The sequence below is a fragment of the Cryobacterium sp. TMB3-10 genome (assembly GCF_004402305.1).
Lineage (GTDB): Bacteria > Actinomycetota > Actinomycetes > Actinomycetales > Microbacteriaceae > Cryobacterium > Cryobacterium zongtaii.
Map to the genome: position 1 here is coordinate 1 of NZ_SOGH01000005.1, position 57,279 is coordinate 57,279.

The window sequence follows — 57,279 nt, forward strand, 5'->3', positions numbered from 1 at the left end:
CTCCGGCCACACCGCCGACGATCTGGCTCGCGTCGCAGCGAAACTCAACCGCCGGCCCCGACCCACCCTCGGCCTCGAAACCCCAGCCAACCGGCTAGCCCAGCTGCTCACAGCAGCACAAACCACCGGCGTTGCTTAGACCGCTTGACTTTGCCCGCGATTTCTGGGGCTTGTCTCCCAGCTCGCGGATGTCTTCGCGCGGCGCCGAATCCGACCTGATGCCCGGCGTCGACCTCGGCGGCGTCGCAACGTTGCTCGGCGAACCCTCGGAGCCGACCACGACACTGTTCATCTCAGCGAGGTCAGACGCCGTAGTCCTCGGCCGGCGAGGAGATGCTGGTGATCGTGCGCTCGGGATTGTCGGTCGACACCCACACCGAGATCGACGAGTTGTCTCGTGGATTCGCGTCGCTTCTGGGGATAGCGACCCCGCCGACGAACACGGTGAAGCTGTCCTCGTCGGTCACGGTGTGCGGATACTGATCGGCGAGCGCAAGCGCCGAGTCGCCGATCTGGATACCGTCTATCGTCGTCAGTGACACGCCGTTCAGTTCCGGCGCCTCGAGAACGACGTAGTAGTTCGAGTCCAGCGGCGCCGTGGCGGGCCAGTCCTCGTCCACTATCCGCAGCCCCGGCCAGTCGTAGCGGGTCTGGGGGCCGGGCTCGACGGTGGGATATTCCCTGTCCACGACCGGGTCGGCGCCGAAGGCCGCGGTCAGGGCGGCGACGACGTCCTCGATCGGGTCGAAGTAGCTGAAGGACACCACGCTTTCGTCGCTCGAGGTCACCTGCATGGCCTCGGGCGTCACAACGATTCCGGTGACGGTGGCGGCGGCCGCGGGTGCGGGTGTTTCCGTCGGCACCGGCGTTGCGGTCGGGCTGGCGACGGATGTCTGTGACGGCTCTGGCGAGGCCGCGGTGCCTGCCGATCCCTCCCCGGCGCAGCCCGTGAGCGCCACTGCCAAAGCCCCGATCAGAACGAATAAACGTGCACGAACCATGGATCTCCCCCGAGATGTCGTCATGTGCTTACGCTATCGACGGCAGCCCTCGAACGCCCAGAACCGACCACCCCAGTTCGGGGTGGTCGGACCGGTCGAGCCTAGTGCGCGACCTATTGCGCGGCCCCCGCGATGTTGACCATCCAGGCCACTCCGAACTTGTCGACGCACATGCCGAAACTGTCGCCCCACGGCGCGACCTCCAGCGGCATCGTCACCGATCCGCCGTCGACAAGCCGGTCCCAGTAGACGCGCAAGACTGCGGCGTCGCCACTGTCGCCGCTGAGCGAGACCGAGTAGTTGTTGCCGGGCGTGTACTCCATGGCGTTCGGGGTGTCCGCCGCCATCAACGACAGGCCGTTCGGGGTGGTGAGCGCCGCGTGCATGGTCTTGTCCTGCTCGCTCGGGTCCTCGCTGGCCTGGTATTCCGCGAACGTGCTGCGCGTCAATTCGCCGCCGAAGATCGAGTGGTAGAACTCCATCGCCTCCTTGGCGTTGTCACGAAATCCGAGATAGGGGTTGAGCTTCGTGCTCATGATGTCTCCTCGCTGCCCGGACCTCGCTGCCCGTGCCATCGGTGGTGGAAGGTGCGTCTGCGTACGCTGCCGATTATCAACCGGACGGCGCCGATGCGCGAGGTGTACGCCGCATCAGCCCGTTCGGGTCAGCACGACTGCGCCGCCGGCAGCAGCTCGGCGGGCACCGGCCGCGAGATCAGGTAGCCCTGCGCGGTGTCGCAGCCCATGGCCCGAAGCAGGTGCAACTGGCCGGGACGTTCCACCCCCTCAGCGGTCACTCGCAGGCCCAGCGCGTGGGCCGTGTCGATGACCCCACCCACCAGAAGCGCATCCTGGGGCGAGTCCTCGATCGTGTCGATGAAGGTCTTGTCGATCTTCACGGTGGTCAGCGGGAGGTCACGCAACATCGCCAGCGACGAGTACCCGGTTCCGTAGTCGTCGAGCGCGATGCTCAGGCCCGCGTCCCGCAACGCCTGCAGCTGGCCGATCGCCCGCGGCAGGTCGGTGATCGCGGACCCCTCGGTGATCTCAACCTGCAGCAGCTCCGCGGGCACCCCATGGGCGGCGAGTGCCGCGAGCACCTGCGGAACCAGGGTGCGGGCGGCCAGCTGCAGGGGCGACACATTGATCGCGATGCTGCGTGGCTCACCCGCATCCAGCCACTGGCGCGCCTGGGCGCACGCCTGGTCGATCACCCACTCACCGATGCGGTGGATGTCGCCGGACAGCTCCGTGATCGGGATGAACTCGGCCGGCGACACCTCACCCAGCACCCTGTCGTTCCACCGCAGCAGAGCCTCGACGGCGGAGCAGTCTCCCGTGACCAGGTCAAGTTGCGGTTGATAGTTCAGTGCGAAGGTGCGGGATTCGAACGCCGCCGTGAGCCGACGGCGGATGAGCGCGTTCCGGGTGATCGGCGCGGCGCCCTGTCCGTCGAGCCTTGCCACTTGGCGTTTGCCGGACTGTTTGGCCTTGATCATTGCTCCGTCGGCGTGTCTGAGCAGCGCGTCGAGCTGGTTCAGCTCCAGTTCGTCGACCACGTCGACGGCCATCGAGACACCTACCGACGCGGATACGTGCAGCAGGTGGCCGTCGCTCGGGAACGGTGCGGTGGCACTGATCAGCACTCGGTCCGCGACGTCGAGGGCCTGGGCCTCCGTCACGTTAACCAGAAGCGCCGCGAATTCGTCGCCGCCCAGCCGGGCCAGAACATCCGTGGGACGCACCAGCCTGCGCAGCCGGTCGGCGAATTCGACGAGGACCTCGTCGCCGGCCCGATGTCCGAAGGTGTCGTTCACGGCCTTGAACCCGTCAAGGTCGATGAACAACACGGCCACGCCGGCCAGGTCATCCGCGGTGAACGTCGAGCCCCGCTCCTCAAGCTGGCGCCGGTTGGCCAGTCCGGTGAGGGAATCGTGCAGTGCGGCGTAGCGGAAGTCGGACGACAGCCGCTCGAACAGCTGGGAGACCGCGACAACACCGGGCCCGGCATCGGTGAGTACCAGCACGTCCCGATATCGGGACTCCTCCGGCAGGGCGAGGATGCGCTGGGCGGCGTCGCCGAGTTCGAGGTGTCCCGGCAGCGAGAAGGAATTCTCCGACACCATCTGCGCCGCGGTTGACCTCACGTGCAACCCCCGTCCGTAGCCGAGTCGCCCGGTGAGCGTGTACTCCACGTGCTCGCGCGACAACAGCGCGTATCGTTCACCCTCGTGCACGACCAGGGAGCGGAGCTGGCGCTCGGCCCGGAAAGTCCGGTCGATGTCGGCCAGCGGGGTGTCTCCCGGTACCAGTCGGGCGGGTGTGGCCAGTTCGCCGACGCTGACGGGCCGGTCAGCACGCAGGTCCCGGGCTACAGGCGGAAATTCTAAGCTCATACAAAATCAATACCGGAGCGACTGGGTGTCACGAAACCCGCTCGCCGCCGTTTGCCGCACGTTAAGGTTCCGCGCACCCCCAAAACGGCCACATCGAGGTGCAGGTCACCGGGCCGCTGAGCGATGACCAGGGAGTGACACCGACATCCGCAGCTACCGAAGGTCGGTTAAGCTGACGCTGAGCAGGCAGCGCCTGTGCGTGTCGATATCGAAGGACCCCCATGGACCACGTCGCCAGCATCGTCGCCGATATTCACCTGACCAAGCCCGAGGCGCTGGCCGTGATCGCCGCGACGCTGGATGCCCCGGTGCAGGGGGCGCGGACGGCCTCCGCTTTCGTGGGGCTACCGCAGGGCGGCTGGGTGGAAGTGGACATCCCGAAATTCGGTGAGGCCCCGCCCCTCACCCTCGATGTGCACGATCCCCGCGGCCAGGCTGAGGCCCGCGCCTCCGCCCAGTCGCTGCTGGACCTGCTCGCGCACGTCGCCGGCTGGCCGGTGCATCACCCGCACGAATGAGGGCAACTCTATGCGTACGCACGGGTTCTTTCCCGTAGCGTGGAGCCATGAGCAACGAGACCCTCACTCCCAGCACGCTGCGTCCCAGTTACGTGGAGCCCGGCAAGGACTTCGATCGCGACACCAATTACATCGAAGACCGCATCACCCTCGACGGCCGCGACGGCTGGCCGGTGGAACCCGGCCGCTACCGCCTGGTGGCCGCCCGCGCCTGCCCGTGGGCGAACCGCACCGCCATCGTGCGCCGGTTGCTCGGCTTGGAGCGGGTCATCTCTCTTGGCATGCCCGGCCCCACCCACGACAAAAACAGCTGGACCTTCGACCTCGACCCGAACGGAGTAGACCCGGTGCTGGGCATCGAGCGCATCCAGCAGGCCTACTTCGCGCGCTTTCCCGACTACCCCCGCGGCATCACGGTGCCGGCGATCGTGGATGTACCCTCCGGCAAGGTTGTGACCAACAACTATCCCCAGATCACCCTGGACTTCGAGACCGAGTGGGCGGACTACCACCGGCCCGGCGCGCCCGACCTCTACCCGGTGGCCCTCCGCGCCGAGATCGACGAGGTCGCCAACCTGATCTTCCACGACGTCAACAACGGCGTCTACAAGTGTGGCTTCGCCGGCAGCCAGAAGTCCTACGAGCGGGCCTACGGCGCCCTCTTCTCGAGGCTCGACTGGCTCGAAGAACCCCTGACGAACCAGCGCTACCTCGTGGGCGATACCATCACCGAGGCCGACATCCGCCTGTTCACCACGCTCGCCCGGTTCGACGCGGTCTATCACGGTCACTTCAAGTGCAACCGCAACAAGCTCAGCGAGATGCCGGTGCTCTGGGCCTACGCCCGCGACCTGTTCCAGACCCCGGGCTTCGGCGACACTATCGACTTCGAGCAGATCAAGAAGCACTACTACGTGACGCACAGCGACATCAACCCCACCGGCATCGTGCCCGCTGGGCCGGATGCGTCGGGGTGGCTGACCGCGCACGGCCGCGAGGCCCTGGGCGGCCGCCCGTTCGGCGACGGCACCCCGCCGGAGGCGCCGCTCGAAAGCGAGCGGGTACCGGCGCTCTAGGCTGCACTGAGGTGCGGAAATCCCCCCTTGCCTGGCAACAGGAAGGGGGGATTTCCGCAATTCAGTCGCGCCTAGCGGGCGAGCCAGCCACCGTCGACCGGCAGGGTGATTCCGTTGACGTAGTCGGATGCGTTGCTGGAGAGGAAGACGGCGGCACCGACGAGGTCGGAGGCCTCGCCCCAGCGTCCGGCGGGGATGCGATCGAGAATCGCCTTGGACCTGTCGGCGTCCGCCCGCAGATCCTTCGTGTTGGCGGTGGCGATGTAGCCGGGTGCAATGGCGTTCACGTTGACGCCGGACGCGGCCCATTCGTTCGCCAGTGCCTTGGCCAGGCCCACGATGGCCGACTTGGATGCCGTGTAGCCGGGCACGTTCACGCCGCCCTGGAAGCTCAGCAGGGAGGCGGTGAAGATGATCTTGCCGTGGCCGCGAGCCACCATGTTGGCGCCGACGGCGCGACTCAGCACGAACTGCGACGACAGGTTCACGGCGATCACTTCGTCCCAGAACTCGTCAGAGTGCACGGCGGCCGGGGCCCGGCGGATGGTGCCGGCGTTGTTGACGAGGATGTCGGCGTTCAGGGCGGCCAGCTCGGTGCCGAGGGCGGTGATCACTGCACGGTCGGCGTAGTCGGCGTCGTAGGGGGTGAAGGTGCGGCCCAGTGCCTCAACCCGCTGGGAGACCTCGCTGCCGGTCATCGGCATGTTGACGCTCACTCCGACGATGTCGGCTCCGGCGGCCGCGAGTCCCTCGGCCATGGCGAGCCCGATGCCGCTGCTGGCGCCCGTGACGATGGCCACCTTGCCGGTGAGGTCGAAGGGGTTCGCGGTCATGTTGGTGCTCCTTTGTGAGTGTGCCGGGTCGCGTTCGATGTTCTGCTGGGCGGAACATCGTTCCGCCTAGTGACTACTCTACGGGGTGATCACGCCGCCGGGCGACCCGACCTGCGGATTGGACGGGCCCCGCACGGCCGCGAGTACCCTCGTATGGTGCACATCTCTCCCGCGACCGCGCTCACAGCGCTCACCGCCGGCGACTGGCGCGAACTGGAACGTCGGCACCAGGATCGGGCCGACGCCGCCACGCTGGGACGCCGGCAACGCGCCGGCACCGTAGACACGCATCCGGTGGACGACTTTCTGTTCACCTACTACCCGTTCCGTCCAGGGTTGTTGCGGCGGTGGCACCCCGGTGCCAACGTGGTCCTGCAGGGCGCGGCGACCGAGGAGCGCGCCGGGTGGAAATGGTACCGCTCCGAGCGGGACGACCTGGTCGTCGACCACGCCGCCTTCATCGAGAAGAACGCGCGGAGCATCCGCTTCATCGTGACACTGCTGGGCCGCACCGCCCAGCGAGCCGGCGATTTCGGCTGCTTCGGCCTGCACGAATGGGCCATGGTGTACAAACAGGGCGAGCACCGCCATGAATCGCCGCTGCGGCTCAGCCAGGGCGACACCGACACCGTGGTGGAATCCCACCGGATCGCCTGTACGCATTTCGACGCGTTCCGCTTCTTCACCCCCGCCGCCGTGGACCTCAACTCGGAGCAGGCCCGCCCCGTACTGCCGAGCCGGGAGAACCAGCCGCGTCTGGAGCAGCCCGGTTGCCTGCACGCGGGCATGGACGTCTACAAGTGGGCCATCAAGCTCGGTCCCCTGATTCCCGGGGACCTGCTGCTGGACTGCTTCGACCTCGCCCGCGACATCCGGGAACTCGACATGCAGGCATCCCCCTACGACCTCTCCGAGTGGGGCTACTCCCCTGTCGCCATCGAGACCCCGACCGGCAAGGCCGAGTACGTGCGGCGGCAACGCGGGTTCACCGAACGGAGCAACGGCCTGCGCGCCCGGGTGATCGCCGCGGTCGGCGCGCTGCCGGAGCCTGTGCTCCCGGCGCGTTAGCCCAGGTCACGTCGGCGGATGCGCTCCAGCTCGTCACCGATACCGATGTCGGCCACGACGACCCGGCCGACATAGTCGGCGGCCGGGCGGGTGACGAGCCCGGTCTTGCAACCGCCGAAGGTCACCGTCAGGTCGGCCGGCAGCACCGTGGGGTCGGGCACGCTGCCATCGTCCACGCCGATGCCGCTGGGCAGGTCCACGGCCACGACCAGGGGCGGATGCTCACCGGCGAGGGCCGGCAGAAGAGCCGCCACAGTGCCGCGCGCCACTCCGCGCAAGGCGGGATTGCCGGTGGCCCCGGTGCCCAGGATGCCGTCGAGGATCAGGTCGGCCGAACGAGCGAGGCCTGTGACGACGTCGGGAGGTTCGTCCATCGGGCGCAGGTCAGCTCCGTGCGCGAGGGCCGCCTCGAGCGCTTCCCGGTGTGGGCGGTCGCTGGTAGGCAGGATGCAGAGGGTGGCGCCCCAGCCGGCCAGCATCTCCGCGGCGTACAAGGCGTCTGCCCCGTTGTTGCCCGACCCGGCCAGAACCAGCACGCGCGCATCCTCAACCGCTCCGCCATCCGATCCGCCGCGCCGCGCCGTGAGAAGGGCCGCTGCCTCGGTTGCGAGCGCACGGGCCGCCCGGGCCATGAGGGGTACTCCCTGCTCGAGGAACGGGGCTTCGGCCTCGCGCACCTGGGCTGCGGTGTAGGTCGGCAAGGGTGAGGGATGCACGCCGCCACCCTACGCCGCCGGGGCGGCCCGACCCCGCGACGCTCAGCGTCCGGTCAGAGAAGTGGATACCCCATGGGGTATTGTTGGGTCCTCCAGGCCGCCCGGCCTGGCCAACCAGAAGGAGTCCCCCGTGTGCCGAGCCGTGACCTGTAGAACCTGCGGAAAGACTACCTGGGCCGGCTGTGGTCAACACGTCGACCAGGTCATGCGGGGCGTCCCCCGAATCGATCGCTGCGCCGGACACCAGAAGGAGCCCTCCGGGGGAGGCTTCTTCACCAGGCTGTTCTCCCGCCGCTGACCGGCGAAAAGCGCTCACAGTCCTACGCTGGGGTCATGGATGTTCCCAGGCCGACAACGCTGCGACCGATACTCACTCTCACGGTCAACCCTGCCCTCGACGTCAGCACCTCGACGGAAAACGTGGTCGGTGAGCACAAGATGCGCTGCGGACCCTCCAGGCTCGACCCGGGTGGCGGCGGCATCAACGTCTCCCGCGTCATCCAGCGTCTCGGTGGCCAAACCCTGGCCATTTATGCAGCCGGCGGGCCGACCGGCGACGCCTACCGCAAGCTCATCGAAGCCGAAGGCCTCCCCACCGTGGTGGTGCCCATCGCGGGCAGCACCCGGGAGAGCTTCACGGTTGACGAGACGACCACCGGCAAACAGTTCCGCTTCGTGTTGCAGGGTCCGGAAATCACCGAACCCGAGTGGCGTGCCTGCCTCGCCCGGGTGGCGGAGTCGATCCCGCACGGCGGCTACGTGGTGGCCAGCGGCAGCCTGCCGCCGGGCGCGCCCGACGACTTCTACGCCAGGGTCGCCCGCCTGGCCCGCGAGCACGACGCGCGCTGCATAGTGGATGCGTCCGGGCCGGCCCTGGCCGCAGCCCTCGCGGAAGGGGTCTTCCTGGTCAAACCCAGCGGACGTGAACTGGGCGAGCTGGTGGGCTCGACGCTCGACACCGAAGAGAGCCAGATCGCCGCGGCAAGCACCCTCGTCTCCCGGGGATCCGCCGAGTTCGTGGCCCTCACGCTCGGCGGCAAGGGTGCCGTGCTCGCCTCGGCGGCCGGCGTGATGCGCTTGGCCGTTCCGCAGGTCACGGTGCAGAGCACTGTCGGCGCCGGCGACAGTTTCCTCGGCGCGTTCGTGCTGCGCATCGCACAGGGCCACGACCCTGCCGCGGCCTTCAGAGCGGCGGTCGCGGCCGGCAGCGCCACCGCGATGACACCGGCCACCGAGCTCTGCCACCGGGCCGACGTGGAACGACTGGAAGCCGAACTCGCCCTGGTCCCGGCCTGAGCGCCTCGGGCGGCGAGATTAGTGTTGTTCCCATGAAGCTGACCAGAATCGACCCGCCCGGTCGGAGCTTTTCCCGCTGGCTGACCGACGAAGAGGTGGGCCAGGTGCTGGCCTCGAGCCGTGGCTGGCGACTCGGGAGCGACGGCAGCGTCGTTGCCGGCACTCTGCGCAAGACCGTCATCGCCCCTTCCCTGGTCGCCCTGGGCGCCGCGGCAACCGCCAATCGGTGGATCAGCCGCCCCGCCAGGGCGGGTAGCGATGGCAGCGGGCCGACCCACATGATGTGGGGCGTGTTCGAGGCCCGCACCGACGCCGAAGTGGCCGAACTGGTGGCCGCCGCCCCGCGGTAGGCCGAGTCATTGACCCAGTGATCAATGTAGGGTGGGAGCCATGACCCTCCTCGCCCCGCAGAAGACCCGCGCCACGATTGTCCGCACAGTGTTGCGCCTGGTGCTCGGCGCTTTCCTGCTGCTCGCCGGCATCAGCCACCTCACCGTCAACCGGGAGGCGTTCCTCGCCCAGGTACCTACCTGGCTGCCGCTGGAGGGCGACTTCGTGGTCGTGGCCTCGGGAGTCGTCGAGATCATCCTGGGCGCGGCGCTGCTGGCGCTGGGCCGGTTCCGTGTGCAGGTCGGCTGGATCGTGGCCGCGTTTTTCGTCGCGATCTTTCCCGGCAACATCTCCCAGCTCGTCACCCAGACCGACTCATTCGGGCTGAACACCGACCTCGACCGCACCATCCGGCTGCTCTTCCAGCCCGTGCTGGTGCTCTGGGCGCTCTGGTCAACGGGCGCCTGGAAGGCGTGGCGCGAGTATCGCACCGGCCGGCGCACCGACGGCGGCAACTGACCCATGGGCGGACCCAAACTGCCCGAACAGGAACGCTGCGACGCCATCCTGACCGCCGCCTACCAGATCGCCCTCACCGACGGTCTCGATGCCGTCACCGCCCGACGCGTCGCCACCGCAGCGGGCATCTCCCCTGGCCTGGTGTTCTTCCACTTCCAGTCCAAGGACGGCCTGCTCCAGGCCCTGCTCGCGGTGCTGCTCGACGGCACCCTCGACGCGCTCACCGACCCGAGCCTGGCCGCCCTGGCACCGTGGGACCGCCTCGAACGGATGGTCAGGGTCGAGCTCGAACGCCTGGTCGAGCACCACGCGGGCGTGGAGTTGCTCTTCGCGTTCTACTTCTCCCGCCACGCCGACCTGTTTCGCGACCGCATCGAGGCCTCATTCGGGCGCTACCTGGAGGCGTTCCTGCCGGTCTGCCGCGAGGCGGTCGGCGCGGCCGGGTCCCCTGCCGGCGGGGAGGGCGTCTCGGGCGTCGACCTCGCGGCCACAGTCGTGGCGCTCATTCAGGGCGCCTCCATCCAGGCGATCCGCAACTCGGCCTTGATCAATTCCGAAGCGCTCCTCGCGACCATCAGGGCCCTGCGGCCGCGCGCCGCCTGACAAGCCGTCCTGAGGAGGCCGGCGCCGAGGCAGGCAGAGCGACCCGAGACAGGTCTCCCCCGACGTGCCTCAAAAACCCCTTCTGCACGCGTGAAGGGGACTAGTGCCCGGAGTGGGCGACGTCGGTGCGGCGAGGCAGCGCAGCCGGACGCTAGGGCAGGTCGCTCAGCCCGGCGGGCAGCGGACCGTCGCTCACGAGGTACAGGCGCTGGGTCGCGCGGGTCATGGCCACGTAGAGTGCTCCGGCTCCGCGTTCGGACGCCGCCACGATGGCGGTGGGGTCGACGACGATCACGGCGTCGAATTCGAGACCCTTGGAGTCGTGCGGGGTGAGCAACGCCACATCCCGCAGCAGACCGAGCGCCCCGCGGCCGACGATGTCGCCGAACTCGGCGTCGAGAGCCTCTGCGAGGGCATCGATGTGCTCCTCCACCACGATCACCGCGACAGTGCCGCCCACGCCCAGGGTGCGCTCCCGCCGCAGGGCGTCCAGGGCGTCCGTCACGATAACGACCGGCCAGTCGCTGGCGCGCACCGTGCGTGACGCCGTGATCGGCAGGCCGTGCGCCACCGCCATCTTCTCGGCGGCCTCGGCGATCTGGCTGGGGGTGCGGTAGTTCACCGTCAGCTCCTCCAGGCGCCACCTGTCGGCTTCGAACGAGGCCTCGAGCACGGGTGCGAGGGCCTCCCGCCAGCTGTCCGCCGCGGCGGCCGCGGCGGCCTGGGCGATGTCGCCGACGATGGTGAACGAGCGGCGCGGGCCGCGGCGCATGAGCAGCCGCCACTGCATGGGCGAGAGCTCCTGCGCCTCATCCACGATCACGTGCCCGTAGGTCCAGCTGCGATCCAGCGCCGCCCGTTCGGCCGTGGTGGCGCGGTCGCCGAGTTCGGCGAAGTTGTCGGCGAGGGCCTTCGCATTCACGAGTCCCTTGACGTCCATGTTCTTGATCGCCAGCTCGGCGTTCTCAATGTCGCGCTTGCGCTGTTCCTTGGCCTCACGCTTCTGGGCCGCGTCGACGGCGCTGTACTCGCCGAGGTGCTCGGCCGCCTCATCGAGCAGCGGGATGTCGGCGATGGTGAACTCGGCGTCACGCGGTCGGTGGAGCAGCGCGCGCTGCGCGGCCCGCCAGCGCGGCGTGAGCTCTTCCAGCCACTGCGGCCGGGCGTAGAGGTCCTGCACAAGCTTCTGCGGGGTGAGTGGCAGCCATGCGGTGTTCAGCGCCACCCGTACATCGTCGGCCAGCCGGAGGTCTTCGCGCAGCATCGGAAGGTCGGTGTCGTCCATCGACCGGCCCTGGCGCTGGAGCTGCTCGAGCCACTCGCGGGCCAGCGCGTTCAGGGCGTGCTTGACGAAGACGACGCGGGCCTCGTTGTGCGGCTTCCCGCCGGAGCGGGCGCGGTGGATGGCTGCCTCGATCAGCTGGGGCTTGAGCACCAGGGTGTCGCCGTTCACGAGCAGCTTTTGGGCGGCGGCCGGCACCTTCTGCCTGCTCTTCACGGCCCGAGCGATCAGGTCGGCCATGAACGTCTGGCCCTTGAGCGCGGCGACGGCGGGCGCGTCCTCGTGGCCGGCCTCGACGCCGGGGAACAGCTGGCCCACCGAGGCGAGCACCACCCCGGTCTCTCCGAGTGACGGCAGCACCGCCTCGATGTACTGCAGGAACGACGTGGACGGTCCGACGATGAGCACACCGGCGTTCTGCAGCCTGTCGCGGTGCGTGTAGAGCAGGTAGGCGGCGCGGTGCAGCGCCACGGCGGTCTTGCCGGTGCCGGGGCCGCCCTGCACGACAAGCACACCGTTCAGCTCCGAGCGGATGATGCGGTCCTGTTCGGCCTGGATCGTCGAGACGATGTCGGACATGTGCCCGGTGCGCTGGGCGGTCAGCGCCGAGAGCAGCGCCCCCTCGCCCTGATGCAGGTTGGCGGTGTCGCCCTCCAGCAGCGCCGCATCCAGAATCTCGTCTTCGATGCGGATGATGCGCCGGCCGTTGGAGAGCAGGTGCCGGCGGGAGCGGGCACCGAGCGGCGTCGCGGCGGTGGCCTGATAAAAGGCGCTGGCCTGCGGTACCCGCCAGTCGAGCAGGATCGGCTGCAGGTTCTCGTCGCGGAGGCCCACCCGGCCGATGTACCTGTAGACGGGTGCGCCGTCCTCCTCCGGGGCAGTCTCCAGCCGGCCGAAGGCCAGGCGGTCGTCCACCTCGCGCAACTGCACGATGCGGTCCTCGTAGGTGCGGGCAAAGGTGTCGCGCTCGGACCGGGACTGGTGGTTACCACCGACGTCGAGAATCCGCACGGCCTTCAGCTGGGCCTCGGCCTCCCGCTGCAGCGCGTCGAGGCGCGCGTACAGCGTGGCGACATAGTCCTGTTCGCGCGCAAGCTCCGTATCAACCACTCAAACACCCCTCAAATCAAACGACCAGTTTAGCCGCTGACGATGCTGCTGGGTTTCGACCCCCAACCGGGAGCACCGGCAGAGCGAATCCGTCACGCGGCCGAAATGTCCCCGGCATACACGCTCCCTAGGTTTGGGCTACCGGATTCCGCACCCCGTCGCGGACAGAGCCCGAATAGACCCGAATAGAGGGGTAAACCATGAGTGGAAATGCCATGCGCCTGCAGGCGATCAGGGATGTCGAGGCCTATGTGCCCCCGGCCGTCAGCTTCACCGACGCCGAAACCCCTGGCCAGATCTTCGGTGAGAACGTGTTCAGCAGCGTCGTCATGCAGAAGCGCTTGCCCAAGCTCGTCTACAAGTCGGTCATGGCCACCATCGAGCACGGTGCGATGCTGGATCCCCTGGTCGCCGACGCCGTCGCCTCCGCCATGAAGGACTGGGCGATGGAAAAGGGCGCATCGCACTACGCGCACGTGTTCTACCCGCTCACCGGCCTCACCGCCGAAAAGCACGACAGCTTCCTCGAACCCGTCGGCGACGGCACCGCGCTGGCCGAGTTCGCCGGCAAGACCCTCGTGCAGGGCGAGCCCGACGCCTCCAGTTTCCCCAACGGCGGCCTGCGCAACACCTTCGAGGCCCGCGGCTACACCGGATGGGACGTCACCAGCCCCGCCTACGTTCTGGAGAACCCGAACGGCAACACCCTGTGCATCCCCACGGTTTTCGTCTCGATGACCGGCGAAGCCCTCGACCACAAGACGCCGCTGCTGCGCTCGCAACAGGCGATGGGCGAACACGCCGAGCGTATCCTGCGCCTGTTCGGCCACGTCGAGCCGGCCAAGGTCGTCGCGTTCTGCGGCCCTGAGCAGGAGTACTTCCTCGTGGACCGGCACTTCTTCCTGGCCCGCCCCGATCTGCTCAACTCCGGCCGCACCCTGTTCGGCGCCAAGCCGCCCAAGGGCCAGGAATTCGACGACCACTACTTCGGTGCCATCCCCGAGCGGGTGCTCGGTTTCATGATGGACACCGAGCGGGAGCTGTTCAAGCTCGGCATCCCCGCCAAGACCCGGCACAACGAAGTCGCGCCCGGCCAGTTCGAGATCGCGCCGATGTTCGAACGCGGCAACATCGCCGCAGACCACCAGCAGCTGCTGATGACCACGTTCAAGACCATCGCCAAGAAACACGGCATGGAGTGCCTCTTCCACGAGAAGCCCTTCCAGGGAGTCAACGGCTCAGGCAAGCACGTCAACTTCTCGCTGGGCAACAACCAACTCGGCAGCCTGCTCGTCCCCGGCGACAACCCGCACGACAACGCCCAGTTCCTGGTTTTCTGCGCCGCGGTCATCCGTGCCGTGCACAAGTACGCCGGTCTGCTGCGGGTCTCCGTCGCCTCGGCGACCAACGACCACCGTCTGGGCGCCAACGAGGCCCCGCCGGCGATCATCTCGATCTTCCTCGGCGACCAGCTGGCGGATGTCTTCGAGCAGATCGCCAAGGGTCCCGCGACCTCCTCGAAGGACAAGGGCACCATGATCATCGGCGTCGACACGCTGCCCCAGCTGCCGACCGATCCCGGCGACCGCAACCGCACCAGCCCGTTCGCCTTCACCGGCAACCGGTTCGAGTTCCGCGCACCGGGCTCGATGCAGACCGTGAGCGGCCCGATGGTGACGATCAACACGATCATGGCGGAGTCGCTGGACTACATCGCCACCGACCTTGAGGCGGCCGTCGCGGCCGGCACCGACTTCGACACCGCCGTGCAAGCCCTGCTGACCCAGATCATCACCGAGCACGGCGCCATCGTGTTCAACGGCGACGGCTACGCGGACTCCTGGCCCATCGAGGCCGAAAAGCGGGGGTTGGCGAACCTGCGGACGACGCTGGACGCCCTGCCGGAGCTGATCACCGAGTCCGCCCTGGAGCTGTTCGAGAAGTACCGGGTGTTCAACCACCGGGAGATGCACAGCCGCTATGAGATCGGTCTGGAGCAGTACGCGCTCACCATCGGTGTTGAGTCCCGCCTCACCCTCGAGATCGGCTCGACGCAGATCCTGCCGGCCGCGATGCGGCACCAGACCGAGGTGGCACTCAACATCGGCGCCGTCAAGGCCGCCGGCGGGGATGCCGACATAGCCGCCCTGTTGGAAGTGAGCGCTCCGATCGCCAAGCTGCGCACCGCCCTGGCCGTGCTCAAGGACGTCCTGGCTGCCGAGTCCGGCAGCGCGCTGGCCGAGGCAGAGCACGCCAGGGATGACCTGCTGCCGGCCATGAGCGCCGTGCGCGCGGCGGCCGACGTGCTGGAGGGCATCGTGGCCGATGACCTGTGGCCGCTGCCGACCTACCAGGAGATGCTCTTCATTCTGTAGCTTCCACGAACAGGCCGAACGCAGAAACGCCCCGGCCGGACCCGTCAAGGTCCGGTCGGGGCGTTCTCATTCGCGGCTACGCCGCCAGCGGCATCCGTGCCGGTTCGGACGCCACGTGCAGGGCACCATCGGCCACGGTGACGGCCACCACTCCCGCGACGCCGAGCTCTGAAGCCACCAGCAGGTCGGCGATTCTGTCGTCGAGCTGACGCTGGATGACCCTGCGGAGCGGCCGCGCGCCGTACTCGGGCTCGTAGCCGTTCTCGGCAATCCAGTCCACGGCCGCGTCGCTCACGGTGAGCGCGTGTCCCTGGGCGTGCAGCCTGGCCTCGGTCTGGTTCAGCAACAGCCGCACAATCTGGCGGAGCTGGGGCTGATCGAGCTTCCGGAACAGCACGACCTCGTCGATGCGGTTGAGGAACTCGGGCCGCATGGCCTCACGGAGCTTGGCCATCACCCGGTCCCGCAGGGCCTTCTCCGACCCGAAGCCGTTGTGCGCTCCGTCGAGGTCGGCGGTGAAGCCGAGCGCGCCGCTGCGGCTGGCGAGCACCTCGGAGCCGATGTTGGACGTCATGATGATCACGGTGTTGCGGAAGTCCACAGTGCGGCCCTGGCCGTCAGTGAGGCGGCCGTCGTCGAGCACCTGCAGGAGCAGGTTGAAGACGTCGGGGTGCGCCTTCTCGATCTCGTCCAGCAGCACCACCGAGTAGGGGTTCCGCCGCACGTGTTCGGTCAGCTGGCCGGCCTCGTCGTAGCCGACGTACCCCGGAGGAGCACCGACCAGGCGGCTCACGGTGTGACGTTCACCGAACTCGCTCATGTCGAAGCGCAGCATCGCCTTCTCGTCACCGAACAGTGACTCGGCCAACGATTTGGCGAGCTCGGTCTTGCCCACCCCGGTGGGGCCGAGGAACAGGAAGCTGCCGACAGGCCGGGAGGCATCGCCCATTCCGGTGCGGTTGCGCCGTACGGCCTTGGCGATCACGGTCACCGCGTCCTCCTGCCCGATGACCCGCTGGTGCAGGTCGTGCTCGAGCGTGGCGAGGCGTTCGCGGTCGCCCGCGGTGAGGCGGCTGGCCGGGATGCCGGTGGCGCGGGCGATGATCGCGGCGATCTCGGCCTCGTCGACCACGGCGGACGGTGCCGGCTGTGACGCATCCTGGGCGGCCTCGGCCGCGGTGATCTGCTCCGCCAGCTGCTCGGTCTCGTCCCGCAGGCGGGACGCCTCCTCGTAGGCCTCGGCGGCGACCGCGATGGTCTTGGCCGTTTCGAGGCCGGCCCGCTGTTCGCGCAGGCCTTCGATGTCGACCCTCGAGCCGAGCGCTAGACGCGCTCGGGCGCCGGCCTGGTCGATCAGGTCGATGGCCTTGTCGGGCAGGAACCGGTCTGGAACGTACCTGGCGCTCATTTCGACGGCCGCGCGGATCGCGGCATCCGTGTAACGCACCGAGTGGTGCTCGGCGTAGCGGCCCTGCAGGCCGGCGAGGATCTGCACCGCGTCGTCGATGCTGGGCTCATTCACCCGCACGGGCTGGAAGCGCCGTTCGAGGGCGGGGTCCTTCTCGACCTTGCGGTATTCGTTGAGGGTGGTGGCGCCCACGACGTGCAGCTCACCGCGCGCCAGGCGCGGCTTGAGGATGTTGCCGGCGTCCATTCCGCCCTCGCCGGCGCCGCCGGCACCGACCACGGTGTGCAGCTCGTCGATGAAGACGATGATCTGATCGCTGCGCTCGCTGATCTCGTCCATGGTCTTGGTCAGGCGTTCTTCGAAGTCGCCGCGGTAGCGGGTGCCGGCGAGCATGGCGGGCAGGTCGAGCGCGATGACGCGCTTGCTGCGCAGCTGTTCGGGCACCAGGCCGTCGACGATGGCCTGGGCCAGGCCCTCGACCACGGCGGTCTTGCCCACGCCGGCTTCGCCGATCAGCACCGGGTTGTTCTTGGTGCGGCGGGAGAGGATCTCAACGGTCTGTTCGATCTCGTCGCTGCGGCCGATCACCGGGTCGAGCTTGCCGGAGCGGGCACGCTCGGTGAGGTCGATGCCGTAGGTGTCGAGCATCGGGGTGTCTGAGGCGCTGTCGGCGGCCGAGCTGCCGGCCTGGGCCTCGTCGTCCTCGGCCTGCTGGGCGCCGGCCTGCAGTGACTCGGCCGTGACGCCGGACTCTGCGAGCACGCGGGCGGCGGGTGAGTCCTGGTTCACCACGAAGGCGAAGAACAGGTGCTCCGGGTCGATGTAGGTGGAGCCGAAGGCGCGGGCCACCTGGTGAGCATCCAGCAGGGCGCGCTGTGCCGAGGGCGTCAGACCGGGCGCGGACTGGGACTCACGGTCGCCGGACTCCGGCAGGCGTTGGTCGGCGGCGGCCGCGATGGCGGCGGGGTCACCACCGGCACGGCGGATGGCCGAGGCGGCGGGTTCCTGTTCGACCATCACCCGCAGCAGGTGCAGGGCGTCGACGTGGGCGTGACCGTGGGCGACGGCGAACTGGGCCGCCTGCACGAGGATCTCGTGGGTGCGGCGGCTGAGGAGCCGGGTGATCTCGATGGGGCGGCCGGACTGCGCGGCGCGCTGGCCCTGCAGGTAGCGGGCCAGGAACTCGTCGAACGAACCGTTGTCGGAACCGGTCGGGCCGAAGTATGTAGGCAAGGAAACCTCCTGGGAATCTGAACGAGGAGGAAACCCAAAACTTGAGTGACCTCGACTCAAGTCAACGTTTGGGCGCGCGTTTCATTCCCGCGGCATCCTGAGATTTCCCTGAATCCGCGCTCGCAATGCGTCCGGCGGACGCCGAAGTCACTGCCACCGGGCGCACGACACACGGGCCGGGTCATCGGGTTTTAGGAGGTGAGGTCGGCGCACTCGGGTGCAGCTCGGAAGGCCTGGCCGAGGGTGCTGGAGGTGTCCTCGGTTGCCGTGGTGATGGTCTGAGCGGCGGCACCCACGTCGGAGAGCACTGTACCGGTGTCACCGACGAGCGTCGCCAGCGCATCGACCAGGGTGGCCCCGCTGGTGCCCTCCACCGCACTGGCGCTCGCCCGCAAGGTCGTGAACGACTGATCGACGGTGTCGATCGACTCCTGCACGGCCAGGAGCTCCGGGTCGTCGCCGAGATTCTCCGGGGGTGACTTCACAGTGTCGACCAGGGCGCTCACCGAGGCCGACACGGTATCCATCTGGTTGGACACCGCGGTACCCACCGAATCGCCCCCGGTGACCGCCGCCGTCGCCAGCCCCTGAACGTCGGTTTGCACGGTCGATACGTCGCTGCAGACCGTGCCCGCCCAGGTGATCTGTGCATCTGTCGGAGGTGACGCCGTCTGACCGGGTGACGGGGTGGCCGTTGCGGCCGATGGCGACGAACTGCTCGGTGTCGGATCGGTGCCGTCGGCGGGCGCGCATCCGGCAAGGAGCACCAGCAGGGCCATGAAGACGATGGGCTTTCTCACTGGGGGTGCTCCTCACTGGATCTGCCGCACGACGCGGCTGCGGTGGACTCTGGGCGTTACTGGGTGTCGCCCTCGGAGTCGAGTTGGATCGCGAGGTCGAAGGCCTCGACGATCTTGCGAGCCGATGACAGCAACCGTGGCGTGCCCACGATCGGGGCAACGGCGATGAGAACGTCCTCGATGTCGTCGGCGGTCAGCCCGACCTCCGCTGCCGGTCCGACGTGCATGAGGTACGAACCGACCGGTGCATCCACGGCCACCAGGGCCGCGATCCGGGCGATCATCAGCGTGCGCGGATCGAGGTCGGTGCGGGCCAGCGAGACAGCGTTGATCTCGGCCGCCGCATCCAGCACCGGGGTTGTTCCTGTGGCCATGGGTATCGCTCCATTTCCAGGGTTGGGCCCTGTTGGTGTTCGCGTTTTCCGGATTCTTCGGTGTTCGACGGGCGCACCACGACGGCACGCCGGTCTCACGCCGCAGACGGTAGCAACCAATCCGCGTCCCGCCGATAGCGCCGTTCCGGAATCGTCCGAAACGGATGAGGCGTGCCCGACCCCGCGCTGGCCTGGCGGATCAGTCCCGCTCGAGCTCCCGGGCCAGGGACTCCAGTTCGGCCCCGCCGGCCATCAGCCGGGTCAGCTCGTCGATGGTGATGCCTTTCCGGTCGAACTCGCCCAGGCTGGCCCCGCGGTTGAGCACCAGGAACCTGTCCCCCACCGGGTACGCGTGGTGCGGGTTGTGGGTGACGAACACCACGCCGAGGCCGTGGTCCCTGGCTTGCGCCACGTAGCGCAGCACCACCCCGGCCTGCTTGACGCCCAACGCCGAGGTGGGCTCGTCGAGGATGACGACCCTGGCACCGAAGTAAATGGCCCTGGCGATGGCGACGGATTGCCGTTCGCCGCCGGACAGGGTGCCGATGGGCTGGTCCACGTCACGCAGGTCGATGCCCATCCGGCCCAGCTGCGCGAGCGTGATCGCGCGCATCTCGGCAACCTGGAGGCGGGAGAACGGGCCGATCCCGGCGCTGAGTTCGGCGCCGAGGAAGAAGTTGCGCCACACCGGCATCAGCGGCACGATCGCCAAGTCCTGGTAGACCGTGGCGATACCGGCGTCGAGAGCGAGGCGCGGTCCGGTGAAGCGCACCGCGGCCCCGTCGAGCAGGAGTTCGCCGGAGGAGTGCGGGTGCACACCGGCGAGGACCTTGAGCAGGGTCGACTTGCCCGCGCCGTTGTCGCCCAGCACGCAGAGCACCTCACCGGCGCCGACCGAGGTGGAGATGTCGCTGAGCGCGATGACTGACCCGTAGACCTTGCCGATGCCGCGCACCTCGAGGATGGGCGTTGGCCGGGTTGCTCCTGCGGCGCTCATGCGCGTACCCCGGCTTGGCGGCGCACCGAGAGGTTCACGAGCACGGCGAGCAGCAGCATCCCGCCCAGGAAGGCCTTGAGCCAGTTGTTGTCCCACTGGGCGAACACGATGCCCTGCAGGATCATGCCGTAGATCAGCGCGCCGAGGGCGGCGCCGATCGCGGACCCGTAACCGCCGGTGAGCAGGCAGCCGCCGACGACGGCGCAGATGATGTAGATGAACTCCTGGCCGATGCCCGTGGTGGCTTGCACCGTGGCCACGTCGAAGAGCGAGAGCATGCCTACCAGCCAGCCGGCCGCCGCCGTGCCCATGAACAGGCCGATGCGGGTGCGCTTGACCGGCACGCCGGTCTGCACGGCGCTCTGCAACTGCCCGCCGATGGCGAAGATCCAGTTGCCGTACCGGGTGCGCAGCAGCAGCCAACTGGCCACGGCGGTGATGCCGAGCCACCAGAAGACCGACACCTTGAGGTTGACGCCGAAGACCGGGATCGTCGAACCGAAGATCGCCTTGCCGGCGTCGAAGCCGGGCACCAGGGTCATGCCCTGGATGGCGACCTGGCCGGTGACGAGCTTGGTGCCGGCGAGGTTGAGCCCCTGCAGGATGAAGAAGGTGCCCAGCGTGACGATGAAGCTGGGGATGGCGGTCTTGACGACCAGGAACCCGTTGAAGGCGCCGACGGCGAGGGCGATCAGTAGGGCGAGCAGCATCGCGAACCACAGGTTCATGCCCCATTGGGTGGTGAACGCGCCGACGAGCAGCCCGGTGGTGCCGGTCATGGCTCCGGCCGAGAGGTCGAACTCGCCGCCGATCATGAGCATCGCCACGGCGACGGCCATGATGCCGAACAGCGACGCGGAGTAGAGCCAGGTGGCCACGCCCGCCGTCGACAGGAAGGATGTCGTCGCAACGGAGAAGTACCCGAAGATCGCCAGGGCGGCGACGAGGGCGCCGATCTCCGGCCGACGCAGCAGCCGCACCATCGGATGCGTGCGCGTCAGGCGCTCGTCCGGCGACGCATCCGGCGCGGCGCCCGGTGCGGTCAGCATCGTCATCGGGTGCCGTTGCCGGCGAACGTCGCCACCTGCTCGGCGTTCTCCTTCGTCACGAAGCCCGGCCCGGAGTAGACCGGCTGGCTGCCGCCGACGACGTTGCCGTTGGTGTAGAACAGCTCGAAGAAGTCCACCGGCAGGTAGCCCTGCAGGTAGGGCTGCTGGTCGACGGCGAAGAGGATGCTGCCGTCCATGATGAGGCTGGTGACGTCGGCAGAGACATCGAAGGTACCGATCTGGGCGTCGCTGCCGGCCTCGGCCACGGCCTGCGCGGCGGCCACACCCACCGCGGAGTTGAGGGTGAGCACACCGTCGATGCCGGGGTCGGCCAGCAGGGCGCTCGTGATGGTGCTCTGGGCCTCGGCGACGTTGGCGATGTCGACCTGCACGTTGGTCAGGCTGCCGGCGAGGGTGTCCGCGGCCCCACGGCAGCGGTCCTCGAGCCCGGCGTTTCCGGCCTCGTGGATGACGCAGATGACCTTTTTCGCCGACGCCTCGGCGAGCTGGCGGCCGGCGCCCTGACCGGCCAGGTACTCGCCCTGGCCGATGTGGGTCATGGCGCCGAGCGCGGCGGACTCCTCGGCTCCGGAGTTGATGGTGATCACGGGAATGTCGGCGGCCACGGCAGCCGTGACGGCACCGCGCAGGCCCTCGGGGTTGGCCATGGACACGATGATGCCGTCGACCTTGGCGGCGATCGCCGTCTCGATCAGCTGGCTCTGCTTCTGCACATCGGGGTCACCCTGGTAGGTGACGGTGGCGCCGTAGCGGTTTCCGGCGGCCTCGGCGCCGGTCTTCACGACGTCCCAGAACGCGTCGCCGGGAACCGAGTGCACCACGAGAGCGTACGTGCGGCCGGAGTCGTCGGCCGGGGCTGCGCCGGCTCCCGAGCCGGCTCCGGCGACGGGCTGGCCGGTGCAGGCGGTGAGGGCGAGCAGGGCGAAGCCGGCGCTCGCGCCCAGGAGGGTCCGGCGGGCAGAGATTCTCGACACGAGTGGCATCGTCCTTCGGGTTCGGGCGTGTAAACAGCTTGGCCTTTTCAGGCGCAGTCCACTTTAGGCGTCCGAACGGCGAACACCGCAGTCGGGCTGCAGCCCGACGGCCTCAGGCCGTGCGGGCGGCCTGCTCCACCCGGTCCCGGTAGCCGACCCACCAGCCGGCCTCTCCCGACGGCAGGTTCTCGTTTCCGGCCCGCAGCCCGGCAGCCCCGTCGATCAGTTCGCGCACGATATCGGCGTGGCCGGCATGCCGGTGGGTTTCGGCGATCAGGTGCAGCAGGATGCGGTGGAGCGTGACCACATTGCGGTCGGCGGGCCACCAGGCCACCCGGCCGGTGGCATCCAGCGGCACCTCGGTGATCGTGGTCTCCGAGTGCGCCCAGACCCGCCGGTACAGGTCGACGATCGCGTCACGGGACTCATCCGGGGTCGCCCACATGTCGGCGTTGTCCTCGGCGGCGTCGCCCATCCAGGACAGCTCTTCCGGGAAGGTGCGGCCGAAGGTCTCACCGAGGTACCCGGCCTCGACCCCGGCCATGTGCTTGATCAGGCCCAGCAGGTTGGTGCCGGTGGGCACCACGGGCCGGCGAATGTCGTACTCGCCGAGACCCTCGAGCTTCCAGACCAGGGCTTCCCGGGCCTCCTGCAGGTAGCGGCGGAGATCTGCGGTCATGTCGGCGTCGGTCATGCCGACCAGCCTTGCAGATCGGCGAGAATGGAGCCATGAGTGCTGCCGGCGAGTTCATCAACGCCACCCTGCAGCGGGAGAGCTCCTGGGAGCGCGCCGACGCCGATCGGGCCCGGCTGGGCGGCAGCCTCACCTTCTATGGCGCATCCGTCGGCGCGATACGCGGCACGATCCGCGATGCCGGGCGGCGCTACCCCGGCCTTGGCCACGACGAGATCACGGCCCTGAGCTCCGAACTGTGGGCGGTGCCGGTCTACGAGCGCCGGCTGGCGGCCGTGGTGCTGCTGCAATCCCACGTGCGAATGCTGCGCGCCTCCGACCTCACCCGCATCGAGGGTTTCCTGCGGACCGCACAGCTGCCCGCTCTCCTGGACCCGCTCACAGCGGATGTGGTGCGGCCGCTGGTCGATGCCCTTACCGGTCCGGCGCGCAGCCGGGCGCAGATCGTGCTCGACTGGTGGGCGCAGGATCCCAGCGCCGAACTGCGCCGTGCCGCCGGCCTGCTCGGCGTCTGCGGCGGCGCGGCCCAGCGTCAGGAGTACTAGTCATCAGGAGCGCGCGCGTCAGGGTATGACGACGACCTTGCCCCGGATGCTGCCATCGGTGAGACGGCGCATGGCTGTCGCGGCCTCGGCGAGCGGATAAACCCGATCGATGACGGGCCTGATCGCGCCGCTCTCGAGAAGGCCCGCGAGGGTGTGCAGGTCATCCTGACGCACGACCGAGACCAGACCGGTGAGCTTCTGGGATACGAACGGCGACAGCAGCAGGGCCCGCAGGGCCCTCTCGAAACCGCCGGTCACCCGGCCGCCGCCTTCGCCGCCGACGAGTACCAGGGTGCCGCGGGGCGCGAGCAGTTTGCGCAGCGAGGAGACCGACCGGTTGCCGCCGGTTTCGAGCACGAGGTCGTAGCGCTCGCCCGACCGGGTGATGTCCCCGCGGGTGTAGTCGACGGCCGCATCCGCCCCGAGCGAGAGAACGTAGTCGAGCTTCGCGGTGCTGGCGATGCCCGTCACGTGCGCCCCGAAGGTCTTGGCCAGCTGCACGGCATAGCCGCCGACGGCGCCGGAGGCCCCGATTACGAGCACCCGCTCCCCCGGGCCGGCGTCCCGCAGCGGGGCGAGGGCCTGCAGGGCGGTGACGGCCGAGGTCGGCACGGCCGCGGCCTGCTCGAAGCTCAGGGCCGCCGGCTTGGGCTCGAGTTTGTCGGCCCGGGCGGTCGTGTATTCGGCCAAGGAGCCCTCACCGACACCGAACACCTCATCGCCCGGTGTGAACCGGGTGACGTTGGCGCCGACGGCCTCGACGCGACCCGCGACATCCATGCCCCGCACCCGGCTTTTCGGGGCGCGCAGGCCGACGGCGGGCCGCACGAGGTAGGGAAGCCCCGCCATCAGGTGCCAGTCACCGATATTGAGGCTCGCGGCCTCGACGCGCAGGAGAACGTCGTCGGCGCCGACGGCCGGCCGCTCGATCTCGGCGGGGTGTAGAACGTCGGCCGAGCCGTAGCTGTCGTGGACGATGGCCCTCATGATGTGCCTCCAGGTCGAGTGAGGATGGGAGTTGCCGGGTACTGGAACACGTCGTCGAGTGGTCGATTGAACACCCGGGCGATCTGGAACGCCACCTCGAGAGAGGGCGAATAGCGGCCCTGCTCGATGGCGATGATGGTCTGCCGGGTCACGCCCACCAGGTCGGCCAGCGCGGCCTGAGTCATCTCTCCGTGCGCGAAGCGGAGCCCGCGGATGTTGTTGGTCACGCTCGTCGCCTTCACCATGACTGGAATCCCCGGCGGTAGGCGATGATCTTGGCGATGGAGGCCAGGATCGACGAGAGCACGAAGGCCAGGTAGATCACGTTGGCGATCCAGAACGCGTCCAGCCCGGTGATGGCGAAGACCAGCGCGAGTACGGCCCCGAGAATCACGAAGGACTGGCCGATGTGTTCGCCGAGCCGGTTGATCTCCTTGTCGCGCTGGTCCTTCCGGCCGGCCTCGTGGGGCGACAGGATGGCCGCGATGATGTTCAGCAGGATCCCCGCGACGATCGAGCCGACGATCGTCCACAGCATCGCGGGAATGTAAGCCGCCTGCTCGAGAGGGGCGCCGTCTGCGCCACCCAGCACCAGAACCAGATAGATGCCGTACGCCACTATCGCGACGACGACCATGATCCAGGCGCGTTGTTCTTCGCGTGCCATCTGCGGCTCCCTGCCTCGATGCCGGTCCGTGCCGGCGTGTAAAAAATTGTTGACACGATGAATGTATGCCCGACCAGACACCGTGTCAAGTATTTTTTACTTACCTTTTCGCGACTTGCCGAGAAATGCCCCTTGCCGGGTCGTGAAGGAGTCTTGTGCGGCAAGTCGGTGAGCTGAGCGGCTGGTGGTGGTGCCGGCGGCTACGGCGAGCCGCGCTAGAGCCGGCGGGCCCAGTCGACGATCAGGCGGATGCCCGCGGCGAAGTCCGGTGACTTCGGCCGGTTGAGAAAGGCGTGGGCGGCATCCGTCAGTACGTGGTACTCGACGGGAACCCGGGCCGCGGCGAGTTCCTTGGCGAACTGCTCGCCGGAGGCCCGCATCGAATCGCTGTCGGCGTCGATGAGTAGCGCGGGGGGAAAGTCGGGCAGCGAGTGGCCGCCGGGGAACGCATACGGATCGGCCAGTGCGGCCCGGGTCCCGGCGTAGATGCGGTTCACCGCGTTGAGCAGCAGGGGGGTGTGTGTGAATCTGCGCCGGCCGCGCAGTCGGCTGCGCAGCTCGCGCGAGCGCTCGGGCAGGCTCGCGTGGAAGAGGCCGTAGGCGAAGAAGACCCCGCGCAGGGGCTCGGCGCCACCGTGGGCCAGCCGGAGCACGGCTCCCGCCGACAGGCAGGCGCCCGCGCTCGCTCCGCCCAGGATCACCCCGTCGCCGAACTCGCCCTGTACCGCCCGCACCACCGCGACAACGTCATCGACCGGCACCGGAAAGTGGATGCGTCCGGTCGACGCTGCCGTCCGCCCGAATCTGCTCAGCCCCGGGATCGACGTGAGCCTGTAGTCGACGGTGATCACGGTGAATCCGGCGGCGGCCAGTGCCAGGGCCACCTCGTGGGTTTCCGGCAGGTCGAGGCCGCCCTTGACGAAGGCGCCACCATGCACCCAGACGATCGGCGCCGGCTCGAGCGACACCGATCCGACCAGCGCCGTGCCGTCCGGCGCCGCGCCGACCAGCGCCGTACCGACCGGCGGGGCATACCGGCGCACCGGAACGGGGCCGTGCGGGCCCTGAATGACAGCGTCAACACCGACATCCGCGTTCTCGGTCTCAGATGCACCGCGAGTTCTCCCGATCATCTGCACAGGCTACGGCCTGTGGACCCGCGCCGGGCTCAGGAGTGCGCGAGCAGCCAGTCCAGCGCCGGCGCGCACTCGGTGAGGATCGAGATGTGGCCGTCATCGGCACAATCCCAGAGCTCGGCGTTCGGGATGGCGTGGGCCAGCCAGGCCCCGTGCGCGGGCGGCACCACCCGGTCGCGGCCGCCCTGCGCGATGAGCACGGGCACCGAGATCGCCGTCACGTCGAATCCCCACGGCACCACGAACGCCATATCGTCATCGATGAGCCCGTCGGGGCCGGCCGCCGAGGCCTCCCCCACGTCCGCTCCCAGCGGCGCCCAGTCACCCTTCAGGGCGGCGTAGTCCCGCTCGACGAAGCTCGCCGGATCGAACTCCGCGCTCGCCTGGTAGTGCTCGCGGGCGGGCCGGCCGGAGCAGGCGGCGCGCAACGCGCCATCCGACGCCATGCCGGCGAAGAAGTCGAGGCCGTCGGCATCGAAGGGCGCGATCGCGGCCAGGCACGCGGCGGCGGTCACCCGCTCGGGCAGCAGTGCTGCGCAGGCCAGGGCGTGCGGGCCGCCGCCGGAGGCGCCCATCACCGCGAACCGGTCCAGCTGCAGGGCGTCGGCGATGGCCGCCACATCCGTCGCCGCCGACCCGACGGTGCGGCTGGGCAGCGGCGTCGACCCGCCGTAGCTGGGCCGTCCGTACGAGATCAGCCGGATGCGCCGCTGGGCCGCCGCCGCGAGCAACGGTTCGAGCAGGGCCCCGGTCTGTGGCGAACCGTGGTGCCACAGAACGGTGAGCCGGGCCGGGCCAGGTTCGCCGACGGGGTCGTAACCGTCCAGACCGCCGTATTCAGCCGTCGCAGCGGACTCCCCGGCGAGGCCGGTACTCCCAGCACTGTCGTGCACCCTGAGCACACGTCCGTCGGAGCGCCGCAGATCCTGCACTGACACCATCGGGCCAGCGTAAGCCGGATTCATGCGCCCGGCCGGCACGGCGCGCGGGTCAGGCCACGCTTCGGTCAGATACCGCCTGGTCCGGTTCGGCGTGCTCGGCGTCCCTCGGTTCCGGCGACATCAGCGGGGTGATGTAGGAGAAGCCCGTCGCGGTGTTCTTGGTCATCGACAGGACGAGGTCCATGTACGGTTCGAGCGCGGTGACCTTGTCGAGCGGCGATCCCACGATGAGCTGGAAGCCGAGGCCCTTCCAGGCCGCGACGGCCCGGCCGGCGAACTCGGAGTCCGACTTCACGAAGCCCTCGTCGAGGAAGACCGGGGCGAACCGTGGCCGGGTGCGGCTTTCATCGCCGAGCTGGAACCGCAGGGCGGCGCCGACGACGAACGCGACGAGCTCCTGAGATTCGCCACCGCTCTTGCCGCCGAGCGACGAATAGGTGCTCACTTCCACCCCGTCCGGTGTGGTGCGCACGGCGGTGATCTCCACGTGCCTGCGCACGTCCAGGAGCAGGTCGCGGTCCGAGTCGGCCCTGGCGGCGTGGCGGGCGGCGCCGGCACGCCCCGGGCCGGCGATGTCGAGCTCGTCCGGCCGGCGGATGAGATTCATGAACGCCTGCAGCCTGGTGAACCGGCTTTCGGTCTGCTCGTCGGTGAATTCCTCGGTCGACCCCGATGAGAGCAGCTTGAGCTCCTTGCGGAACGCCGAGGCATCGTCACGGTGCAGCCGGCGCAGGGAGATCTGCAGCCGGTCGCGGCCGGCGCCGAACGGCAGCGTCCGCAGGATGTCGTTGATCGGCCGCAACCGGTCTTCGATCTCCTCGATCGAGGTGGTGAAGGCGCCGACGAGAGGAACGAGGTCCTGTCCGCTCCACGCGGAGAGGCGCCGCTTCCATTCCTGTCGGCGCTCGTAGAGGCCGAGCGTGTAGACGGCGTCGAGGATGTCGCTGTAGCTGGAGTATGACTCCATCGCCACGCCGATGTTGGGGTCGGGCCAGCGACTCTGGAAGGTCTCGAAGATGCCGATCAGGGTGTCCCTGGCACTGCGGGCGGTGTCACGGTCCTGGCTGGACTGCTCGGTGAGCCGCTCGCGGAGGCGCTTCACGCCGTTGGCGAAGGTGGCCAGCTCGGCGCTGTCGCTCACGGCGGCGAACTGCGCGTCGAGGACGGCGGCGTGTTCGTCCGGCAGACTGACCGATTCGTCGGCGGTGAGGCGCTCGAGTCTGTCGTTCACGATGTCCTGGCGGTCCACGATCGCGGCGTGCTCCTCACCGAGCACCGCGGCCTCCCGCTCGGTCTCGTGCTTGTGCTTCTGTGCGGTCTCCAGTTCGGCGGACAGCCGCGCCTCTTCGTCCTGGAGCCCGCGCAGCACGTCGCTGCCGGCGAGCAGACGTTCCCGCTCGGCCTCCTTGGCGCCGATGCGTGCCTGGGCGCCGGCCACGTCGATGGCCGCCCACACGGTGTCGAGCACGTGCTGGTGGGCATCCTTGAGGCGCCGCAGGGCGATGATCCGGCCGGCCATGGCGGAGGCCTGCCCCGCCAGGTCGTCGGCACGTTCCTTGAGCGCGGCGAGCTCGTCGGCGATCTCGGCCAGGCGCACCCCGCTGGAGAAGCCGATGATCGAGCGCTGGTCCTTGTTCCAACCGTGTGCGCCGCGCTTGCCGTTGCGGGTCTGTCCGCTCTGGGTGACCCTGGACCCCTCACCGGCGAGGTCGGCGGGGCCGGTGACGCAGAGTGCGTCCAGGCTCGGTGTCTGCACGCGGTCCTGCACCCAGCGGCTGAACAGGGAGTCCTTGAAGACCAGCTTGCCGGAGACGTAGCGGGGGTCGGGGTGCACCTGCTGGTGCGGGTGCAGCGGCACGCCTTCGAAGTGGATGCGCACGGGAATGTGCAAAGGGTCGATGGCTGCGCCGAGGGCGGCGAGGCGCGTCTCGTCAACGAGCAGCACCCGAACGACAGAGGCGAGGGTGACCTCGGCGGCCTGTCGCCAGGCGTCCTCGCCGGGAGCGATGTCGATGAGCTCGGCCACGAACGGCAGCTCCTCGGCGGGGATCCCGGCGGCCTCGGCGATCATCAGGCGGGCGTTGTGCAGGTGCTGGGGAACGAGGCTGGCCCGGCCCTTGAGGAAGCTGTGCTCCTGCTTGAGGGTGCGGATCTGTTCCTCGAGGGGGTAGGCGGTGCGCTGCAGGCCGACCCTCTGCAGGTCGAGTTCCTGCTCGGTGGCGGTGAACCCGGCGAGGAACGACTCAGCCTGTTCTTGCGCGGCGGAGAAGGCATCCGCCGACTCGATGGGCGTGTCGATCAGCGCGATGCGCTCATCGAACCTGGCGCGTTCGGCGGCCACGTCGTCGCGCTTGCTGGCGAGCACGTCGAGGTCGTTCTGCAGGCCGGCGAGGGCGTCGCCGCCGTTGTCGCGCTGCTGGTGCACCAGGTCGGCGATCCGCACCTTCAGGTCGGTCTCGGCATCCCGGGCGGCACTGTGCTTGGCCTGGTTGTCGCGCCGGCGGGCGCGGTTGGTGTCGGCGGCGGTATCGAGCAGACCGTGCTCGGTGAGCAGCTGCCAGAGCACGAAGGGGGTGTCACCGTCGCGGTGCACGCCGAAACGGTCGATGAGGTCGGCCTTCTCGGTCGCGGTCTCGTAGTCGCGGTGCAGTTCGGGGAGGCGTTCGAGGACCTTGGCCTTCTGCGCCTCGGTGACCATGGCGCCGTAGGAGCGTTCGAGGTCTTCGAAGTGGTCGACGGCTTTGTCGGCGGCGGCGTAGGTGGCGGGCTCTTCGAGCACCATCGACTTGTACAGGCCGTCGACGGTCTTCACCTGCTGGCCGGCCTGGATGCGGGCCAGCAGTCGCAGCGCCTTGCCGCCCTCACCGTTGGCGCCGATGCCGAGCCGCGTGTACAGGGTCTGCGAGAACGCGGCATAGGTGTCGAACACGTCGAGGTCGGCAAACCGGTTTTTCAGGGCGCGCTTGTCGAAGCGGGCCTCGGTGACGTCGGCGAGGTCGCGCAGGTCGAGCCGGCCGTCTCGGGTGGCCATCTTCATGGTCACGTCGGCGAATTTGGTGGCGCCGCGCGGCACGAAGTAGGCGCGCAGCACCGTGAACCGGCGCTGGTTGTCGTCGATGAAGGTCATCGCTATCGCACCCCAGGTGGCCGAGTCGGCGCCGCGCAGCACCTGATCGTGCATCTGCCCGGTTTCGGCCTCGCGACTGGAGTCGGTCTTGCCGCGCAGGTACGTCATCAGGTTGCGCTGGTCGACGCTGCGGGCCCGCCCGGAACCGGCGTCGTTGGACGCACCGTTGAACGGGGTGTCCGAGGGCATCATCAACGCCAGGTAGGCGTCGAGCAGGCTCGACTTGCCGGTACCGGATGCGCCGGAGACCAGGGTGGCGCTGGCGGCGAAGTCCACCTCGTGGTGACCCTGGAAGCCACCCCAGTTGACCATCTGGAAGGACTCGGCACGCCACTGGGTGGTTCCCTCGGTGGCACCGTCCATGTGGAACAGCGGGGAATCGGTCATGAGACGGCCTCCAGGGCGGGGTCGGCAGGGTCGGATGTCTCGGGTTCGGGCTCACGGAATTCCTGGCCGTTCTGCTCCACCAGCCATTCCCACAGCTCGCCGAGTCGCTCGATGGGCAGCAGCACCTCGATCACGGCCGAGATGCGGAACCGGTCCGGATCGCTGGTCTTGAGCAGCACCCGCGCCTTCGCCAGGCTGTCCACGGCCGCCGCGGCGCGACGAGCGTCACCGAACCTGTCGGTGGCGTGCTCCGGCCGGAAGTGCGCGACGTTCTCGACCAGGTTGTCCCGGTCGACGATGACGATGTCGACGCCGCTGGCGCGTTCGCTGCGGAACCGCTGGCGCAACAGCACCAGCAGGATGGTCTCCTCGCGGGTGTACGCCACGTCGTGCAGCAGGGTCGGGAATCTGTCGCCGCCCTCGCCGACGGCCTGGCGCTTGAAGGCCACCTCGTAGTGCAGGTCGACGTGCAGATCGAGGAACAGATCGTTGAGCCGCGACTTGAGCAGGCTCTGCGAGGCGAGCAGGGTGCGCCACTCGGCCGGCTGCAGGGCGGCGGAGATGTAGCGGTGCTTGAGCAGCAGCACCAGGGTGCGGCGCTGCTCAACGGTCAGGCCGCCCTCGTCCCCCTCGAACAAAGAGAAGCTCGGGGCGCCGTCCTGCTCCTCGGCGGTCTCGGCGCCTTCGACAGTGTCGTCGGTCAGGTCGTCGGTCACGTCAGCGGTCACGTTGTCAGTCATGATCAGATCCATAGTTCAGGGCGGCCAGGGCCGCGGTGTCGTCGTCGGTCAAGATGATGCGCGGCACCCTGAAGGTGCGGCGGGAGCCGTCGGGCCGTACGGTTTCGAAGGCCTCGGTGTCTGACCCCGCTGTCGCGGCCGCGGCATCCGTGCGGTCGATGGCGTCGACCTGGGTGGCGATCTGCAGCAGCCCGAGGATCTCGACAGGCCGGCGCATCGCCGGGTCGAGGCTGTTGAACGCGTCACCGACGGAGGCGGCGCCGTCGATGCTGAAGGCCGTCACCATGGCATCGCGAAGCTCGGCCAGCAGCGGGCCGCCCTGGGTGCGCATCGCATCGAGGGTGGGCGGCTCCGGAGCGAACGCCGAGACGTCTTCCAGCGGCGGCGGCGCCTTGTGGGCGCCGGGGTCGTAGAACCGTTCGCGCAGGTGCTCGAGCTCCAGGGTGCCGGGCATCAGCTCGGCGGTCACCGTGGAGCGGGGCCCGGCGGTCTCCATCCAGATCGCGAGTTCCTTGTTGATCTCCCGCAGCAACCGTTCCAGTTCGCGGTCCTTGACAACGTCGTGGTTCACGATGTGCTCGCGCAGGGTGGTGGTCAGGCCGTTGCGCTGGGTGAGCACGTCGTCCACACCCTTGCGGATCAGGCTGACGGTGCCCATGAAGCTGCGCCGGTCGGCGGCGCTGAGCTGGAGGGCGAACGGGTGCAGCATGATCGACTCGAGGTCGTTCTTGAGTTCGGCAAGCAGGGCGTCGTTGCGCAACAGCACGAACGCGCCCTCGAATGCGCGGCCCTCCGCGGTCGACGACATCAGTGTGTCGGTCTTGGAGAGGTACTCGTCGAGCACCTCGCTGATCGGCCGTTCCTCGGCGCGGAAGTCGTTCACGATCTGCCGGTGCATGCCGGCGACGGACTCCTCGACACGCTTGAAATCACTGGGCAGCTGAGTGATCAGGTCGATCAGGTTGGCGTAGCCCTCGTGCATCGCATCGTTCGAGGCCGCTGCGATCTCCCCGCCGGTGGCGAGTCGGTCACGTTCGGCGGTCTTTTGGGCGATCTCCAGGTCGAGCCGGCGGATGCGTTCGTCCCGGTCCGGATTCGCCTGGGTGGCGCGGTGCCGCACGGTGTCGACGATGGTGGTGAGGCGGGATTCGCTGATCAGCGCCCGGTCGCGGGAGAGCCCGTCCACGAGCAGCAGGGCCTCGAGGGCGTGTGAGGTGAGCGAGTACTGCTCCTCACCGTCCTCCCCGGTTTCGCGGTAGAGCCACTGGTCGTTCATCCACTGCACGCACAGGGCGCGACCGTTCTTGCCGGGTACATCGCTGCCCACGGAGCGGAGGTCGGCGAGGTAGGCATCCACCTGGGTGTGCAGCCTGTCGGCCTGAACGCTGCGGCGGTCCCGGCTGAACGAGGACTTGAACACCGCGAGCACAAACGGCGCCCACTTGCGGTCGAGTAGCCGCAGGGTTGGTCGGTCGAAGGCGCTGTGCACCCGCGCTAATTCGGCCGCTATGTCGCTCACTCGTGCCCGATCCTTTCTCACCGGTCCGTCCCCGGACCTCCTCAACCGTAGTCGCCCCGGCGACCGCGAATCGGCGCCGTGGGTGTGCCGTGCGGTGGCCTGGCCCGGCCGGCCGAGACGCTCAGTAGTCGCTGAGGCCCTGACCGGCTGCTTCGTCGGCCTTGAGCTTGAGCAGGGCCAGATCGACGAGAACGAACATTTCGGTGCGTTCGGCCCGGCGGAGCTGATACTCGGGGTCGAGTGCGTCGATCGACAGGCGCATCAGGCGGGTGTGCATGGCGTCCTGGAGCTCATCGCTGGCCGCGTGCTGGGCGTCGCGCACGAGGCGGGCCACCTGGTCCTCGTCGTCGGCCACGGCGACCAGGGCGAGGGCGAGGAGTTTGTGCATCTTCCGGCGCAGCTTGAGCTTGTGGAGGTCCATCAGCTGGTCCTGGGTGAGGTCGTACCGCCAGGTCGACGAGGTCAGCTCCTTGCGCTGCGCGCGCACCCTCTCGCCGGACTCCTGGTTCTCCCGGGAGAGGGCGAGCATCTCCCGGCGGGCCGAATCGGCGAACCTGGCCAGGTCGTAGTCGGCATGCTCGGCCAGGCCCGCGACGATGATGTCGTTCTTGACGGCCATCCGGACCGAGGACAGCGCGATGAGCAGCCCCTCATCGACGATGCGGGATATCGGCACCCTGGCGTGCTGCGTCGCATCCGTCACAGGCCCATTTTAGTGAGTGAGAGCCACTTAGACTGCGGCCATGGGGAAAATCTGGAACGATGCTGCCGTTCGATATCTACAGGACCGGCGGATTTGCCCCCGATGTGACGCGCGACTGACCGGCGAATGGTGCCCGGGCTGCGGGGCGGACCTGAGCGGTCCGCTCGGCGGTGAGATGGTCTCGGCCACCGGACGGGTGGTCAAGGCGTTGCAGGCGCGGGACCGCCTGATCGAGCGGATACCGACGGTGGGGCCGGCGGGCACGACGGATGGCACCGCGCCGGCAGGTACAGCTCCGGCACGTACGGCGTCGGCTGTTGCTCCGTCACAACCGAAACCGTCAGACTCGCCGCGGGTCCCCGCGGACCCGGCCCGTGCCACGGCCGTCCCGGATGCGGGCGCCCAGGTGAGCGTGCAGTCGGTGCTCGCCTTCGCCGGAGCGGCCCTGCTCGCCGTGGCCGCCCTGGTCTTCACCTTCTTCAATCCCGACCTCACGAGCTTCGCCGTGCGCACGAGTATCGTCGCCGTCATCACGGTGGTCTTCCTCGGCGGCGCCTGGCTGTTCGCCCGGCGGGGCCTGCGCTTCTCGGCCGAGTCCGTGGCGGCCCTTGGCGTGGTGTTCATCGCCCTCGATGTCTGGGCTTTCGTGCAGCTGGCGCCGGCGTCCGCGAGCGGCTGGACCTTCGCCGCGCTCGGCACCCTGCTCGGCTCCGCGCTGCTGTTCGGGCTGGGCGCCCGCTCCGGCGTGCGGGTGTGGCTGTGGGCGGCGGTCGTTGGTCTGGCCCTGTCCCCCGGGCTGTTGGGCAGCGGCGGCGGCACCTGGAGCGCGCTCCTCGGCAGCCTGGGCGTGGCCGTCGTGGCGCTCGGCCTGCACCCCGTGCTCGCGCGCCTTTCCTCCGGGCTGGGCTCCGCGCTGGGGTTCGAACGCAACACGATGACCACCCTGCAGGCGGTGGCGGTGCTCGCCGCCCTGCTGCAGTTACTGCTGCTGTCGCTGACCACGATCACCTCGCAGATCCTGGGTTATGCGGGCATCCTGGCGGTGCTGTCCGTGGTGGCGGCGCTGGGCAGTCGCAATGGGCTGCCCCGGCTCTGGAGCTTCGCGGCGGGCGCCTTCGCGGTGGCCGCGGTGGCGATCCTGCCGCTGGCCGTGCCCTTCGGCGATTCCGCCTGGTACCTGGCGTTGATCCCGGTGGCGGCCGGGGTCGCCCTGGTGGGGCTGGCCGCGTTGCGCTCGAGCCCGGTCGCCCGCCGCAGCGCCCTGACGTCCGGCGCCGTCACGGTGCTGGCGTTGGGCGCGAGCCCCGCCCTGGTGACCGCGGTCACGCAGCTGTCCGGCGCGCTGTTCGCGCCCCTGCGCTGGGCCAGCTACCGCACCGGCGGCTACCCGGGCAACGCCTCGCCCTACCCGGCCAGCGGTGACTTCGCCTTCGTCGCAGGCTCGGCCACCCCTTCTGGGTACGGGGCGGGCCTCGTCGCCCAGAACCTCGGCCTGGCCTCGATTGCCGCGCTGGCCGCCCTCGCGCTGACGGCCTGGGCGGTCGCGCTGGTGAGCCGCGAGAGCGTCGCAGCCGAGGCGTCCGTGCCCACAGCGGCCCAGACGCCGGCGCCCACGCCCGCGAGTGCGCCGTCGACGCCGATTCGACTGGCACTGTGGATGGGCGTTTTCACCCTGCTCACCGTCGCCGGTTGGGCCGGCTTCTCGCTGACCGGCCAGGCCGTCGTCGGCCTCGTTCTCGCCGGCCTGCTCATCGCAGGTCTGCTGTTCGTCCCCGCGCTCGCCGCGGCACCGGCGACGATCAGGAGTGTGCCGGTCATCGGCGCCCATCTGCTGTTGCTGCTGGCGGCGGTCACCGGCTGGCTGCAGGAGTCGACCACCGTGTGGGTCGGCGTGGCCGCCGTGCTCACCCTCGCCGCGCTCGCCCACACCCTGCCCGCACGGTGGCGCCCGGTGTACCTCGGTCTCGGCTACGCGTACGCGTTGGTGATCGTGGCCACCGCGCTCACTCTCGCCCGCGTCGACGGCATCGCGGTGCTCTGCCTCACCGCCACCCTCGGCCTGCTCTGCGCCCTCGCCGCCACCGTCACCACCTGGCTCACCCCGCGCAGCTGGTACGCGGTCCTCCTGGTGAGCGCGGTGCCGTTCGTCGCCGGGGTGGTGGGAGTACTGCTGGTGCGCAGCGGCTGGACGGCGCTGTCGACCGGCGTGGCCTTCGCCCTGGCCCTGACCCTGATGACCAGCCGGCGGCCGGGTCTGACGTTGCCGCTGCGATCCTTCGCGGCCGGCCTGCTGGTGCCCTCGCTCGCGGTCGTCGTGGTCTGTCTCGGCGCGCAGCTGTTGGCCACCAGCGGATCACCGGTGGTCCTGCCGCTGATCGCACTGATCGTCGCCGGCACCTTCGCGGCCACCGGCCCGATCACGCAGGCGCTCGAGAGGCGCGGCCTGGCGACCCTCGAAGCGGATGCCTGCCGCCGCTGGATCGAGGCCTCCGCCGCAGTCACCGGTGTGCTGGCCGTGCTGCTCGCCCTCGTGCGCACCGCGGCGGGCCTGTCCACCACGGTGCTCGTGCTCGTGATCCTCGGCATTGGGGCGGCCGTCAATGCGCTGCAGACCGGCCGCCGGTCCGCCTGGTGGGCGGCCGGCGCCAGCTGGACCGGCGCCCTCTGGTGCATCTGGGCCATTCGTGGCATCGAGGTGATCGAACCGTACGTGCTGCCGCCGGCGCTCGCGATGGTGATCGTCGGCGCGATCCTCGTGACCAGGGGGCGGGCCGGCCAGACGCTGGCCACCACCGGTCTGGCCCTGGCCGTGGTGCCGAGCCTGCTGGTGCTCAGCACCAACGGGTCCGCGGGTTTCGGAGCGGCCGGTTTCGGGGCCGCCGCGTTCGGGCCGGTCACGCCGTGGCGGGCGTACGGCCTGCTGGCCGCTGCCCTGGTACTCGTGGTGATCGGGTACACGATTGTCCGCGCCACCGCAGTGAGCGGAGCGGCTTCGACCGCAACGACTCCGGCTAGCCAGGCACAGACCGGCCAGGCACAGACCGGCCCGGCCCCGACAGGTCTGATCGGGCTCCGCAGCCTCATCGGCGCCACTGCGGTGGTGGCCACCCTGGCCGCGGCGGCGGGCGCCGTGCAGGCCATGCGCTGGGGCCTCGGCCTCGACGACCTCACCGCCACCGCCCAGACCGGTGTCATGGTGCCCGTGCTGTTGGCCAGCGCCACGGCCACCCTGCTCGCGGTCTTCGCCGGACTCCTGGCCCAGGGAGACGCAGCACCGCACCCGAACGCCCCGTCGCGGTGGCGCTACGCCGCGGCCACGGCGTTCCTGGTCGCCGGCCCGATCACGGCCATCCGGCCCGACGCCTTCTCGATCGGCACCCTGGTGCTGCTCATGGCGATGATGCTGGGCTTCATGCTCGTGGTGTCGGCCAGGGCCCGCTCCGGTGCGATGTCGTTGCCGCCGGTGTGGTTCCTGTTCGTGCTGGCCTGGTGCACCGCCGTGGCGGGCTGGAGCGAACGGGAGCTGCGCGTCGAGGCATTCTCGATCCCCCTGGGCCTGGCCCTGCTCGGTGCCGGCGTCATCGGGATGCGCTCGGGCGCACGCGCCGTGCCGGCCACCCTCGGCTCCTGGCCGGCCGGTTTTGCCGGCTCGTGGCGGCTGCTCGCTCCGGGCATCATCGTCACGTTCCTACCGTCGGTCCTGGCCACCGGCACCGACCCGCAGACCTGGCGCGCCATCCTGGTGATGTCCCTCGCACTCACAGCGATCCTGATCGGCTCGACCCGGCGCCTGGCCGCCCCGTTCGTGATCAGCCTGGCCGTGCTGCCCATCGAGGTCATCGTGGTGTTCACGGTGCAGATCGGGCAGACGATCAACCCGCTGCTGTGGTGGATCACCCTGGCCACCATCGGTGCGGTGATGCTCGTGATCGCGATCACCTCCGAGCGGAAGGGTGCCGCGAGAGGCGGCTTCTCGGCCCGCCTGCGCGACCTCACCTAACTCCCCGCGAACTGTGACTCAAGCACCAGGTACTCCGGGGTTTTGGGGCCTTTATTGCTGGCGGTGGGGGTGGTCAGGCCTTCAGCAGGGCGGCGGCGCTGTCCCGGGCGGTGCGCGCCGCATCCGTGCCCGCGGCCCAGGTGAGGTAGCCGCCGTCGAGATTCACGGCGTCTCGGCCCAGCTGGGCGAGCAGCCGCACGGCGGTGTGACCGCGCTGGCCCACCTTGCAGTGCACGATCAGCCGACCCTCGGGCAGTTCCGCCTGGCGGGCACGGATGTCGTCGAGCGGGATGTTGACCGAGCCGGGGATGGCGGCCTCGGCGTACTCCCCCGCCGTGCGCACGTCGATCAGGGTGGCACCGGCCGCACGGGCCGCAGCGAGTTCGTGCCACTGCACCGACGTGGTCAGCCCTTCTTCGGCGTTGAGGGCCACGTAGCCGAGCATGTTCACCGGATCCTTGGCCGAGGAGAACTGCGGTGCGTAGGCCAGTTCGAGGTCGGCGAGTTCGGATGCCGTGATGCCGCCGGCCATGGCGGTCGCGATCACGTCGATGCGCTTGTCAACACCGTCGCCGCCCACACCCTGGGCGCCGAGGATCGCGTCGGTGTCGGCGTCGACGACGAGCTTGAGCGCCATCGACTCCGCCCCGGGGTAGTAGCCGGTGTGCGAGGCCGGGTGGGTGTGCATCACCCGGATGTTCCGGCCGCGGGCCGCGAGCAGCTTCTCGTTCCAGCCGGTGGCGGCGATGGTGAGTCCCATCATGCCCACGACGGCGGTACCGAGGGCCGGGCGCACCCGAATTCTCTTGCCGGTGATCACGTCGGCGACCAGGCGGCCGTGGCGGTTGGCCAGGCCGGCGAGGGCCACCAGGCGCTGCTCGCCCGAGATCGCGTCGGTCTTCTCCACGGCGTCGCCGATGGCGTAGATGTCGGGGTCGCTGGTGCGCAACTGGTCGTCCACCGCGATGCCGCCACGTTCGCCGATCGTGAGGCCGGCGGCCTGGGCCAGCGCGGTGTCCGGCCGCACACCGATGGCAGCGAGCACGAACTCGGCCGCTACGACGCTGCCGTCGTTGAGAGTGGCGGTGTCCGCGCCGATCTCGGCGACCTGGGTGCCCAGACGCACGCTGACACCCGCGGCGCGCAGCCGCTCGGCCACCGGGCCGGCCATCTCGGGGTCCAACGGCGGCAGAACCTGGTCACCGAGCTCCACCAGGGTGACGTCCAGGCCCCGGTGCACGAGGTTTTCCACCATCTCGAGGCCGATGAAGCCGGCGCCGATGACGAGGGCGCTTCGCGGCACCACGGACAGGGCCGACATAGCCGCGTCGACGTCGTCGATGTCGCGCAGGGTCAGCATCCGCTCGCCACCGGGCAGCGGCGGGCGCACGGGCGAAGCGCCGGGCGAGAGCACGAGGGCGTCGTAGCCCTCGGTCGACTCCCGGCCGGTGGCGAGGTCGCGTACGGTGACGGTCTTGGCCGCGCTGTCGATGCCGATGACCTCCGTGCGCACCCGCACGTCAAGGTTGAAGCGGCTGGCGAGCGAGGCCGGCGTCTGCAACAGCAGGCTGGAACGTTCTTCGATGACACCGCCGAGGTAGTACGGCAGGCCGCAGTTGGCGAACGAGACATGGCCGCCCCGTTCGAACACCGTGATCTGGGCGTTCTCGTCGAGGCGACGGAGGCGGGTGGCGGCGGACATGCCGCCGGCGACGCCGCCGATGATGAGATATCGGTTCTGGGTCATGATTCCAGTGTGCTATACCCCATGGGGTATGTGCAAGTCGGGGGTTGAGGGTCGCGCCGCCGCCGGCACGAAAGCGTCCGGCGGCCGCACCTCATGGGTGCGGCCGCCGGACGGATGTCTCTGCTCTGCCCGGTCTCACCGGCCGCCGTCAGCGGATGTTCGCTCCGCGCACCGTCGTTACGCCGTCACACCGCGCCGGCGCAGCACCAGAACGGCGCTGCCGGTGAGCACGAGGAGTAGCGCGAGCAGTCCCGGCAGGGCGGGGTTCACGCCCGTGCTCGCCAGGGTGCCCGGCGCGTCCTGCGATGACGTCGCCGCAGCGCTGACGAGGATGTCGTCCCAACCGATCAGCGTGCCGTCCTCGGCCACCACAACCACGCGGTGTGCGCCGGGCGCCGTGCCGTTCGGGATAGCGACCTGCACGGTGCCCGCGGCGGTGACCGTCGTGGATGCCAGCAGCGTCGGAGTCGAGTGCAGCCACACGCGCACCGCGTCACCCGCGAACGCGCGGCCGACGGTGACCGTGATGGTGTCCCCCGGCTTCGCGGTGGCGGGCACCGATACCGGTCCCCGCGCGGACTCGACCAAAGCGGCCGTCGCCACCGGAGCCGGTGCGGCCGGCCCGGTCGTGGGAACCGGAGTCGGCCCGGTCGTGGGAACCGGAGTCGGCTCGGTCGACGGAACCGGGGTCGGCTCGGTCGTGGGAACCGGAGTCGGCTCGGTCGTCGGAACCGGAGTCGGCTCGGTCGTGGGAACCGGGGTCGGCTCGGTCGTGGGAACCGGGGTCGGCTCGGTCGTCGGAACCGGGGTCGGCTCGGTCGGTGTCAGCGGGGTGCACTCGATGCTGCCCACCCGGATCGCATGGCCGCCGGTGTTGGAGTCGTCGGCCCAGAAGACGGGCTTGGCTCCGGAGACGCAGGCACTCTGCGGGGCAAGGGCGAAGCCCTCGTTGTTGAGGTTGGGCATCGACGCCGGTCGCTCGTACACCGTCGTGACTCCGAATCGCCCGTCGGAGGCGCCGGCCTGCGCGATCTCCAGGACCGCGGAACGTCCCGCGCAGGTGTCATCGCAGACGGCCCAGAACCGGCCGGTCGAGGCCTCGAACTCCAGGTCCATCACACCGGAGAATCCGCTGGCGATGGTGGCGACGCGGGTGTATCCGCCGGTGGCCTGGTCCAGCGCGTAGGCGTAGATCGCACCGTTGGCCTCTAGTCCGACGAAGAACAGGCCGGTGCCGTGACCGGCGTAAACAGCCGGGTCGTAGGCGGCGTTGGTGCGCTCGTCGAGCATCCCCTGGGCCACCAGAAAGCTGTCCGGCACCCAGGCGATGGCCTCGAGGCCGGCGTTGGCGCCCACGACGGGCAGGTCGGCGGTGAGGTTCCATTCCATGCTCGCGGTGAGCTGGGTTCCGGTGGCGGATGCGTCATAGCGCAGCACCGCGGGCCGGCTGACGCCGCTCACGGCGTTGTTGCGCTCGCTGGCGATGAACAGTCCGCCGTCAGCGCCTGCCGAGGTCAGAGCGACGCCCTCGGCGTCCACGTCGCCGGTGCCGTCGGTGTAATGCAGCGGCTTGCCCGCGCCCCAGCCGGCGGTGGTGTCCGGCACCCAGCCGGCGCCGTCGGCGACGAGCTTGTAGAGCGCGCCGGTACCGTTCTTGGCGGCCCAGAGCACGTCACCGGCAGTGCCGGCAGCGCCAGCAGCCTCATAGGCCAGTCCGCTCAGGTTGCCGCCGAGCACGCCGGCCGGGTCCACGGTGCGGACCTCGGCCGAGCCGGGCCAAGCCGCGGTGACCAGGTCGCCGGCGCAGCTGTTCGCGGCGCCCTTGGTGCTGGCGGTCGTCGCGGCGAAGTCGCCGGTGCCGTCGGCGCAGCGGCCGTAGCTGGTCGTGGCGTGCGCGGTCCATGTGTAGCTGTCGAGCAGGGTGCTGCCGTCGGCTGCGAAGAGGCGGGCGGTGTCGGCACCGCCCAGTCCGAATCCGCCGTCCGCGTCTACGTCGATCGCGAGGTATCCCCCGGCCGCAATGCTCGTGCCGGTCGGGAGGATGACGGAGTGAGTGTCGTCGTTGTCCTTCAGGACGAAGCCGGAGACATCCGCGGCGGTCGAACCGTTGTTGATCAGCTCGAGCCAGTCACCGGGCGTGCCGCCGCTCGACTCGATCTCGTTGAGGCGAACGGGCGAGCCACAGTCGTTCGCGGCGCCCTTGGTCGAGGAGGTCATCTGGGTCAGCAGGGTGCCGCCGGGGCAGATACCCCAGGTCGTGACCGCGTGGCTGGTCCAGCTCACCGAGCTGACCAGGGTGAAGCCGTCCGGGGCGAACAGGCGGGCGGAGTCGGCCGAGCCCAGGCCGAAGCCGAGCAGGCCCTCCTCGACCACGAAGTAGCCGCCGGCGACAATCACGGAGCCGGACGGCAGCACGGCCGTGTGGGTGTCGTCGTTGTCGCGCACGATCCAGCCGGTCAGGTCGACATCACTCGCGCCGGGGTTGAACAGCTCAACCCAGTCGCCGGGCGTGCCGCCGCTGGACTCGGTCTCGGTGATGCGCACATCCGCTGTCTCGGGCACGACGCAGTCGTTGGCCGATCCCTTCGTGGCGGTGGCCGTGTCGGCGAATTCGCCGACGCCGTCGGGGCAGCGGCCATAGGTCGATGCGGCGTGCACGGTCCACGCGTAGGAGTCGATCAGGGTGACCCCGTCGGTGTCGAACAGTCGGGCGGCGTCTCCGCCGCCGAGGCCGTAGTCCATGGTGGGTGCCTCGACGACGAGGTAGCCGCCGGCGGCGATGGTCGAGCCGACGGGCAGCACGGCCGCGTGCGTGTCGTCACTGTCCTTGAGCACCAGTCCGGAGGCGTCGACGGGAGCCGTGCCCAGGTTGACGAGCTCGATCCAGTCACCGGGGGTGCCACCGTTGGACTCGACCTCGTTGAGGCGCACGTTGTCGGCGACGGACACGTCGCAGTCGTTCGCCGCACCGCGGGTGGCTGCCGTGGTCTCACGGAACTCCCCGGTGCCGTCGGGGCAACGGCCCCAGCTGGTGGTCGCGTGCGCGGCCCAGGCATAGGAGTCGACCAGGGTGGTGCCGTCAGCCAGGAACAGGCGGGCGATGTCGGCCTTTCCGAGGCCGAAGCTGGTGGCGCCGTCGCCGTCCACATCAACGGCCAGGAACGCGCCGGGTTCGAGAACCGTGCTCGCCGGCAGCGCGAAGGTGCGTTCGTCCTTGTCGTCCTTGACGACCCAGCCGGAGACATCCGTCGCCACCTGGCCGATGTTGGTCAGTTCGATCCAGTCGCCGGGCGTGCCGCCTTCGGACTCGACTTCGTTGATGCGAACCGAGGGTGCCGGGGCCGCCATGGCCGGGCTCAGGGTAGCGGCGAGTGGAACCGCCAAGGCGAGGGTGAGGATGGCGGCCAGGCTTGGCCGACGCCAGTGTGTGCGCACAGGGATGCCCCTTCGAGGCTGTGGGTGACGAGCCTCGGATGGGCCCGGTCTACTGTGGCGATGCCAGGAAAACTCCCGGTGAACGTCGAGCGAACGCTCCTACCCGGCACTCTGCCGGAGCACCCGGCGGAACGGGATCGACGATGCGAGGACCAGCACGAGAAGCAGCGAACCGGCGAGCACGGACACCCAGGCGCCGCGTGGCTCGGTGACGGTCAGCCTGGCACCGCCGATCGCGGCCGGCATGAGCGCTATCGCCGCCAGCGCCGCACCGCTGAGCACACCGGCTACGATCCGGCCCCACAGCCGCCCGCGTCCGGAGATGGCGTAGCCACCGCCGATGCCGATCAGGGCCACGCCCACCGCAGCACCGCCGATCCCCGTCGTCACCAGCTCCACGACCGCTCCCGGCCTCAGCAATGGCGCCACCGCGAACGCGAGCGGCGCCAGGGCGAGCCACCGCCAGCCTCGGGCTCCCCCGGACCGCCGCAGCGCTTCCGCCCAGCCGAGCAGCGCGCCGGCGAGGGCGCCGGGCAGCAGGATGGCGCCGAAGGTGCCGTCCCATTCGAAGGTCGAGGCGATCCCGACCAGCTCGACCATGTAGGCGCGGAACCCTGCCGCCCACGCGATCCCGCAGATCGCACCGATCACGATGAGGGACGCGGCCGCCGGTTCGGCACTCTTGTCGTCCACGCTCGCCTCCACCCAGGTTGCCCCGGTCAGGTGTTCGCCGCCGACTCTAAGAGGCTTCCGGGCAATCGGCAAGGCCAACCGGCTATTGCTCCGTGCGCCTCGTGCCTATGCTGGAACGACCATGCGACTCCTCCTGATCCGTCACGGCCAGACGCCCGCCAATGTGCTCGGGCAACTCGACACCGCCCACCCGGGCCCGGGCCTGACCGAGCTCGGCGAACGACAGGCGGCCGTCATCCCCGAGGCCCTCAGGTTCGATTCCATTGACACCATATTTGCGTCGACACTGCATCGCACCCAACTCACCGCCCGTCCCCTCGCGCTCGACCGCGGCCTGGACATCCAGGTGGCCGACGGACTGCACGAGATCGAAGCCGGCGCGCTCGAGCGACGCAGCGATCACGCCTCCATCCGCACCTACATGGAGACAGTGTTCGCCTGGGGAGCCGGCAACCTCGATGTGGGCATGCCCGGCGGGCCGGATGGCCACGCGTTCTTCGCCCGGTTCGACGCCGACATCGCCGTGGCGGCCGCCAGCGGAGCGACGGCGGCGGTGTTCAGCCACGGCGCCGCGATCCGGGTCTGGGCCGCGGCTCGGGCAACCAACGTGCCGCCGATGTTCGCCGGGCTCCACGACCTGGACAACACCGGCGTGGTCGAGCTGATCGGCTCACCCGACGAGGGCTGGACGCTGCTGTCCTGGGCGGGGGTGCCGCTGGGCGGGATGCCGCTGGTCGACACGTCCGCCGTGGATCCGACCGGCGAAGCGCTCGACGCCTCCTAGCGGGCGCCCTACTCCGCGCTATCCAGAGGAGCCCGGGGAGCCTTGGGCCGCACGAGAGCATGGCTGTCGCGCAGAAGCTGCTCCACGAGCTCGTCCTCCACGAACCCGTCGAGCACGATGGTGATCCAGTGCTTCTTATTGAGGTGGTAGCCGGGGTGGATATGCCCGGGAAACTCTTCCCGCAGCGCGCGCCCTTCCTCGGGGTCGCACTTCAGCGACACGCTGAACGGGTCACCGGCCAGCGCGCTGAGGGCGAAGATCTTGCCGTTGCCGCTGGTCTTGAAGACGCTGATCTCGTCGCCGAACGGAAACGTCTCGGTGGCCTGGGGCAGGCTGAGGCAGAACTCAACGAGGGCGTCCGGGGTCATGTCTGTGACACTAGCGACTTCTCCCGGACCAGCCAGCACTCGGCGAAGTCTCAGGCCGGAACGCCGACCATCGCGCCGGCGGTCAGCTCCACGGACCGCAGCCGGTCACCGATCTGCTGCGACGCGTGGGCGAGGATCAATTCGTCGGCCTGGGTGGAGGTGGTCAGCTCCTCGAGGAACGTGCGCACGTCCGCGGGGGTACCCACGGCCGTGTATCGCATCATGTCGGCCAGGCGGCGCCCCTCCGTGGTGGTGAGGAAGGCATCGATCTGGTCGTCGGAGTACTCCGGCGATGCCGGTCCGCGGGCGATCATGCTGCGCACCCTGGAGCGACGCATGATCTCGAACTGCTGCGTGGCATCCGCCCCGTCGTCTGCCGCGATCACGTTGGCGGCCACCATCAGGTAGGGCTCGGCGAGCTGCGCCGACGGCCTGAAGTCGCGCCGGTAGGTGGCAACGGCCTCAAACAGCGAGTCGGGTGCGAAGTGCGATGCGAACGCGTACGGCAGGCCCAGCGCGGCCGCGAGGCCGGCGCCGAAGAGGGAGGACCCCAGGATGTAGAGCGGAACGTTGGTACCGGCTCCCGGCACCGCCCGCACCCCGGGGATGATCGATTCATCGCGCAGGTACGCGGCCAGCTCCATCACGTCCTGCGGAAACTGGTCGGAGGCGCGCGGGTCGCGGCGCATCGCCCTGGCGGTGGTCTGGTCGCTGCCGGGAGCCCGGCCCAGGCCCAGGTCGATGCGGTCGGGGTACAGCTCCGCGAGGGTGCCGTACTGCTCCGCGATGGTGAGCGGCGAGTGGTTGGGCAGCATCACGCCGCCGGATCCGAGCCGGATGGTGGAGGTCTGGGAGGCGACGTGACCGACGAGCACGCTGGTGGCCGACGACGCGATCGTCGGCATGTTGTGGTGCTCGGCGTACCAGACCCGCTGGTACCCGTACTTTTCGGCGGTCTGGGCGAGCGCGACACTGGCGGCGAAGCTTTCCCTGACGGTCTGCCCGGGGGCGATAGGGGCGAGGTCAAGTATGGAGAGCGGTGTCGTCATGTTGGGGGTAACGGATTTCGGGGCCGAATCGATACCCGCATTCACCGAATCCGACCGACACCCGGCAGGAACCGACCGACTCTGGCCGCGTAGTCCGAGTAGGCGGGATGCTCTTCGAAGAGCATTTGCTCCTCCCATCGGGTCTTTCCGGCCAGGAGCCCGATCAGCGCCACCCACACCACGACGTGCATGAGGGAAGAGCCGATCACGACGAGTCCCAACCCTCCCGACATCAGCCCTGTGTAGATGGGATTGCGCACCACCGCGTAGACCCCGTTGGTGGCCAGCGGGGCGTCGTCGCGCGGTATCGGGCTGGCCGTCATGGCGGGGCCGAGCGTTGTGGATCCCTGCACCGCGAGAGCCACCCCCACCGCGATAAGCGCGATCGCTGTGGCGACGACAAACCCGTTCACCGGCCACACTGTGCCATGCGGCAGGACGAGAAGGCCTACCAGCAGCACGATCTGCACAAAGACGAGGCCGGAGGCGAGCGCACGTTTCATGCACCGAGAGTACGCCCGCCGACCCGTGCTGGGCAGGGCACCCGACGCATCCCGCCCGCACGAAAACGGCCCGCGGATCAGATTCCGGGAGCAGTGCCCCCCAACCTGGCCCGCGGGCCGTTCAGGTGATGACTGTGCTCGGTCGGTTAGTACCAGCCCACAGACTCGGACTTGGACCAGGCCGCGCACGGCGTGCCGTAGGTACCTGAGATGTAGCCCAGGCCCCAGGAGATCTGGGTGGAGGCGTTCGTCGCCCAGTCCGATCCGGCCGTGGCCATTTTGCTGCCGGGCAGCGCCTGCGGAATGCCGGTGGCACCGCTCGAGGCGTTGTACGCGTTCACGTTCCAGCCGGACTCCTTGTCCCACAGGCTGACGAGGCAGCCGAACTGGTCGGCGCCCCAGCCGTACTTGGCGCTCATCATGTCGCGGGCGACGGCCTGAGCGCCGCTCGGGTTGGTCGGCGCCGACGGAGCGGGAGCAGTGTTGGCCTTCGGGGCGGCCTTGGCGGCCTGGGCAGCCTTTGCGGCGGCAGCGGCCTCGGCGTCGGCGGCCTCCTGGGCGGCAGCGGCGGCAGCGGCCTCCGCGGCAGCGGCAGCAGCGGCCTCAGCGGCAGCCTGCTCGGCGGCGATACGGTCGAACTCCGCTGTTGCGGCCTGCAGGGGCGGCAGCTCTGCGTTGGTTTGCTCGACGAGCTCGTAGATGCGCTCTGGCGCGAGGTACTTGAAGTTGGTGAGCATCGCCACCGGAGTCGCCACCTGGGTGGCATCGGCCTTGTTCTCGGCAGCGGTGATCACGGTGCTCGCGCCGGTGATGGTGTCGGTGGCGGCCTTCTCGGCCCGGGCCTGCTTGATCTCGCTGTAGGCCTCGAGCTGCTCCACGTGCGCGGCCGAGACGGCCGCGGTTTTGACTGCACGATCGTTCTGGGCGGCCATCGCCGGCTCCAGCACAAATCCCGTACCGACCATCGCACCGATGGAGAGCACCGCGAGCGCGGCGGCGGAGCGACGGGTGACGCGCGTGCGATGGGTCTTCGACGCGCGGGTCTCGAGGGGCGTTGCGGGGATCACGGCTGTTGCGGATGTAGCGGGTGTCTCGGGTGTTGCTGGAGTGCTGGAAGTCACAGTTATGTATGTCTCTCACTGAGCGAATCGCATGTACGAGGGCGCAAAGCGGTTCTTATTCGACGTTCCACAGGCGGGGGCCCGCCCGGGCGAAGTCACTACACTGCAATATGTTTCTGCATGGATCCTCACCTTTTGCCGGGAAGTTCCCCCCAATCCGGGTACCCCTATTGTGTCCTGGGCGGTGCACTGGATCACTTCTCGATACCTGATGAGGACCCGATTCGAGCCTCAGAAAGCCGGTCAATCCGGTCGAAGGAGGAGCCCACCGCGACCCAGAAACCCGTTAAAGATTTTCCGCAACCCCCTTGAAATGTCAGCCGCCAGGTGGATAAAAACCACGATTCGTGGGAGAAAACAGGCCGCAGGACGAACAGATGCACCACTCGCCCGGCGCTGAGCCTGTGCAGGACTCGTTCGATCGGAGGTAGGACCGACGGCGCGAGGACCCTGAATAGTCGGGTGCGGGTGAGCGGCGCGGCGAGCGAGCGAACCAGGTGCACGACGGTAGACGTGCGGCCAGTCTGGCCCCGTCGCCCCGGAGCCGCCGGCGACCCGCGTCCGGTATCGGTCATCGGCGTCACTAGAGGCTTTGGACTCCCCCGAACGGGGGTAGCGATTGTTAGCGTGAGACTCCCCGTCCACCCCGTACTACGTCCCCACCCACCAGGAGTCTGCATGCTGTCCCCCCAGTCCCACCCCCTCATCGAAGCGACGCTCCCCCTGGTCGGCGAACGGCTGCCCGCCATCGCCACCGGGTTCTATGCCCGCATGTTCACCGCGCATCCCGAACTTTTCGACGGCTTGTTCAGCCGCTCGAATCAGAAAAGCGGTGTGCAGCAGCAGGCCCTCGCGGGCAGCATCGCCGCGTTCGCCGCGCATCTCGTGAAGGACCCCACCAGTGCGCCGGAGATCATGCTCTCCCGCATCGCGCACAAGCACGTCTCCCTCGGCATCCTGCCCGAGCAGTATGACGTGGTCTACACCTACCTCTTCGAGTCCATCGCGGCCGAGCTCAGCGACGTCATCACGGCCGAGATCGCGGATGCCTGGACCGAGGTCTACTGGCTGATGGCGCACGCCCTGATCAAGCAGGAGACCGGCCTGTACGCCGCCGCGGCCAGTGACAAGCCGCTGGCGCCGTGGACGGTCACACATCGGGAGCCCGCCGGCAGCGACGCTGTGACGTTCACGCTCGTGCCGTCCGATGACACCCCGGCGTCCGTCTCCCGGCCCGGCCAGTACGTGGGGGTCACGGTGCGGATGCCCGATGGGATCCGCCAGGTGCGCCAGTACTCGCTCTCGGCCGGCACCGGCACCACGACCCGGGTGTTCACGGTGAAGCTGGACAACGACGGGGAGGTCTCCCCCGTCCTGCACCGTGACGTGCAGGTCGGCGACCAGCTGACCCTCTCCAACCCGTGCGGCGACATCACCCTGAGCACGGGCAACGGCCCCCTGGTGCTGGCGTCGGCCGGCATCGGCTGCACCCCGCTGGCGTCGATCCTGCGCTCGCTGGTGGAGACCGGGTCGGACCGGAAGGTGCTGGTGCTGCACGCCGAGAGCACCATCGAACGCTGGGCTCTGCGCGACCAGATGCGCGCCGACGTCGCCATCCTGGAAACGGCCGAGCTCGAGCTCTGGCTCGAAGCGCCGAGCGCCCTGGACACCGCTCACGACGGCTTCATGTCGCTGGATTCGGTGACCATCCCGGATGACGCCTCGGTCTACCTGTGCGGCCCGCTGCCGTTCATGCGGGCGATGCGCGCCCAGGCACTGGCGTCCGGGGTCCCGGCCGCCCGCATCCACTACGAGGTCTTCGGCCCCGACCTCTGGCTCGCGAGCGCCTAGCCACCGTTGTTCCGGCGCGGCGCCATGGTGAGGGCAGCAATCTCCTTCACCCGGGGCCGCGCCCGGCCGTCTCCCCGAACGACGCCCGTGATCCAGCGGAACCGCAGCCCCGCCGGCGTCGCCGAGACGCTGGCGAGGCAGTTCTCGAACCACGGTCCCCGGATCCCCCGCCACCGAAGCGGCGACACGGGCACCCCGGCCGACCGGGCAAGCATCTCGCTGGGCCGGTTCGCGATGGCGTAGGACAGCACGGCCGAGAACGACCGGAGTGGCAGGGCCAACGGGTTGCGGATCGGCGAACAGACGGCCTGGATGATGCGGCTGCCCGAGCTGCGCTCCACCTCGGCGACATAGGAGTAGTGCACGTCGCCGGAGAGGAACGTGATGGTGTCGGGGGCCGGGCCACGTTTGCCGTCGGCCAGGTCGGTGGCCATCTGCGCCACCCGGCGAAAGCTCGACTGGAAGGCCGCCCAGTGTTCGAGGTCGAGGGCCTGGCGGAGCTTCTCGCTGACGGCGGCCATCGGAGCACCCCAGGCGCCCTCGGCGGTCGCCTCGTTCCAGGCCTCCAGATGGTGCAGCCCCGTCGGCAGCAGGAAGGGCAACGACGTGCCCACCAGCAGGTGGCGGAACCCTCCGCGCATCCGCTCGTCTAGCCAGCCGGATTCGTCGTCGTCGATCAGGGCCCGGTCTGCGGGGTCGAGCCGCCGCGCAATGCGGGAATCGATCACGATCAGCCGGCTGTCGCCGTAGTCCCGGCAGTAGCTCCAGCGATAGCTGGCCGGCTCGGCGGCGGCGCGCTCGACGAAAGCGTCGAGCCTCTCGCTGAGGTCGAGCTCGGCGTCGCCGTCGTGGCTGGCGAGGAACCGCCAGATCTCGTCGACCTCCCGGTCGGCGGGCGACAGGTTGCCCAGGTGCTGGTACACCCAATACGAGGCCAGCCCGGAAACCAGCCTCCCGTGCCACCAGGAGGTCTGTTCCATCTCGCGCTTCCAACTGAGCGACGCGTTCCAGTCGTCGCGGATATCGTGGTCGTCGAAGATCATCGCTGTGGGCACCGTCGACAGCAGCCACCGGTTCGCCGGGTCGGACCAGGCCAGGCCGTAGAGGTGCGCGTACTCCTCGAAGTCGGCCAGCTCCTCGCCAGGCGGCTCGGTGAGGTCTCGCCGGGCGCGGATGAACTCCTGCATCTGCTCGCTAGTGGTGTCGGCATAGACCTGGTCGCCCAGAAAGAGCACGAGGTCGGGCCAGGAGAATTGGCCGGGCAGCGCGGCCATCTGCAGCGCGTAGCTGCGAAGGGCATCCACACCGTGGCTGCGGTTGCCTTTCTCGTCGTGCGGCACGCTGGTGCGGCAGGATCCGAATGCCAGCTTCAGGGGCGCGCCTGGCGTGAGCGTGCTGATGACGGATGCAGGAAAACGTGATGGCAACGGCGGCCAGACCTGCACGCCGTCGATGTCGACCGCGTATGGAGAGCTTGTGCCCGGTGCCAGGTCGTCGACCTGCACCAGAGCGTAGTGATGCCCGTGCACGGCGAAGGTTCGCGCCGACCACATCCTGGCATCGGCCCGCACCGTGACCTGCCCGGCCCGCGCGGTCTCGACCCACACACTGGCGGAGTCGGTATCGACGTAGCGCAGCATCGGACCGAGGATCAGCGCCGAGGTCGTCATGGCATTGGCGTAAATCGCCGAGTGTAGCTCTCGGCCAGAGCGGTGAAGAAGGCCGATCGCGCCGGGTAGTAGTCCGCGAACGCGGGCGCGGTGCGGGGCCCTGCAGCCGCCTGCACAGCCGTACCCCGCACAGCCGCAGCGAAGAGGTCCAGGTAGTACTCCCAGCCCGGCCCGATCTCCCCCAAGCTGTCCACCCCACTGAGATGGTGGATCAGGCTCAGGCGGGTCGACCCGGCCGTCTCGGCGAGCACCAGTTCCAGCCGCCAGTCACCCTGGTCCTCGAGCATCGACAGGGCCAGGCGGGTGGGCCGCTCGCACGCATCGACGCGCATCGGTAACCACGGTTCGCCGTCTTCGAAGCGCATCTGCACGCGGATGGTGTGGCCTGCGGCACCCTTCCCCTCCCAGGGGCCGTACCACTCCGTCGTTCGGGCGGGGTCGGTCAGGGTCGCCCAGACGCCATCGATGTCGACCGCGAAGCTGCGGCTCAAGACGAGATCAGGGCCGCTGTCCCCGCGCACCAAACGCGGATCGTCCGGGCCCGCCTGCGCCCTGTCCAGGTCGTCGGTTGTCATGTCGTCAGGCCTTCCTCATTCAGTCGGCGAGGATCAGGTATAGCGCGCGGCGCACCTCATCGAGCTTCTCGGTGGCGGCGGCACGCTGGGTGTCGGTCGCCGAGGAGCGGAACTGGTGCACAACACCGAAGAGCTTGCCGACGCTCTCGTGGAAGGCGGCGTCGGAATCCGACTGCCCGGGGGTGGCCTCCCACGCCTTCTTGAGGTCGTCGGCGTGTTCGGCCAGGTAGGCCCGGCCGGCTTCAGTGAGCTCATAGTCCGTGCGGCGCTCGGTGCCGGTCGGTGAGATGAGCTCCTCGTCGACGAGCTGCTGCAGGGTCGGGTAGATGGAGCCGGGGCTGGGGCGCCAGGCGCCGCCGGTCTTCTCCTCGATGGCCCTGATGAGCCCGTAGCCGTTGGAGGGACCGTCGGCCAGCAGCGAGAGGATCGCGGAGCGGACGTCGCCCTTGTTGGCGCGACGTGAGCCACGGGGACCGCCGGGGCCGAAGCCGGGGCCGAAGCCGCCGAAGCCGGGCCCGCCGGGCCCGAATCCCCGGCCGAAACCACGACCGTGGCCCTGGGGCGAGTCGTGGTGGGCGCGGCTCATCCCCGGGCCGCAATCAGGGGCACCGAACTCGGGGCTGCCGGACTCCGGCTGGTGGGTGTGGTGAAAGCGCTTCATGATCGTTTTCGTCCTTTCGCGAGGTCGTGCTTCGCGGGTGTAGCGAGCACGCGTCGCGGAACTTCCACGACACTCAACGATATATCGCTGAGTGTCGTGGAGTCAAGGACTCAGCGGATCAACGGTCGCGCCTGTCGTCGCGCCGGTCATCCCGACGGTCGCCGCGGCGGCGTACTCCGTGGGCGACGACGGCCGCCGTTCCCACTGTGGCTGCGGTGCGGGCCACGGGTGCCCCGATCACCCCTGGGCGACCGACCCGTCTGCGTGCGAGTGGCATGTCAGGCTCCTTCCGTGTCATCGGCTTCAATGGCGGCGAGCAGAGCCTGCACCGGAATGCGCCCGCTGGCCACCAGCTGACCGCCGGCGTGACGCACCGACGCGCCGAACGGGGCGGCCCAGAGGTTCTCCCAAACCAGGAGCGCCGCGGTGCTGCCTGGCTCGATGGCCTCGGCCGCGGAGATCACGTCCTCCTCGCTGAGGAGGGTGGCCAGTTCTGTTTCGAAGGCGCGGAGTTCACCGAGTTGGCCGTCCTCGAGATCCGAGAGTTCAGCGATTTCCAGTGCGCCGTCCGCGTCCTTCGTCAGGATCAGCAGGTCCAGGATCTTCACCAGGCCCCGGTCCACGAGCGACGTGATCTCCGGCGCAATCGACCCGTTGAAGGTGCTGCCCGGAAACTCCACGACGATCCAGTCCACCGGCCCGAGTTCATCGATGGTGTCAGTGATAACCCACTCCATTTCGCTTGGATGATGCGAACGATGAGCACAGCCGGGCAAGGAACCGGTGTGCGCCGTCGTCTCCGGCTGCCGGAGGTGTCAGTGTCCAGCCCTCCGGCAGCGCTCGCGTCACCCGCGATGGGTGAAGGTGGGTCAGAGGGTGGGCAGCACCTGCTCGCGCACCTTGCGGCGCAGCACCTTGCCGAGCATCGTGCGCGGGGTGTCGGTGATCTGCACGATCCGGCGGGGAATCTTGTATGCGGCCAGGTGCTCCCGGCAGTGGTCCTGCAGGGCCTCTTCGTCCAGCGTCGCGCCGGGTTCGAGCTCGACCGCGGCGACGACCATTTCACCGCCACGTTCCAGCGGCTTGCCGAACACGGCGGCATCCGTCACCGACGCGTGCAAGCGCAGTACAGTCTCCACCTCGGTGGGCGCCACGTTGAAGCCGCCGGTGATGATCAGGTCCTTGGCCCGGTCGACGATGGTGGAGAACCCGTCTTCGTCCACGGTCACGATGTCCCCGGTCCGCAGCCAGCCGTCCGGCGTCAGGGTCTTGGCGGTCTCCTCAGGGTTGTTCCAGTAGCCCTTGAACACCTGCGGACCCTTGAGCAGCAACTCTCCGGGCTGGCCCTGCTCCACCTCAACGGTCGGGTCATCGGGGTCGGTGACCTTCATCAGGGTCGAGGAGAACGGGATGCCGACGGTACCGGGGCGGCGGGTCGGGTGGAACGGGTTGCCCATCGCCACCGGCGATGCCTCGGTCATGCCGAAGCCCTCCACCAGCAGTCCGCCCGACACCGATTCCCACAGCTCCACGACATGGTCGGGCAGGTTCATCGCTCCCGAGATGCAGAAGCGGCAGGAGCGCAGCGAGATGCCACGTTCCTTCGCGGCGAGCGCGGTGCGCTCGTAGATCGGCGGCACCGCACAGTACACAGTTGCGGGGGTCTTCTTCATGGTGTCGAGCACGGTCTTCGGATCGAACTTGGGGAACAACACGATCAGGGCCTGCTTGTGGATGCCGTAGGTCAGATACAACGTGAGGCCGAACGAATGGAACATCGGCAGGATCGCGTAGAAGACCTCCTTGCGGTACTCGGCGCCGTGCATCCAGGCCTCGCCCTGCAACGCGTTGCAGTGCAGGTTGTAGTGGGTCAGCATCGCACCCTTGGGGCGACCGGTGGTGCCGGAGGTGTACTGGATGGCCGCCAGGTCGTGCAGCGCCGGACGGGGGTGGGTCGGGTCGATGCGGCCGTGGCTGAACAGGCCCTTCCACGGGGTCGTACCGGCCGCCGAGCCCGTGAGAGCCGCCCGGGACTCGCGCAGACTCTTCACCGGGAGGTAGAGGGCCAACCGTTTCACGGTGGGGAAAGCCTGCAGCAGGTTGACCGAGACGATGTGGTCGATCTCGATGTCGGCCGGGAACGCGCGCACTGTCGGGGCGACCTTGTCCCAGGCGATCACGATGCGGGCCTGGTGGTCTTCGAATTGGTGCCGCAGCTCCGGTGACGTATAGAGCGGGTTGTGTTCCACGACCACGCCGCCCAGGCGCAGGACGGCGTAGAACGCCACGACGTGCTGCGGGCAGTTCGGCAGGATCAGCGCGACCCTGTCGCCGGCCCGCACCCCGAGCAGGCGCAGCCCCTCGGCAGCCTTGTCGATCTGGGCGCCGAGTTCCGCGTAGCTGGTGCGGCGTCCGAAGAACTCGAGCGCCGGATGGTCGCCGGCCTCGGCGACCGCGTGCTCGAGCATCTCCACGAGCGAGGTGGTGGGGTAATCGATCTCGGCGGGCACGCCCGGCTGATAGTGCTTAACCCAGGGCTGTTGCTCAGTAGTGGCCATGCAGACATCCTCCCGCGATCCGCTCCAGAGGCGTGGGCACAACACGGCCCAAGGCTGAGCACGTCCGTGCAGACCCGACAGATATTCCGGCGCCAGCGGTTGACCGCCGCCCTCACCCGGTGGCACGGTGTGAGCGAGCAGCGGCGCGGTCAGTGACAGCGGACCCGTCGAGACATCGAAGGAGACACCATGCCCACAGTCAGGTCGCGCGATGGCACCACGATCGCCTTCGACAGTCTCGGTACCGGGCCCGCCCTCATCCTGGTGGACGGCGCCACCTGCTACCGCGACGCCGGGCCGATGCGCCCTCTGGCCGCCCTGATGGCCGACAGCTTCACCGTGTACGTCTACGACCGACGCGGCCGCGGCGCCAGCGGCGACACCTTGCCGTTCTCGGTCGACCGGGAGATCGATGACATCGCCGCATTGATCCGGTCGGCCGGCGGTCACGCGGCCCTCTTCGGCATGTCCAGTGGCGGCGCCCTGGCACTCGCGGCCGCCGCCCAGCTCGGTGCGGCGGTCAGCGAGCTGGCCGCCTACGAGGTGCCGGTGAGCATCGACCTGGACTCCGTCGTCACCACCTACTCCCGGAAGCTCGCCGCCGCGCTGGCCGCCGGGCGCCGCGGCGACGCCATGGCCCTCTTCCTGGCCCGGGTGGGCATGCCCGCCGAGCAGATCGAGGGGATGCGGCAGACGCCGATGTGGGCCGGGTTCGAGGCGATCGCCCCGACGCTCGCCTACGACGATGCTGTTCTCGGCGACGGCCTACTCCCCTACGACCGGATCGAAGCCGTCCAGGTCCCCGCGGTGGTGCTCAGCGGCGAATTCGCACCGGAGTTCATCCGCGAATCGGCCAGGGCCCTGGCCACCGCCCTGCCGAACGGCAGGCACGTGGAACTCCCCGGCCAATCCCACGACGTGGACATCGCCGTTCTCGCCGCCGCACTGCACGAGAGCCTGGACTCTCAAGCCAGGCGGACCGTCAATGAGCCCGAAATGCCGTCGACGACATGATCACACGGCACGGATTTCTCGCTCCCGAACGGGGTGAGCACTTCGACCGGCTACCGTAGTACTATGACGCCTCCTGATTCAACTGCACCGACCGAGGCAGCCACTGCCCGCCCGACCATCACGTTCTCCGAGCTTGGGCTCAGTGACTCCGTACTCAAAGCCCTCAAAGACGTAGGCTACGAGACTCCGTCGGCCATCCAGGCTGCCACCATTCCGCCGCTCCTCGACGGCCGCGACGTCGTCGGACTCGCCCAGACCGGCACCGGCAAGACGGCCGCCTTCGCGTTGCCGATCCTCTCCCGCCTCGACATGTCCCAGAAGAGCCCGCAGGCCCTGGTGCTCGCCCCCACCCGCGAACTCGCCCTGCAGGTCTGTGAGGCCTTCGAGAAGTACGCCGCCCACATGAAGGGCGTGCACGTGCTGCCCGTCTACGGCGGACAGGGTTACGGCATCCAGCTGTCGGCGCTGCGCCGGGGCGTTCATGTTGTCGTCGGTACTCCCGGCCGCATCATGGACCACCTCGAAAAGGGCACCCTCGACCTCACCCAGCTCAAGTACCTGGTGCTCGACGAGGCCGACGAGATGCTCAAGATGGGCTTCGCCGAAGACGTCGAGACGATCCTCGCCGACACCCCGGACGACAAGCAGGTGGCCCTGTTCTCCGCCACCATGCCCGCGCAGATCCGTCGCATCTCCAAGCAGTACCTCAATGACCCCGAAGAGATCACGGTCAAGAACAAGACCACGACCTCGGTCAACACCACCCAGCGTTACCTGCTGGTCTCCTACCCGCAGAAGGTGGACGCGCTCACCCGCATCCTCGAGGTGGAGAACTTCGAGGGCATGATCGTCTTCACCCGCACCAAGAACGAGACCGAGACGCTCGCCGAGAAGCTGCGTGCACGTGGCTACTCCGCCACCGCCATCAACGGCGACGTGCCCCAGGTGCAGCGTGAGCGCACCGTGGAGCAGCTCAAGAGCGGCAAGCTGGACATCCTCGTCGCCACGGATGTCGCCGCCCGCGGCCTCGACGTGGAGCGCATCAGCCACGTCATCAACTACGACATCCCGATTGACACCGAGTCGTACGTGCACCGCATCGGCCGCACCGGCCGCGCCGGCCGCAGCGGCGCCGCGATCAGCTTCGTCACCCCTCGTGAGCGTCACCTGCTCAACGCCATCGAGCGGGCCACCCGCCAGCCGCTCACCCAGATGCAGCTGCCCAGCGTCGAAGACGTCAACGTCACCCGGCTCGCCCGGTTCGACGACGCGATCACCGCTGCGCTGGAGGAGACCGCTCGCATCGCCGTGTTCCGCGACATCGTGGGCCACTACGTGGAGCACCACGACGTGCCCGAGGCCGACGTCGCCGCCGCACTCGCCGTGGTCGCCCAAGGAGAGACCCCGCTGCTGCTCAACGCCGACGACGTGCGTGCTGCGGCGCGTTTCGACCGGGAGCGCACCGAGCACCGCGACCGCGACCGGCCCGCACGCAACGACCGTCGGGACGACCGGGGCAGCCGCGATGACCGCGGCAGCCGGGATGACCGCCCGCTGCGCAGCGAACGCCCCGAACGCCGCTCACGCGACAGCAGCCGCGCCATGGCCTCGTACCGCATCGAGGTCGGCAAGCGTCACAAGGTGGAACCACGCCAGATCGTCGGCGCTCTCGCCAACGAGGGTGGCCTGAGCCGGGAAGACTTCGGCGCGATCCAGATCCTGCCCGAGTACTCCCTGGTGGACCTGCCCGCCGACCTGACCAGCGATGTGCTGGGCCGCCTCTCGGCGACCCGCATCAGCGGCAAGCTGATCGAGATCCACGCCGA

The 57,279-nt window shown here is 69.2% G+C and carries 49 protein-coding genes (1 of these 49 only partly in view); 14 read left to right on the forward strand and 35 right to left on the reverse strand.

Annotated features, from left to right (window positions below):
- Nucleotides 1-302: 302 nt before the first annotated feature.
- The 3 genes from E3T22_RS01960 to E3T22_RS01970 all read right to left on the reverse strand — a co-directional run bounded on the left by E3T22_RS01960 (nt 303) and on the right by E3T22_RS01970 (nt 3,396).
- Nucleotides 303-863: a hypothetical protein gene (locus E3T22_RS01960; RefSeq protein ID WP_134409138.1), complete on the reverse strand. Its 561-nt coding sequence runs from the start codon at nt 861-863 to the stop codon at nt 303-305.
- Nucleotides 864-1,114: 251 nt separating this feature from the next.
- Complete coding sequence (locus E3T22_RS01965) at nt 1,115-1,537, reverse strand: VOC family protein (RefSeq protein ID WP_134480708.1); 423 nt, start codon at nt 1,535-1,537, stop codon at nt 1,115-1,117.
- 128 nt (nt 1,538-1,665) lie between these two features.
- A complete protein-coding gene (locus tag E3T22_RS01970) occupies nt 1,666-3,396 on the reverse strand; it encodes a bifunctional diguanylate cyclase/phosphodiesterase (RefSeq protein WP_134480707.1) in 1,731 nt (576 codons plus the stop codon).
- 221 nt (nt 3,397-3,617) lie between these two features.
- Here E3T22_RS01970 and E3T22_RS01975 point away from each other — a divergent pair, with 221 nt between their 5' ends.
- Together E3T22_RS01975 and E3T22_RS01980 are read left to right on the forward strand one after the other, a co-directional pair.
- On the forward strand, nt 3,618-3,914 hold the full coding sequence (locus tag E3T22_RS01975; RefSeq protein WP_134480706.1) for a hypothetical protein: 297 nt from the start codon (nt 3,618-3,620) through the stop codon (nt 3,912-3,914).
- A gap of 47 nt (nt 3,915-3,961) precedes the next feature.
- The gene (locus tag E3T22_RS01980; RefSeq protein ID WP_134480705.1) at nt 3,962-4,990 is read left to right on the forward strand and encodes a glutathione S-transferase family protein; all 1,029 of its coding nucleotides are present in this window, start codon (nt 3,962-3,964) and stop codon (nt 4,988-4,990) included.
- A gap of 71 nt (nt 4,991-5,061) precedes the next feature.
- Here E3T22_RS01980 and E3T22_RS01985 read toward each other — a convergent pair whose 3' ends face one another.
- A complete protein-coding gene (locus tag E3T22_RS01985) occupies nt 5,062-5,823 on the reverse strand; it encodes an SDR family oxidoreductase (protein ID WP_088455900.1) in 762 nt (253 codons plus the stop codon).
- 153 nt (nt 5,824-5,976) lie between these two features.
- On the opposite strand from E3T22_RS01985, the gene E3T22_RS01990 reads away from it, so the two are divergent.
- Entirely contained in the window at nt 5,977-6,891 is a 915-nt protein-coding gene (locus E3T22_RS01990) for a 3-methyladenine DNA glycosylase (protein ID WP_134480704.1), read from the forward strand.
- Here E3T22_RS01990 and E3T22_RS01995 read toward each other — a convergent pair.
- Nucleotides 6,888-7,607, reverse strand: a complete 720-nt coding sequence (locus E3T22_RS01995; RefSeq protein WP_241983569.1) for an NAD(P)H-hydrate epimerase — start codon at nt 7,605-7,607, stop codon at nt 6,888-6,890. The genes E3T22_RS01990 and E3T22_RS01995 overlap by 4 nt on opposite strands.
- Before the next feature lie 333 nt (nt 7,608-7,940).
- Between E3T22_RS01995 and E3T22_RS02000 the strand changes: the two genes are divergently transcribed.
- The 4 genes from E3T22_RS02000 to E3T22_RS02015 are packed head-to-tail and all read left to right on the forward strand — an operon-like array spanning nt 7,941 to nt 10,355.
- On the forward strand, nt 7,941-8,903 hold the full coding sequence (locus tag E3T22_RS02000; RefSeq protein WP_198415063.1) for a 1-phosphofructokinase family hexose kinase: 963 nt from the start codon (nt 7,941-7,943) through the stop codon (nt 8,901-8,903).
- 32 nt (nt 8,904-8,935) lie between these two features.
- The gene (locus E3T22_RS02005) at nt 8,936-9,253 is read left to right on the forward strand and encodes a hypothetical protein (protein WP_134480703.1); all 318 of its coding nucleotides are present in this window, start codon (nt 8,936-8,938) and stop codon (nt 9,251-9,253) included.
- Nucleotides 9,254-9,293: 40 nt separating this feature from the next.
- Nucleotides 9,294-9,752 carry a hypothetical protein gene (locus E3T22_RS02010; protein ID WP_088455896.1) on the forward strand — a complete coding sequence of 153 codons (459 nt, stop codon included), beginning with the start codon at nt 9,294-9,296 and terminating at the stop codon, nt 9,750-9,752.
- Nucleotides 9,753-9,755: 3 nt separating this feature from the next.
- Nucleotides 9,756-10,355: a TetR/AcrR family transcriptional regulator gene (locus tag E3T22_RS02015; protein ID WP_134480702.1), complete on the forward strand. Its 600-nt coding sequence runs from the start codon at nt 9,756-9,758 to the stop codon at nt 10,353-10,355.
- 151 nt (nt 10,356-10,506) lie between these two features.
- Here E3T22_RS02015 and E3T22_RS02020 read toward each other — a convergent pair whose 3' ends face one another.
- Complete coding sequence (locus tag E3T22_RS02020; protein ID WP_088455894.1) at nt 10,507-12,747, reverse strand: UvrD-helicase domain-containing protein; 2,241 nt, start codon at nt 12,745-12,747, stop codon at nt 10,507-10,509.
- A gap of 200 nt (nt 12,748-12,947) precedes the next feature.
- Here E3T22_RS02020 and E3T22_RS02025 point away from each other — a divergent pair, with 200 nt between their 5' ends.
- Nucleotides 12,948-15,122, forward strand: coding sequence for a glutamine synthetase III (locus tag E3T22_RS02025; protein ID WP_134480701.1), 2,175 nt, complete (start codon nt 12,948-12,950; stop codon nt 15,120-15,122).
- A gap of 76 nt (nt 15,123-15,198) precedes the next feature.
- On the opposite strand, the gene E3T22_RS02030 is transcribed toward E3T22_RS02025, so the two are convergent.
- The 7 genes from E3T22_RS02030 to E3T22_RS02060 all read right to left on the reverse strand — a co-directional run bounded on the left by E3T22_RS02030 (nt 15,199) and on the right by E3T22_RS02060 (nt 22,672).
- Entirely contained in the window at nt 15,199-17,763 is a 2,565-nt protein-coding gene (locus tag E3T22_RS02030) for an ATP-dependent Clp protease ATP-binding subunit (RefSeq protein ID WP_134409132.1), read from the reverse strand.
- A gap of 191 nt (nt 17,764-17,954) precedes the next feature.
- A complete protein-coding gene (locus E3T22_RS02035; RefSeq protein WP_134480700.1) occupies nt 17,955-18,563 on the reverse strand; it encodes a hypothetical protein in 609 nt (202 codons plus the stop codon).
- A gap of 56 nt (nt 18,564-18,619) precedes the next feature.
- Nucleotides 18,620-18,937, reverse strand: a complete 318-nt coding sequence (locus E3T22_RS02040; protein WP_088455890.1) for a carboxymuconolactone decarboxylase family protein — start codon at nt 18,935-18,937, stop codon at nt 18,620-18,622.
- 199 nt (nt 18,938-19,136) lie between these two features.
- A complete protein-coding gene (locus tag E3T22_RS02045) occupies nt 19,137-19,934 on the reverse strand; it encodes an ATP-binding cassette domain-containing protein (protein ID WP_088455889.1) in 798 nt (265 codons plus the stop codon).
- On the reverse strand, nt 19,931-20,989 hold the full coding sequence (locus E3T22_RS02050; protein ID WP_240632432.1) for an ABC transporter permease: 1,059 nt from the start codon (nt 20,987-20,989) through the stop codon (nt 19,931-19,933). The genes E3T22_RS02045 and E3T22_RS02050 overlap by 4 nt, the downstream gene beginning before the upstream one ends.
- Nucleotides 20,986-21,978, reverse strand: a complete 993-nt coding sequence (locus tag E3T22_RS02055; RefSeq protein WP_241980244.1) for a sugar ABC transporter substrate-binding protein — start codon at nt 21,976-21,978, stop codon at nt 20,986-20,988. The genes E3T22_RS02050 and E3T22_RS02055 overlap by 4 nt, the downstream gene beginning before the upstream one ends.
- 112 nt (nt 21,979-22,090) lie before the next feature.
- The gene (locus tag E3T22_RS02060; protein WP_134480699.1) at nt 22,091-22,672 is read right to left on the reverse strand and encodes a DinB family protein; all 582 of its coding nucleotides are present in this window, start codon (nt 22,670-22,672) and stop codon (nt 22,091-22,093) included.
- A gap of 35 nt (nt 22,673-22,707) precedes the next feature.
- Here E3T22_RS02060 and E3T22_RS02065 point away from each other — a divergent pair, with 35 nt between their 5' ends.
- On the forward strand, nt 22,708-23,217 hold the full coding sequence (locus E3T22_RS02065; protein ID WP_134480698.1) for a DNA alkylation repair protein: 510 nt from the start codon (nt 22,708-22,710) through the stop codon (nt 23,215-23,217).
- Between the two features lie 18 nt (nt 23,218-23,235).
- Here E3T22_RS02065 and E3T22_RS02070 read toward each other — a convergent pair whose 3' ends face one another.
- From E3T22_RS02070 to E3T22_RS02110, 9 genes are all read right to left on the reverse strand, one after another.
- Complete coding sequence (locus E3T22_RS02070; protein ID WP_134480697.1) at nt 23,236-24,204, reverse strand: NAD(P)-dependent alcohol dehydrogenase; 969 nt, start codon at nt 24,202-24,204, stop codon at nt 23,236-23,238.
- Complete coding sequence (locus tag E3T22_RS02075) at nt 24,201-24,449, reverse strand: helix-turn-helix transcriptional regulator (RefSeq protein ID WP_088455883.1); 249 nt, start codon at nt 24,447-24,449, stop codon at nt 24,201-24,203. The genes E3T22_RS02070 and E3T22_RS02075 overlap by 4 nt, the downstream gene beginning before the upstream one ends.
- The gene (locus tag E3T22_RS02080) at nt 24,443-24,871 is read right to left on the reverse strand and encodes a hypothetical protein (protein ID WP_088455882.1); all 429 of its coding nucleotides are present in this window, start codon (nt 24,869-24,871) and stop codon (nt 24,443-24,445) included. The genes E3T22_RS02075 and E3T22_RS02080 overlap by 7 nt, the downstream gene beginning before the upstream one ends.
- A gap of 215 nt (nt 24,872-25,086) precedes the next feature.
- The gene (locus E3T22_RS02085) at nt 25,087-26,004 is read right to left on the reverse strand and encodes an alpha/beta hydrolase (RefSeq protein ID WP_088455881.1); all 918 of its coding nucleotides are present in this window, start codon (nt 26,002-26,004) and stop codon (nt 25,087-25,089) included.
- 35 nt (nt 26,005-26,039) lie between these two features.
- A complete protein-coding gene (locus tag E3T22_RS02090; protein ID WP_134480696.1) occupies nt 26,040-26,948 on the reverse strand; it encodes an alpha/beta fold hydrolase in 909 nt (302 codons plus the stop codon).
- A gap of 49 nt (nt 26,949-26,997) precedes the next feature.
- Nucleotides 26,998-30,462 (reverse strand): ATP-binding protein, encoded by a 3,465-nt coding sequence (locus E3T22_RS02095; protein ID WP_134480695.1) that lies wholly within the window; start codon nt 30,460-30,462, stop codon nt 26,998-27,000.
- Nucleotides 30,459-31,202, reverse strand: a complete 744-nt coding sequence (locus E3T22_RS02100) for a DUF4194 domain-containing protein (protein ID WP_166788885.1) — start codon at nt 31,200-31,202, stop codon at nt 30,459-30,461. The genes E3T22_RS02095 and E3T22_RS02100 overlap by 4 nt, the downstream gene beginning before the upstream one ends.
- Nucleotides 31,195-32,721: a DUF3375 domain-containing protein gene (locus E3T22_RS02105; protein ID WP_166789250.1), complete on the reverse strand. Its 1,527-nt coding sequence runs from the start codon at nt 32,719-32,721 to the stop codon at nt 31,195-31,197. The genes E3T22_RS02100 and E3T22_RS02105 overlap by 8 nt, the downstream gene beginning before the upstream one ends.
- Nucleotides 32,722-32,842: 121 nt before the next feature.
- Entirely contained in the window at nt 32,843-33,424 is a 582-nt protein-coding gene (locus E3T22_RS02110) for a hypothetical protein (protein WP_134409122.1), read from the reverse strand.
- A 175-nt stretch (nt 33,425-33,599) separates the two neighbouring features.
- On the opposite strand from E3T22_RS02110, the gene E3T22_RS02115 reads away from it, so the two are divergent.
- Nucleotides 33,600-37,424 carry an SCO7613 C-terminal domain-containing membrane protein gene (locus E3T22_RS02115; RefSeq protein WP_134480693.1) on the forward strand — a complete coding sequence of 1,275 codons (3,825 nt, stop codon included), beginning with the start codon at nt 33,600-33,602 and terminating at the stop codon, nt 37,422-37,424.
- A 73-nt stretch (nt 37,425-37,497) separates the two neighbouring features.
- On the opposite strand, the gene E3T22_RS02120 is transcribed toward E3T22_RS02115, so the two are convergent.
- The 3 genes from E3T22_RS02120 to E3T22_RS02140 all read right to left on the reverse strand — a co-directional run bounded on the left by E3T22_RS02120 (nt 37,498) and on the right by E3T22_RS02140 (nt 43,299).
- Nucleotides 37,498-39,171 carry an FAD-dependent oxidoreductase gene (locus tag E3T22_RS02120; RefSeq protein WP_088455874.1) on the reverse strand — a complete coding sequence of 558 codons (1,674 nt, stop codon included), beginning with the start codon at nt 39,169-39,171 and terminating at the stop codon, nt 37,498-37,500.
- A gap of 177 nt (nt 39,172-39,348) precedes the next feature.
- Nucleotides 39,349-42,606, reverse strand: a complete 3,258-nt coding sequence (locus E3T22_RS19230; RefSeq protein WP_198415062.1) for a lamin tail domain-containing protein — start codon at nt 42,604-42,606, stop codon at nt 39,349-39,351.
- A 99-nt stretch (nt 42,607-42,705) separates the two neighbouring features.
- A complete protein-coding gene (locus E3T22_RS02140; RefSeq protein ID WP_088455873.1) occupies nt 42,706-43,299 on the reverse strand; it encodes a hypothetical protein in 594 nt (197 codons plus the stop codon).
- 121 nt (nt 43,300-43,420) lie between these two features.
- Between E3T22_RS02140 and E3T22_RS02145 the strand changes: the two genes are divergently transcribed.
- On the forward strand, nt 43,421-44,083 hold the full coding sequence (locus tag E3T22_RS02145; protein ID WP_088455872.1) for a histidine phosphatase family protein: 663 nt from the start codon (nt 43,421-43,423) through the stop codon (nt 44,081-44,083).
- An 8-nt stretch (nt 44,084-44,091) separates the two neighbouring features.
- On the opposite strand, the gene E3T22_RS02150 is transcribed toward E3T22_RS02145, so the two are convergent.
- The 4 genes from E3T22_RS02150 to E3T22_RS19180 all read right to left on the reverse strand — a co-directional run bounded on the left by E3T22_RS02150 (nt 44,092) and on the right by E3T22_RS19180 (nt 47,070).
- Entirely contained in the window at nt 44,092-44,451 is a 360-nt protein-coding gene (locus E3T22_RS02150; RefSeq protein ID WP_134480691.1) for an MmcQ/YjbR family DNA-binding protein, read from the reverse strand.
- A 50-nt stretch (nt 44,452-44,501) separates the two neighbouring features.
- A complete protein-coding gene (locus E3T22_RS02155; protein ID WP_134480690.1) occupies nt 44,502-45,500 on the reverse strand; it encodes an LLM class flavin-dependent oxidoreductase in 999 nt (332 codons plus the stop codon).
- Between the two features lie 41 nt (nt 45,501-45,541).
- Nucleotides 45,542-46,003: an isoprenylcysteine carboxylmethyltransferase family protein gene (locus E3T22_RS02160; RefSeq protein WP_103461034.1), complete on the reverse strand. Its 462-nt coding sequence runs from the start codon at nt 46,001-46,003 to the stop codon at nt 45,542-45,544.
- Between the two features lie 146 nt (nt 46,004-46,149).
- Nucleotides 46,150-47,070, reverse strand: coding sequence for a lytic transglycosylase domain-containing protein (locus E3T22_RS19180; protein WP_174776256.1), 921 nt, complete (start codon nt 47,068-47,070; stop codon nt 46,150-46,152).
- A gap of 732 nt (nt 47,071-47,802) precedes the next feature.
- On the opposite strand from E3T22_RS19180, the gene E3T22_RS02170 reads away from it, so the two are divergent.
- The gene (locus E3T22_RS02170) at nt 47,803-48,975 is read left to right on the forward strand and encodes a globin domain-containing protein (protein ID WP_088455868.1); all 1,173 of its coding nucleotides are present in this window, start codon (nt 47,803-47,805) and stop codon (nt 48,973-48,975) included.
- On the opposite strand, the gene E3T22_RS02175 is transcribed toward E3T22_RS02170, so the two are convergent.
- The 6 genes from E3T22_RS02175 to E3T22_RS02195 form a co-directional block, all read right to left on the reverse strand.
- Nucleotides 48,972-50,645 (reverse strand): alkaline phosphatase D family protein, encoded by a 1,674-nt coding sequence (locus tag E3T22_RS02175; RefSeq protein WP_134480689.1) that lies wholly within the window; start codon nt 50,643-50,645, stop codon nt 48,972-48,974. The two genes, E3T22_RS02170 and E3T22_RS02175, sit on opposite strands and share 4 nt — an antisense overlap.
- Nucleotides 50,642-51,220, reverse strand: a complete 579-nt coding sequence (locus E3T22_RS02180) for an SRPBCC domain-containing protein (RefSeq protein WP_134480688.1) — start codon at nt 51,218-51,220, stop codon at nt 50,642-50,644. The genes E3T22_RS02175 and E3T22_RS02180 overlap by 4 nt, the downstream gene beginning before the upstream one ends.
- Nucleotides 51,221-51,239: 19 nt before the next feature.
- Nucleotides 51,240-51,881 (reverse strand): PadR family transcriptional regulator, encoded by a 642-nt coding sequence (locus E3T22_RS02185; protein WP_134408590.1) that lies wholly within the window; start codon nt 51,879-51,881, stop codon nt 51,240-51,242.
- Between the two features lie 118 nt (nt 51,882-51,999).
- A complete protein-coding gene (locus tag E3T22_RS18955; RefSeq protein WP_165787908.1) occupies nt 52,000-52,158 on the reverse strand; it encodes a hypothetical protein in 159 nt (52 codons plus the stop codon).
- Nucleotide 52,159: 1 nt separating this feature from the next.
- Nucleotides 52,160-52,618, reverse strand: coding sequence for a DUF6325 family protein (locus tag E3T22_RS02190; protein ID WP_134480687.1), 459 nt, complete (start codon nt 52,616-52,618; stop codon nt 52,160-52,162).
- A gap of 132 nt (nt 52,619-52,750) precedes the next feature.
- Nucleotides 52,751-54,439 (reverse strand): long-chain-fatty-acid--CoA ligase, encoded by a 1,689-nt coding sequence (locus E3T22_RS02195; protein ID WP_134480686.1) that lies wholly within the window; start codon nt 54,437-54,439, stop codon nt 52,751-52,753.
- 189 nt (nt 54,440-54,628) lie between these two features.
- On the opposite strand from E3T22_RS02195, the gene E3T22_RS02200 reads away from it, so the two are divergent.
- A complete protein-coding gene (locus tag E3T22_RS02200) occupies nt 54,629-55,453 on the forward strand; it encodes an alpha/beta fold hydrolase (RefSeq protein ID WP_134480685.1) in 825 nt (274 codons plus the stop codon).
- Between the two features lie 63 nt (nt 55,454-55,516).
- A protein-coding gene (locus E3T22_RS02205) for a DEAD/DEAH box helicase (protein WP_134480684.1) crosses the window boundary here: on the forward strand, nt 55,517-57,279 show its 5' portion. It continues 76 nt past the right edge of the window; only the first 1,763 of its 1,839 coding nucleotides appear in the window; the start codon lies at nt 55,517-55,519; its stop codon lies beyond the right edge, outside the window.

Bases quoted from the DNA above. Each gene is read 5' to 3' on its own strand.
- E3T22_RS01965 (WP_134480708.1), bottom strand. From the start codon at position 1,537: ATGAGCACGAAGCTCAACCCCTATCTCGGATTTCGTGACAACGCCAAG.
- E3T22_RS01970 (WP_134480707.1), bottom strand. From the start codon at position 3,396: ATGAGCTTAGAATTTCCGCCTGTAGCCCGGGACCTGCGTGCTGACCGG.
- E3T22_RS01975 (WP_134480706.1), top strand. From the start codon at position 3,618: ATGGACCACGTCGCCAGCATCGTCGCCGATATTCACCTGACCAAGCCC.
- E3T22_RS01980 (WP_134480705.1), top strand. From the start codon at position 3,962: ATGAGCAACGAGACCCTCACTCCCAGCACGCTGCGTCCCAGTTACGTG.
- E3T22_RS01985 (WP_088455900.1), bottom strand. From the start codon at position 5,823: ATGACCGCGAACCCCTTCGACCTCACCGGCAAGGTGGCCATCGTCACG.
- E3T22_RS01990 (WP_134480704.1), top strand. From the start codon at position 5,977: ATGGTGCACATCTCTCCCGCGACCGCGCTCACAGCGCTCACCGCCGGC.
- E3T22_RS02000 (WP_198415063.1), top strand. From the start codon at position 7,941: ATGGATGTTCCCAGGCCGACAACGCTGCGACCGATACTCACTCTCACG.
- E3T22_RS02005 (WP_134480703.1), top strand. From the start codon at position 8,936: ATGAAGCTGACCAGAATCGACCCGCCCGGTCGGAGCTTTTCCCGCTGG.
- E3T22_RS02010 (WP_088455896.1), top strand. From the start codon at position 9,294: ATGACCCTCCTCGCCCCGCAGAAGACCCGCGCCACGATTGTCCGCACA.
- E3T22_RS02015 (WP_134480702.1), top strand. From the start codon at position 9,756: ATGGGCGGACCCAAACTGCCCGAACAGGAACGCTGCGACGCCATCCTG.
- E3T22_RS02025 (WP_134480701.1), top strand. From the start codon at position 12,948: ATGAGTGGAAATGCCATGCGCCTGCAGGCGATCAGGGATGTCGAGGCC.
- E3T22_RS02040 (WP_088455890.1), bottom strand. From the start codon at position 18,937: ATGGCCACAGGAACAACCCCGGTGCTGGATGCGGCGGCCGAGATCAAC.
- E3T22_RS02045 (WP_088455889.1), bottom strand. From the start codon at position 19,934: ATGAGCGCCGCAGGAGCAACCCGGCCAACGCCCATCCTCGAGGTGCGC.
- E3T22_RS02050 (WP_240632432.1), bottom strand. From the start codon at position 20,989: ATGACGATGCTGACCGCACCGGGCGCCGCGCCGGATGCGTCGCCGGAC.
- E3T22_RS02060 (WP_134480699.1), bottom strand. From the start codon at position 22,672: ATGACCGACGCCGACATGACCGCAGATCTCCGCCGCTACCTGCAGGAG.
- E3T22_RS02065 (WP_134480698.1), top strand. From the start codon at position 22,708: ATGAGTGCTGCCGGCGAGTTCATCAACGCCACCCTGCAGCGGGAGAGC.
- E3T22_RS02070 (WP_134480697.1), bottom strand. From the start codon at position 24,204: ATGAGGGCCATCGTCCACGACAGCTACGGCTCGGCCGACGTTCTACAC.
- E3T22_RS02075 (WP_088455883.1), bottom strand. From the start codon at position 24,449: ATGGTGAAGGCGACGAGCGTGACCAACAACATCCGCGGGCTCCGCTTC.
- E3T22_RS02080 (WP_088455882.1), bottom strand. From the start codon at position 24,871: ATGGCACGCGAAGAACAACGCGCCTGGATCATGGTCGTCGTCGCGATA.
- E3T22_RS02085 (WP_088455881.1), bottom strand. From the start codon at position 26,004: ATGATCGGGAGAACTCGCGGTGCATCTGAGACCGAGAACGCGGATGTC.
- E3T22_RS02090 (WP_134480696.1), bottom strand. From the start codon at position 26,948: ATGGTGTCAGTGCAGGATCTGCGGCGCTCCGACGGACGTGTGCTCAGG.
- E3T22_RS02095 (WP_134480695.1), bottom strand. From the start codon at position 30,462: ATGACCGATTCCCCGCTGTTCCACATGGACGGTGCCACCGAGGGAACC.
- E3T22_RS02100 (WP_166788885.1), bottom strand. From the start codon at position 31,202: ATGACTGACAACGTGACCGCTGACGTGACCGACGACCTGACCGACGAC.
- E3T22_RS02115 (WP_134480693.1), top strand. From the start codon at position 33,600: ATGGTCTCGGCCACCGGACGGGTGGTCAAGGCGTTGCAGGCGCGGGAC.
- E3T22_RS02120 (WP_088455874.1), bottom strand. From the start codon at position 39,171: ATGACCCAGAACCGATATCTCATCATCGGCGGCGTCGCCGGCGGCATG.
- E3T22_RS02145 (WP_088455872.1), top strand. From the start codon at position 43,421: ATGCGACTCCTCCTGATCCGTCACGGCCAGACGCCCGCCAATGTGCTC.
- E3T22_RS02150 (WP_134480691.1), bottom strand. From the start codon at position 44,451: ATGACCCCGGACGCCCTCGTTGAGTTCTGCCTCAGCCTGCCCCAGGCC.
- E3T22_RS02155 (WP_134480690.1), bottom strand. From the start codon at position 45,500: ATGACGACACCGCTCTCCATACTTGACCTCGCCCCTATCGCCCCCGGG.
- E3T22_RS02160 (WP_103461034.1), bottom strand. From the start codon at position 46,003: ATGAAACGTGCGCTCGCCTCCGGCCTCGTCTTTGTGCAGATCGTGCTG.
- E3T22_RS02170 (WP_088455868.1), top strand. From the start codon at position 47,803: ATGCTGTCCCCCCAGTCCCACCCCCTCATCGAAGCGACGCTCCCCCTG.
- E3T22_RS02175 (WP_134480689.1), bottom strand. From the start codon at position 50,645: ATGACGACCTCGGCGCTGATCCTCGGTCCGATGCTGCGCTACGTCGAT.
- E3T22_RS02180 (WP_134480688.1), bottom strand. From the start codon at position 51,220: ATGACAACCGACGACCTGGACAGGGCGCAGGCGGGCCCGGACGATCCG.
- E3T22_RS02185 (WP_134408590.1), bottom strand. From the start codon at position 51,881: ATGAAGCGCTTTCACCACACCCACCAGCCGGAGTCCGGCAGCCCCGAG.
- E3T22_RS18955 (WP_165787908.1), bottom strand. From the start codon at position 52,158: ATGCCACTCGCACGCAGACGGGTCGGTCGCCCAGGGGTGATCGGGGCA.
- E3T22_RS02190 (WP_134480687.1), bottom strand. From the start codon at position 52,618: ATGGAGTGGGTTATCACTGACACCATCGATGAACTCGGGCCGGTGGAC.
- E3T22_RS02195 (WP_134480686.1), bottom strand. From the start codon at position 54,439: ATGGCCACTACTGAGCAACAGCCCTGGGTTAAGCACTATCAGCCGGGC.
- E3T22_RS02200 (WP_134480685.1), top strand. From the start codon at position 54,629: ATGCCCACAGTCAGGTCGCGCGATGGCACCACGATCGCCTTCGACAGT.